Source organism: Synergistota bacterium, assembly GCA_025060595.1.
In the GTDB taxonomy this organism is placed as follows: domain Bacteria; phylum Synergistota; class GBS-1; order GBS-1; family GBS-1; genus 42-11.
Genome location: JANXBX010000005.1, coordinates 1 through 57,671 on the forward strand (window position 1 = coordinate 1; position 57,671 = coordinate 57,671).

Genomic DNA, 57,671 nt, shown 5'->3' on the forward strand with positions numbered 1-57,671 from the left:
TAAAAAGGGATTGCGACATTCACCCCCTCTATCATCATAAACTCCCCAGTTATGTCAGTATAAGTTGGAAAAAACCCTGAATAAAAAGGGATTGCGACGTTCAATGGGCCTGCCTTCCATCCAACACCGTATTCTTTTTAAAAGTTGGAAAAAACCCTGAATAAAAAGGGATTGCTAATATTATGGAATTTCTTGAGGGGTATTTTTTATTTCTTATGGGGGAAAGTTAAATTGAAAGGTTGGTTATTTGTAGAATTTAATTCTACATAATAGAAAGGCTCATTTAAGGTGTAGAGTACTTGAAAGATCATTAAGTAGGTGGTATTCTTTTTATAGAAATTATTTTCCTAATTTTTATGAAAGGAGGGTGATGTAAAAAGGAGGTTTGTAATCTATTTTTAGTTCCATTTTAATTTTCACAGAAGAGGAGGGGTTATGTATGAAAAGGCTTTTATGGTTTTTGGTTACAATGAGTATGGTTTTAGGAGTCTCTATGTCTGTGTGGGCGGCATATCCAGAAAAGCCAGTTACTGTAATTTGTCCATGGGGGGCTGGGGGAGGTACAGATAGACTTGCTCGTTTTTTAGCTGATGAACTCTCAAAGAAATTTGGGCAACCTTTTACAGTCGTTAATAAAACAGGTGGTGGTGGTGCGGTAGGCCATTCTGCTGGTGCCTATGCTCCACCAGATGGATATACTATAACTATAGTAACTTTAGAATTGGCTACGATGCATTGGATGGGGTTAACCGATCTCACTTATGAGGCCTTTGAATATGTTGCTCAAGTTAATGAGGATGCAGCGGGTGTAACTGTCAGAGCTGATGCTCCTTGGAAAACTTTAAAGGAGTTACTAGATGATATAAAGGCTAACCCTGGAAAGTATCTTTTCTCTGGTGTTGCAACGGGTGGAATTTGGGACTTGGCGAGGATTGGTATGCTTCATGCTGCAGGAATACCAGTTGATGCTGTAAAGTGGGTTCCTTCTACAACTGGTGCAGCTCAAGCTCTAACTGAGCTTTTAGGTGGACATATTCATGTAGTAACATGCTCTTTAGCTGAAGCTGCTTCTTACATAAGAAGTGGGCAGGCACGTGCCCTTGCTGTGATGGCTGATGAAAGGTTACCAGCTTTTCCTGATGTCCCAACCTTGAAAGAACAAGGAATTAACTGGAGTGCTGGAACTTGGAGAGGAGTGGGGGTTCCTAAAGGGACGCCTGAGGATATAAGGAAAAAGCTTGAGGATGCTATCATTGAAATAGCCAATTCTGAGGCTTTTAAGAAATTTATGGAAACTAATGGTTTTGGAATAAAGATAAGGAGAGGCGCAGAATTTAAAAAGTTTGTTGCAGAGCAAGATAAAGCCTGGAAGACAGTTCTTGAAATAGGTGGCTTACTTAAGAAGAAATAGATTAATAAGTTGATATATAGGGGTAGGTTCTGTATCAAGGACCTACCCCTATATTTTTAAAGAGAAGGGAGGTTTTTTTCATGGGGATAGGGGATTTGATTCTTGGGATTAGTTGTATAGCTTTATCGATTTTTGTCTTTTACTATTCGAGGTTTTTCCCTAAATATACTTCTGGAGCTCAAGAGCTTCCAGGGCCCAGCTTTTTTCCAAGACTCTTGGCTATTTTTATAATTGCATTTGGAATATACTTTGTAATATATGGCATATATAGAGTTTTGAAGAATAGGGACGAAAGAAGGTCTTTTAATAGCCTTGAATTTAAGGATTTGAGGAGTCTTTTAAGTTATGTGTTAGTTTTATCTACTGGCTTTATAGTTTATCCGGTTCTGAACTTTTTTGGAACCATTGTTGGTTTTACAGTTATTGGAATTTTTCTTATGCGGATATTTAAGGTTAAGTGGATTACGTCTATTATATACTCTTTCGCTATGGCTTTAATTATTAACTGGATATTTAAAGGAATATTTAAGCTTCCGTTACCTGATGATAAAATATTTCTTCTTTTAAGGGGGTAGATCCCTTATGTCTTATTTTTTAAGTATTCTTTCACTTGATGTAATTTTACCTCTTTTTCTTTCCATGGCTTTTGGAATTTTTGTTGGAGCAATGCCTGGTCTTACAGCAACTATGGCGGTAGCCTTAATAATTCCTTTAACTTATTATATGAAGCCTATAGCGGGTCTTAGTATGGTTATAGGGGTTTCATTTACGGCCATATTTGCAGGAGATATCCCGGCTACCTATTTGCGTATTCCTGGAACTCCTGCTTCCGGAGCTGCAACATTGGACGGCTTCGAAATGAACAAAAAAGGGAAAGGTCCATTAGCTTTAACTCTTGATTTATTTTGCTCTGCCTTGGGTGGTATGATAGGAGTATTAATACTTATACTAGTTGCACCGCCCTTAGCAAGAGCAGCTTTAAGTTTTACTCATTTTGAATATTTCTGGTTGGGTATTTTTGGCTTAAGTATGGCAGCTGTGTTAAGTAAGGGTAACACGATTAAAGGATTGTTATCAGCTCTTTTAGGACTTCTCGTGTCCACAATAGGTATAGATGTGACTACTGGTTACCCAAGGTTCACTTTTGGTGTCATAGACCTTATGGATGGGGTTAGTTTCATCCCGGCTATGATAGGTCTCTTTGGAATATCCGAAGTATTAAAAAAGCTTACATTGGATAAGGATCTAGAGCTAACGAGGGTGAAAACCGATACAAAGCTTCAAGTTATAGAAGCATTTAAGCTCATGTTGAAAAACAAGTTTACCATTGTTAGAAGTGCTCTTATTGGAACTTTTATAGGTGCGTTACCAGGTGCTGGTGCTGATATAGCTGCTTGGGTTTCATATGGAGTAGAGAAGAATCTAGCTCGTGATGAGGTTGGAACTGGAAGCCCCAGAGGTGTCATTGCTCCAACGAGTGCTAATAACGCTGCCATAGGTGGAGCTTGGATTCCTGCCTTATCTTTAGGGTTACCGGGAGATTCTATAACCGCTATAGTTCTTGGAGCCATGCTCATGTATGGTTTGAAGCCCGGTCCATTAATTTTTACTGAATCTAAAGAACTGGTTTATCAGCTTTTCGTTGTTGCTGTTTTAGTTCAAATACTGCTGATACCGGCTGGATGGATCGGAATAAAGACCTTCTCATATCTTGTTAATCTAAGAACTGGTGTGGTTATGACCGCAGTGGTTCTATTTTCTATCGTAGGTTCTTATGCTATTAGAAATAGCTTTTTTGATGTTGGAATTATGATGGTTTTCGGCTTGCTTGGTTATGTGATGGAAAGGATAAACATGCCTCTTGCTCCAATGGTTTTAGCGCTTATTTTGGGTAGAATGATAGAGGATAACCTTCGTGTCGGGCTCATAAAGACAAGTGGAAGTTACCTCCCCTTTATAAGTAGGCCTATATCTTTAACTTTAGTTATACTTATAGTGCTATCCTTTTTGGGGCCATATTTGTGGAAAGCTTTTAACTTTGTTAAAAGTTCTATGAGGAAGGAGTAAGTTTTTCTATTCTTACTTTTGTTTCAAAAAAGGCGGCTCCACGATTGTCTTCTGCTAAAATTTCGCCACATAGGTCATTTATTCCAGTATCGCCTTGATCTATTAATAAAGTGTCATGTCTAATTTTAGGGTTAAAATGAAGTTTAACCTTTAGCTTTCCATTGTGCGAGACTAAAAATGCTTCTTCAAAAGGATATTTTTCTTTCCATATCGGATTTATCAAGCAAATAATAGGTTTTGGTTCGCCTTCTATAGATCTTTGTGAGTTAGTTCTCGTTAGCGCTTTTGGAGTTATTAAGGTAAAAGGATACTCTTCCATAGATTTTAAGTCTGGTAGCTTTAGCTTTTCTGCAAAATGAAATTTCCTGTCCTCTGTCAGGAAGATCCCATCTTTAAATGGAATTTCAGGAAAGATCGGTGAAAATATCCAACCTTTCTCTTTTAATAAGGATGGGGTTATTCCAAAGGAGTAGAGCTTTGAAAAGGCTATTTCTATAGCTTTTTCTACTTCTCCGAATTCTTTCTCAAAACCAAGCCTTTTAGAAAGCTCCTTGTATATGGTCCACTCATCTAAAGCTTCACCTTTAGGTTCAAATATTTTTGGAAGATAGCCAATTATATGATTCCAGAAAGATCCCCTTATATCCTCTTTTTCTAGATACGTAGCGCAGGGAAGCACTATATCAGCTAATTGAGTGGTTTCATTCCATCTGAAGTCTATTACTACCTTTAGTGGAATTTTACTAGCCACTTCCTTAAGCTTTCCGGTATTTTGAGTTTGGTTGAATAGATTGAAGCTCTGAATCCACAAAACTTCAAAGGTTTCCTTTTCAAGCTCAGATGCTAATGATGCTTTGGGAACCTTCTTAAAATCTTTTATGGTGAAAGTTTCTTTATTTATAGGTTTTATCCATCTCATATCAAAAGATGTTAAACTGTAATGAGAGAAGGAGACTCCACCGCCTTTTACTCCAATATTTCCAGTTATGGCTGAAAGGGCATCTATAGCCCTGAATGTAGAGACACCATGACTGTAGTGTTGTACTCCCATTCCAAGCCATATGGAAGCCGGTTTTTCAAAGGATAACCTTTTCGCTATTTCACAGATATCTTCCAAATTGACATTGCACTTTTCTGATAACTCTATTAGTTTCCAATCGTTCAAGATATTTTTGTAAGCTTCAAAATTTACGGTTTTGTTCTCTATAAAATATTTGTTTTCCCAACCATTTTCAAGAATAACCTTAGCTATAGCTAGTGCCAGATATACGTCGCTTCCAGGTTTAACTGAAATATGTTTGTTAACAAAGTTTGCGGTTTCCGTTTTGATGGGGTCTATCAGGTAAATAAATGTCCCGTTTTTTCTTGCTTTCTCTATAAAAGGAACGAAGTGTATATTAGTTCTCGCAGGGTTTCTACCCCAAATTATCGCGGTTTTACTTTTTAATATATCTTCTGGAGGGTGGTTAAAGCAAGCTCCGAAGTCAAGCTCGTGAGCAAAGTTTCCAGCATCGTCACATAGATTTCCATCCATATAGGTTATGTTTCCGTATAGGTGGAAGAATCTAATAGAGCATAGTCTCATGAATATACCTGTATTACCAGTGTTTACTCCTAAAAGTACTGAGTTTTCTTTTCCTTTATCTTTAAGCTCTTGAAGTTTATCTGATATTACGTTCAAAGTTTCCTCCCAAGAGCTTTTTCTTAACTCGCCATTCTTTCTTATAAGTGGATGGGTTATCCTTTTTTTGCTTTCCCTGTCTTTAAGGAATTTATAAATTCTTTGACATAGGAAATTTTTCGTATAAGGATTTGATGTGTCTGGCTTTAGAATTAAATCGTTCTTGATTTCAAAATTAATAGCACATGCATCCCAACAGTCAGCATAGCAGACTCCTTTAAACTTCATTATTCAATTCCTCCTTTTAGTATTGACAAAATAATTTAGTTATGGTGACTAATATGTTAAGATATTTTCTTTATTGTAGCAAGTCTTTAAGGAGTTGATTTTTATGAATCTCGAAGTTTTTTATCTAGGGGCGCTCTTTCATGATGTAGGAAAGTTTATAGAAAGAACCAAAGCTTATAAGGAAATATCGAAGAAAGAAGAGTACAAGAGTCTTGATGTGGGACGGTGGGCGCATCCAAGGTATTCTCATTTTTGGCTTAAAGGTGTATGTGAGAGAATTCCTCTGCTTAAAGAGTTGAGTTCTTGTGATGTGGAAAAAATGCGTGATTTAGTTTTATGGCATCATAAACCTGGTGATCTTTTTTGGTGTGAAGTTCTTCAGACGGCGGATTATCTATCTGCTGCAGAGAGAGTGGAAGAGTCAGAAGAAGAGAAAGAGGAGTATAATAAGGAGCCTCTTTTAAGTATCTTTAGTGAGATCTTTGAGGATAAAACTTCGGATAAGCTGTTTTATCCTCTTAAAAAGCTTGATACGGATGATAACATAATTTTTCCTCAGAACAAGGAATATCTGATAGTTAATTATGACGAATTGGAAAAAGATTTTGAATCTGTTTTAAGTTTGGTAGACTCAGAAGAGGATCTTTTAACTCTCTTTGAAAGGTACTTTTGGTGTGTTCCTTCTCAGGTTGTAGGAGCTAGAGCGGATATATCTCTTTACGATCATTTGAGGACTACTGCTGCTATAGCAGTGGCTTACTGGCACGAGATAATTATAAGGGAAAAGGAAGGTATGGATTACTGGAGGGATCGCTTATCTAAGGTTAGAGATTTCTTAGGGAAAGGCAGTGGAAGTATAGGGGAAGAGGCTGACTTCCTTCTTATTGGCGGTGACCTTTCTGGTATTCAAAGCTTTATATTTGATATACCTTCTAAGGGAGCGGCGAAGAGCTTGAAAGGAAGATCATTATTTTTGTCTATTCTGATGGAGGTTATAGCAAGGTATATAGTTGATAGTCTTAATTTAAGGCTGGTTAATATTCTTTACATGGGTGGAGGGGCTTTTTGGATTTTGGCACCTCGTTCTGTGGAAAATAGACTTAAAGATATTAGAAAGAATATCTCAAAGCTGCTTCTGAGAGCTCTGAAGGGGAAAATATATGTAGCTTTAAGTTGGGTTCCTATTTATTACAAAAATTTTTATGTGAAATCTGAGGAAAATTTTGTTTCGGTGGTTGAACGTCTTCAGAGAGAGCTTTCTAGGGTTAAAATGGAAAGATTTAAAGAAGTTCTTGAGGATGAGAATGGTTATAAACTTCTTTTTGGTTCACCTGGGATTCTGTCTTCCTATGAGGAGCATTGTATTATATGTGGTGAGAGTGAAAAGCACCTTCTTCTAGCTTATGATGAGCCTGTAGGTACTCAAAGAATATGTAAAATGTGCGATTCTTTTAGGGAATTATCGAATAGATTTAGTGAAGAAGATCTTATAAGGTTTGAAAAAGTTGGACGTGACTCAGATGTTGAAATATCAGATTGCTTTTCTCTGTTTAAAGCGTTTGGTTTTTCTGTAAATCCCGTCAAGTTGAAAGAAAAGGAAAGGATTTATTTTAAAAATTCCTTACTGAAAAGACCCAAGAAAAATAATAAGGAACCTTCTGTTAAAACTCTTGAGGATTTAGCTGAGCAAAGTGAAGGAGATAAGCTTTTGGGTTATATTAAGCTTGATATAGATAGTTTGGGAAGGATTTTTAAGGAGGGTTTAGGTAAGGAATACTACTCGGTATCGAGAGTCGCTATGCTAAGTAGGATGCTCGCCTTTTTCTTCGAAAGATACATACCTATGAGGATAATTTCTAATGAAGATTATCTTGTTTTCGCTGGTGGTGATGATGCCTTTATAATCTCTTCTTGGAGTAGATCGCTTAGAATTGCTGAGGAGATAGAAATGTCATTTAGAAAATATGTGGCTGGAAATCGCAAGATAACTTTTTCTGTGGGTCTATTTCTAGCTAAGCCCAATTATCCTGTAAGTAGAGCTGCAATTTTGGTGGAGGAGGAACTGCATAGCGCTAAGAGTAAGTATAAGGAGAAAGATGCGGTTTGTATCTGGGGAGAGGTTTTTACAAAGTGCGAGTATAGGGAGCTTTTAAAGCTGTGGAACAGGCTTAAGGAGTTCTTCAGTAAAAAGGATGGTTTTGAAGCAAGGGGTACGCTTTTTAAAATTATAAGATTTTCAAAAGATCTTAGAAGCATGGATGAAGAGTTTAAACTTCCTAAACCTTGGCTCTTTGCTTATGCTTTAAGAAACGTTGAGGATAAGGAGTTCAAAGATTACATTGTTAATTTGTATGAAAGGCTTCCCTTTAAAGGTTTTTGTGGGGCAGATGAAAGCCCTATTGAGATTCGAAACCCAGCCATATTATATGTGGCTTCCTGTTTTGCTTATCTTTCAACAAAAGAGGAGGTGAGGTAAATGGTTAAAAACGAACAAGCGAGAGAAGGTCAAAATACCAAGTATGATAGTGCTTTCATAGAAAAGAATGCTATTAAAATTAATGAAATTAAAAATGTAGAGGAGCTCAACAGGCTTTGCGAAGAGATAGAAAAGTTAGCTAAAAGCGATAAAACTACATTTACTCAAATAAGGAATATCTATTCTAGGGTTAGGAAAGTGAAGGAATTAAAGGATTTGGTAGCTCTAAGACCTGTCTTGGCTTACGTTGGCGCAAGGAACAATATAAAAGATTTGACCGGGCTTTTAGACAGGATAATTAAAGCTGCTAATAAGAGTGAGCATTTAGATAGCTTTAAAAAGTTTATGGAAATGCTTGTTTGTTACAAGAGGGTTCACAAGGGTCAGGAGGCGAGTTAGATGGAAGTACCTAAGTTTATAGGTAGGGTTTTAATAGAGGGTAAAATAGAGGCCAAAACGGGTCTTCGTATAGGCGGTTCCAGGGAAGTGCTTGAAGTTGGTGGTCTAGATCTTCCCGTTATTAAGGATCCATTTGGGGTTCCTTATATACCTGGATCTTCTTTGAAGGGTAAGATGAGGGCTCTACTGGAACTTATGGAAGGTAAGGGAAGTTATGTTTTAAAAGGCGAGCAAGAAGATACTAATTTTCAAGATTTTTGGGCTAAGTATACTAAGTATATTAGGGAGTCTAGCAATGAGAAATCGATAAAGTTTGAAGGTAAACCTTGTTCTTGTGGCGAATGTAATATATGTAAGCTTTTTGGCATTCCTGCAAATGCCAATAAACGTCCTTTAAATCCTACGCGTTTGACAGTTCGTGATGCTTTTTTAGATAAAGATGATTTTGAGAATAAGTTTAAGGATGCTGAGCTTCTTGAGTTTGAATATACAGAAGTTAAATATGAAAACTCTATAGATAGGCTCACTTCAGCAGCCAATCCTCGTCAAGTAGAGAGGGTTCCAGCTGGTGCTCAGTTTAATTTTGCTATGATTGTTAAGCTTTTGGGTGAAGAGGAAGTGGATCTTTTAGGAACTCTTGCAACTGGTATGAAACTTCTCGAGGATGATTATCTTGGTGGTCATGGTTCAAGAGGTTATGGAGCTATAGAGTTTAGGAATCTTAAAATTAAGTTCAGGAGCCGTTCTTTTTACGAGGGAAGGGAAGGTGAAAAAGAAGTAGGAAGTTATAAGAGTGTTTCTGAAATTAAGCTTGAAGAGATTAAAAGCGCGCTGAAAAAGCTGATTAGAGGAGAAAGTGAGTCAAAATGATGATTTTTAAGCTTTTCCCTGGTGAAAGAGCTTTACTATCCTGGAAAGATTTAACCTTTAGTTCTTCCTCGCTTTTTGGCGGTTTATCTAACGCGATTGGAGAGCTTTATGGTGGAGGCGAACTGCGTAAGTTCATAGAGGCTTTTTCTAAGAATGAAATTAATATTTCTTCTGTTTTTCCTATGATAAGGGGGGAAACGCAGGATATTCTATTCTTGCCTCGTCCTATTCTTCCTCCGAAGTTAGAAGGAAAAGAGGGTGGATCATCTATTGAGAGCAAGAAAATCAAGAGGATAAAATGGTTATCCGTGAATACATTTTTCGAGCTCGGTAAAAGTATTGTGTACGATGATTCTGATAAAAGTTATAGATTTTATTACGTATTTTCGAACAGCAATATTTTTTGGAATGATCTTTTTTATGCTCAAGATGTTCCTGCTGAGTTTAAAAGAGAGATTCCTTTCAGGAAAGTTGAGGTTCCCCATGCTTCTATAGATAGGCTAGATTTTTCATCAAATCTTTTCTTTACTGAGGACATAATGGTTAAAAATCCCTTAGGTTTTTACTTTTTATGTGAAGCTTTAGATGTCTGGAGGGATAAGATAAAAAACGCTGTTAGTTTTCTTTTAGATGAAGGTTTAGGGGGTGAAAGAAGCAAGGGTAAGGGTATTTTTGAGGAGGTTAAGGTAGAAGAGGTTGACTTTTTGCCCAAAGTTAAAAAAGTCATAGGTTATATTGGACTTTCTCTAACTTATCCATCTGAAGAAGAAGTTAGCAAAATTTATTCTTTTTCCTTAGTTAAAGATGATGGTTTTGTATACATGGGAGGAGGTAGAAGCATTAAAAAGTCCAGAGTAATGATGCTTTCAGAAGGTTCATTCTATAAAGGTGAAGTAAAGGGGAAGCTTTTTGAGGAGAGATCGGGGAATATTGTGGTCTTTAGAAACGGAAAGGCTTTTACTGTTCCGGTAGGTGATTTAAGTTGAAAGTTAAGTTGAAAACCTTAACCCCAATATTTATAGGTGCTGGGAAAGAAAAAGTTCTCTCTCCAAGATTTGATTGGGTTATGGGTAAGGAAGGTGTATTATTAATAGATCAAAATCGTTTATTTGAAATTCTTACCCTTAATGAGCGTTTAGTAGATGATTATGTTAAGCATGTTAAAGAAGGAGGAAATATCAGAAATTTCATTGATAATCTTGATAAGGAAAGAGTAATTGGAAAAGAAGATGTAAAGAGTTTGATTAAAGGTAAGCTTCGTTTTAAAGTGGCATTAAAAGATAAAGAGAACATCGAAATCCAAAGGTTTATTTCTTCTCCCTTAGGTAACTACATACCTGGAAGTAGCATCAAGGGGGCTATAAGGACAGCATTGGGGTATTATTACTTTAACAAAAAGAAACAAAGGTCCAATACCTTAAATGTCTTAGATAAGATTAAAAATGTTAAGAATCCAAAGTTTGCCTATAGTGATGCGAATTTGCAGTTCGAAACCTTTTCCGCTAGATTTTCTTCTTATGGAAAATATGATGCTAAAGATGACTTTCTTAAGCTTTTAAGGGTGAGGGATAGTGCTTTCTTATCTCGAGATAATTTTGTGATATTTCAATGTTCTGTTTTCAACTTTAATAGTAATAAAGAGGGTGCACCTGTGTTTCTTGAGTGTTTGGATGAGGGAAAAGAGGTAGAAATTGAAATCAACTTTTTTAAGGGTAAGAGTCCTATTTATAACCTATGTTCTGGTTTTTGGAGTTTTCTTAAGGAGGGGGAAGAAAAGGCTATCTTAAAGATATTTGAGTTTTTAAACGGGTTTGCGTTGGACTTTATAAAACGTGAAAAGAACTTTTTTAAGAATAGACAAAAGGATTTGATAGATTTCTATAATAAAATAGAGAAAGAGGTTAGCGAAAAAACTGCTTTGCTTCTCTTAGGGAGGGGAACCACTTTCTTTGGAAAAACCATAGATATGGCTTTTACAGATGAAGAATTTGAAAGATTAAGAGATATTTTTCCTATTAGACAGATGGGGGTTGTGGGAGGGAAGAAATCAAAACCATTTCCTATAACCCGTCTTTTGTGTAAGGATGGTAGTGGTTATAAGCCTCTTGGATGGGCTTTGCTTACCATAAAATAAGATAAGCAGAAAAATCGTTCTTGACAATATGGTGATACTCGTTTAATATTTAAGTCTGTTTTGTGTGAGGTTCTAGTAACTCCTAAAGCGAAGATCGAGTAGCCATTGCAGGAGGGATGGTCTGTGGTTAAGTTTATAAGGATAGTTGGAGTGTTACTTTATTTAGTAATGATGATTTTAGGGATTTTTTATCCTTTAATAGGTGTAGTGGTACTGGGATATTTGGTAACGGTGGTTATACTTGGTAGGAGAAAAAAGTGGTGTTCGTTGAATTGTCCACGAGGTAGCTTTTATGATTTTATAATATCAAAGTTATCTCTTAAAAGGCCCTTGTCTAAGTTTTTGAGGAATAACTTTACATGGAAGCTTTTTTTAATTTTGTTAGTTTTACTTATGGTTGTGCAATTTTACATTGTGCGACCGTTTGACTATGATGGTGTTGAAATGTTTGAAAAGCTAGGTTTAATTTTTTACAGAGCTTGTTTTGTATCTAGCGCTATAGGTATACCTCTATCTATATATTACAATCATAGGGCATGGTGTGCTGTGTGTCCCGTAGGGAACTTGCTTAGGAAGTAAGGATATTCTTATTCTAAATAAATTTTTATTTTTTATTATATAGCAGGAACCAGGTAGATAAATGGTTCCTGCTATTTTTTTAATTTCATTTAGGTATCCTTTTACAATTAAGTCTATTCTTAGTAAAAGCTTGACTTGCTATTTTGCGTAGATGGTTTATAATTTAGTTGTAAACCATAGCTAAAATTAGGAGGTGTTGCTCTGATGAGTAATAATCAGTTAGCAGTGCCTCTTAAGTTAGGTAGGCGTCCTTTACTTATGCTTTTTGCGTTTTTCCTAGGAGCAATTATTGGATACCTAGCTGGACCTAAGGTTGTGGTAATTAAACCCTTAGGAGATATATTCATATATCTTTTAAAGTTTTTAATCGGTCCTCTCATTTTTGTTTCTATAACTTTAGCTATATCTTTTGTTGCCGATATGAGTAGGCTTGGTAGGGTTTTTGGTCGATTCTTAATTTACTGGCTTGTTATGGGGTTTATTTCAGCAGCTATAGGTTTTGTCATGGCTGGTGTTATTAAGCCTGGTGTGGGGGTCAAACTTGAGCCTCCTCCAGGGTGGACTCCACCTAAAATAGCTGGTATAGATGAAATCATAGCTACTGTTATACCAAATAACTTTATAGCACCTTTTCTTAATCTCCAAGGTATGCAAATCATAGTTGCTGCTATATTGTTTGGTATTGCTGCGGTACTTTTGGGAAGAGATATGCCTGATAAGAAGCAGCTTTTTGTTGATGTGCTCAACGCTATACTAGGGGTTATATACAAGTTTATAGATATTGTTCTTTGGTATGCTCCTATTGGAATCTTTGCTCTTGCTGCTAACTTGGTTGGGGTTGCTGGGGGAATGGTTTTAGGAGCGGTATTCAAGATGGTTTTAACTCAGTGGGTCGCTTATGCAATAATACTCTTTATAATCCATCCTATATTGCTTGTAGGGTATATAGGCGTTAATCCTTTCCAATATTGGAGAAAGATTTATCCAGCTATGATAACGGCCTTTTCAACTACATCAAGTAGCGCTACAATGCCTGTTACACTTGAAAGGACAAGCAAGCTCGGTGTACCTGTAGATATGGTTCAGCTCATTATTCCTATTGCTGCGACCATTAATATGCAAGCCGTTGCTGCTGAGATGCCTATATATGTCGCTTGGGCTAGCCAAATGTATGGTGTTTCTTTAACTGGTGGGCAAATAGCTATAGCGCTTTTCCTAGGAGTTATAGGTGCGGCAGCTTGTGCAGGAGTCCCTGGTGGTGGAATTATAGTTGCTGCTATGACTCTCTCTATAATGGGGCTTCCTCTAACTCCTGTTCCATGGATAGCAGGGATTTATACTCTTATAGATATGCCCAATACGATGCTTAATGTTACAGGGGATCCTCTTGGAGTTATGGTTGTTGCTAAAGGTTTAGGTGAATTTGATAAGAGCAGGTTTTATGCTTCTGACTAAAGGGTCACCGAGAATTTGTTTAGCTGGTCATATCGGTGTCGGTCACGTTTTTAGCCATTCTGGGTTTGTCCAAGATGATTCGCTTGGTTTTTTAACTGTTGTTAATTTTGTTAAAGAGCTTTTTGGTTTAGATATCAAGCTTGTAGGAACTAGCGTTGACGGAGATAGTATAAAGGTTTTTACATCTTACGGCGGGGTTGGTATAGGTAAGCCTAGAAGGGGGTTAACCCCTTTTGAAATTAGTGCCTTGAGGAAGGCGGGGGGTGACCCCCTTTTTGTTCAACGTTTAGCTCTTGAGATCTTTGGTAGGTTTTACGGTAACGGTATTAGTGAAAGCGCTGTTTCATTTATGTATGCTTTATCAGAGAGTATATTAGATTCTTTAAATAGGGCTATACCTGAGTCCAAGCTTTTGAAGTGTGAGGATGAAATAAGTTCGGATATAGTTTGGGGAGTTAATATCGATTTTTGGGGTGTACCCTTAGCCATTTTAGCCACTGTAAATGGTTCTAAAATCGGCTTGGGGCCTTGTGAAGATTTGGAAGGAAATGTTTATAAAGGGGTGAAATTTAGAGTTTTAAGGAGTTTAAGAGCATTAAAAATCCCCACAATAGTTGTAGAAAGCAAAGCCTTTAATCCGGCTCTTAGTGTTGATGTTCCAAGTTTTCTAGTTAGGTATAATGAGGAAGTGGATAATTCCGCTGTTGCTTTGAGTCTAGTCGATTCTCTTAAGGAGCTCGGATACCCTTTTCTATTCATAAGTAAAGCTTTTCCTCTTCTTTCGAAACCTGCCATAGAGGTTGAAAGCAAGAAGTTTGTTTCACGTTTACTTAGGCTTGTTAAGGCCTTTTCTAGGGTTAAGACCTCTAAGAGTAAGGTTTTGATTTTAGGAGAACTTGCTAAGCTTATCTCTGAGGATGCTGGTGGTGTTTCTTTTATGAGCTCTAGAGTCAATAAAGTGGCGAGAGCTGTTGGGTTAATGCCTGGTACTGGTGCTGTTATATCTATGTGTTTGCCGAAAGGATATATAAAGGAGCATAAAATTCCTTTCGTTACGGAGGATGATTTAGCCAAAATGACACAAGTTGTGAGAAAGGCAGTTATAAGGCTTTGGGATAGAATCGAAGATGCCCAAAGAGAACTTAATTTGAAATTCAAGGCCTTAGGGGGGTGAGTTTTTGGCTGATAAAATTTTATGGATAAGAACCGGCGGAACTATAGATATGATTTATGATAAGGAGAGCGCTTCTTATGTTCCTGCCTCTAAGGATTTGATCAATAAGGTTTTAGATAGAATATCTTTAAGCGATGTTTACTTGGATATAAGAAGCGATGTGGTTGATTTTATAGATAGCTCAGAGATGATACCCGATGTGTGGATTAGGCTTTCGGTTTTTATAGCTGATAACATAGAGAGATATGATGGAGTTTTAATAACTCATGGAACTGATACGATGCATTATACGGCTTCGGCCTTGAGTTTTATGCTTATGAATTTAGATAAACCTGTTGTTCTGACAGGGGCGATGATTCCTATACTTGAGGAGGGCTCTGATGGAGTGAAGAATTTCTTGGATTCTATAACCTTTTTGACCAGAGCTTCTATACCTGGTGTCTTTTTGGTATTTGATGGTAAAGTTATAAGAGGGGTAAGGGCAAGAAAAGTTAGCTCAGGTGATTTTGGGGCGTTTTATAGTATAAACTCAGAGTATGTTGGTTTTGTGGAGAATGGGGCTATTAGATTAAATTTAAAAGGTAAACCTTTTATAACGGGATCAGGACAATCTAGAGTTTATGCTGATACTAAGTTAAATAATAAAGCTGCTTTAGTTAAACTTTTTCCTGGATTTGATCCCAAGTTGCTAGAGAGTTTAGTTGTTTCAGGGGTTAAGGGAATTGTACTTGAGGCTTTTGGTTCCGGAGGGGCTAGGGTTACTGATCCACTTTCTATAGTTGAGTCTATAAGAAGACTTAAAGAGAAAGGTATTCCGGTTTTTATAACTTCTCAATGTTGTTTAAAAGGAATTGTTAGGTTCGGTCCTAAGCCTTACTATGTGGCTAAAAGGTTGATGGAAGCTGGTGCTATTTCGCTTCATGATATGCTTAGTGAGGTTGCTATTGTTAAACTTATGTGGGTGTTAGGTCATACTGAAAGTTACAATGAGATTGTAGAGCTTATGCTTAAAAATATGGTTGGTGAGATAGACACAGATAGTTAAAGATGATGTTATAATAAACGTAAAAAGATCCTTTAATAGGGGGGATAAAGGTGCATCAAAAAGAGTGGCTTGAAGTTAGAGTTGATGAGTTAAAGGATGTTGTAAAACGTATTTTTATGGCTCTTAATGTACCTGAAGAACATGCGGAGATTGCTGCTGATGTTTTAGTTGAGGCAGATAGAAGAGGTATAGGTTCTCATGGGGTTGGTCGCTTAAGGAGATATGTAGATGGTATAAAAACAGGGATGATGATACCTGGTGTTGAGGGTATCGTTGTTAAAGAAACTGAGAATACTTTGACTATTGATGGTCAGGGTGGTCTTGGTCAAGTGGTAGCTTATAAAGCTATGAAAAAGGTTATAGAGAAAGCGGAGAAGAAGAATATATGTTTTGCCGCTGTTAGAAACTCTAATCACTATGGAATAGCTGGATATTATGCAATGATGGCCTTAGAAAAGGGTTTAATAGGTATTTCTTTGACTAACTCTACTCCGTTAATGGTTCCTACATTTGGAAAAAATGTTTTCTTAGGAACTAATCCTATAGCTATAGCTTTTCCTGTTGAGAAAGGTTGGCCGGTGGTTCTCGATATGGCTACTTCTACGGTTCCGCAGGGGAAGTTAGAGGAGTATAGGAGAATGGGAAAGAAAATACCTCTGTGTTGGGCTACGGATGAGTTTGGTAATCCTTGTGATGATCCTGGAAGAGTTTTAGATAACATGGCTGCAAGACGTGGTGGAGGTCTTCTTCCATTAGGAGGAGCTGATGAGGAAACTGGAGGGCATAAGGGCTACGCTCTTTCTTTTGTGATAGATGTGCTTTGTGGGGTGCTTTCTGGAGGAATTTATGGAATACATCTTTACGAGGAAAAGGGGAAGCCGTCTGGGGTGGCGCACTTCTTGGGAGCTATGAGAATAGATGCTTTTATAGATCCTGATCTTTTTAAAAAGAACTTATCCAAATTTGTTGAAGAGATAAAGTCGGCAGAAAAAAGAGAGGGTTGTCCGAGAATATATGTTCCTGGGGAGAAAGAGTATGAAAATGCAGAGAGGCAGAAAGAGAAGGTTAAGCTTTATTATAAGGTTATTAATGAGATTAAGGCAGTTGCCTCAGAATTAGGTGTTAATATTAATTTAAATCCCCTGTGAGGAAGGGGGGGTAAGTTTGAAGAAATTTAGTTTGGTTAAGTGGTTTTTCGTTTTAAGCTTAACTTTTATCTTCTCCATTAATGTTTTTGCTGAGGTTAAAAATCCTGACACCATAATTGTAGCTACCATAGGAGATGTACATACTCTTGATCCTCACTTTGCTTATGATACTGCAAGCGGAGAAATCATATATAATGTTTATGAAAATCTTATAGCCTATAAGGGAGAGAGTGTTACAGAATTTATACCGCTTTTAGCTACGGAGGTTCCAACGGTGGAAAATGGTCTTATAAGGGACAATGGAAGGACCTATATATTCCCCATAAGGAAAGGGGTGAAGTTTCATAATGGTTATGAGCTTACTCCTGAGGATGTGGCTTACTCCTTTAAGCGCTGTATGATACTTGATAGGACCGGTGGACCTAGCTGGATGATATTGGATCCACTACTAGGTTATGAAAGTCTGGAGGACTTAGTTAGGGATAAGGCGAAGGTTTCAAGCTGGGGAGACCTTTTTACTGAGGATGGTAAGCTTAAGCCTGGATTTGAGAAAGTTATGAGAGAGATATACGATATGATAGATAAAGCTGTAGAGGTTCAAGGAGATAAAGTGGTCTTTCGTCTTGCTAAACCCTATCCTCCTTTCTTAAATATTCTTGCTCAAGGGGCAAGCTGGTCTGCTATTTTAAGTAAAAGGTGGTGCATTGAGCAAGGGGACTGGCCTGGTACTCCTGAGGAATGGTGGAAATATCGCGATCCTCAGAGAGAAAAGGATCCACTCTATGAGCGAATGAATGGAACTGGTCCATTTAAGCTTGTTGAATGGAAGAAGGGGGAATATGTTAAGCTTGAGAGAAATGAGAATTATTGGAGAGGTCCTGCAAAGGTAAAGTACGTTTTGATAAAGAAGGTTGATGAATGGGCTACAAGGAGGATGCTTCTTGAGAATGGAGATGCTGATGCAGTTTATGTACCAAGGCAGTATCTTCCTCAGATTGAAAAGATGAAGGGGATAAGGATAATTAGAGGGCTTCCAACTTTGGCTATACAGGCTGCATTATTTAACCTTAATATAAAAATTGAGGGAAATCCTTACGTAGGTAGTGGAAAGCTTGATGGCGAAGGGATACCATCAGACTTCTTTAATGATATTCACGTTAGAAGGGGATTTTGCTATTTATTCGATTGGGACACTTACATAAAAGAGGTTTGGAATGGAGAAGCGCTTCAACCTACTGGTATAGTTCCAAAGGGGCTTCTGGGATATAATCCTGATGGCCCAAAATATAGCTTTAATATGGAAAAGGCAAAAGAGGAGTTTATGAAGGCTTGGAATGGTGAGGTTTGGAAAAAGGGTTTTAAGTTTACGATACTTTATAATGCTGGAAATGAGGAGCGAAAAATAGCTGCCGAGATGCTTGCGAGAAACGCACGTAAACTTAATCCTAAGTTCAGGATAGAAGTTAGAGGAGTTCAGTGGTCAACCTATCTTTCTGATCTAACTAAGGGGAATCTGCCACTTTTTATAATGGGATGGCTTGCTGATTATCCTGATCCTCATAATTTTGTTCAACCCTTTTTAAGTAGTAGGGGGGCTTTTATGGCCTATCAGGGTAAAAATGCGATTGAACTTGCTAAGAGGGAGTTTGATCCCCTCATAGAGAAAGCTATGACTATCGGTGATTCGAAAGAGAGAGAGAAAATATACTTTGAGATTCAGAAGAAAGAGCATGAGTATGCTCCTCATATACTTCTTCATCAAGCCATGGGAGTTCATGTTTCAAGAACTTGGATAAAAGGATGGTATTATAATCCCATGAGGCCTGGTGGAGATTTCTATAGCCTTTATAAGTCCGAGGAATAAGTGAAATTATATGATAGCTTATATTTTAAGAAGGCTTTTAATCCTGCCTTTTATTTTGTTAGGGGTTACTTTTCTTGTTTTCTTCATGATGCAGTTTCTCGATCCTGTTCAAAGGCTTTCTGCTTACATAAAAAGTCCTGAGGAGTTAAAAAACCTTACTACTGAGGATCTAAATAGGTTAATAAAAAGGTATGGATTGGATAGACCTCTCGCCGTTCAGTATTTTGATTGGCTTAAGAAGGTCTTAAAGTTTGATCTGGGTTGGTCGGAAGTAGCCCATCAACCAGTTAAAGATGCCATACTAAACAGGTTTCCAGCAACGCTTGAGCTTGCGCTATTTGCTGTTTTCCCCGTGATATGGATTGGAATACAGCTTGGAGTAATTTCAGCAGTTCACCGAGATAGACTATTAGATCAAGCTATAAGAGTTTTTGCAGTTGTGGGATGGTCAATGCCATCTTTCGTTTTTGGAATACTTGTTCTTTTCCTCCTTTATGGTGTTTTAGGTTTATTTCCACCAGGAAGATTGTCCCTTTGGGCTCAGAATATTGTGAGTTCACCGGATTTTAAGGCATACACAGGGCTTTATGTGATTGATGGTCTTTTAAATGGTGAATTAAGTGTAGCTTTAGATGCTTTAAAGCACCTTGTAGGTCCTATTATAACCTTGTCTTATCTGTGGTGGGCTTTCATATTGAGGATTACTCGCTCAAGTATGCTTGAGGCTCTTCATAAGGAATATGTAGTTACTGCACGAGCTAAAGGGGTTCCTGAAAAGCTTGTAATTCATAGACATGCTAAAAGAAACGCTCTTATACCTGTAGTTACGGTTGCAGGAATGATGGTTTTGGGGCTTCTTGGTGGGGTTGTGATAACAGAAACTATTTTTGATTATCCAGGAATAGGTAGGCTTGCTGCTTCTGCGGCTCAACAGCTTGATTATCCTCTTATTCTTGGAATAACTCTATTTGATGCTTTGCTTCTAGTTTTAGGTAATCTTATAGTTGATATTCTTTATGCCATAGTGGATCCAAGGGTGAGGCTTGAATGATAGGTTTTTCTCAAGTTTTGTTGAAGCTCGTGAGGAATCCTACATCGCTTTTGGGGATCGTTTTGGTTTCATTTTTTGCTTTTATAGCCTTGTTTGCTCCTCTTATAGCTCCTCCTGAGTATCCTGATGAGCCCTATCTTCTTCCTAAGGCTGGATGGGCTATAGAGCCCTCTCCTCCTTCGGAAAAACATCCATTTGGTACAACAGAGGGACAATATGACATCTTTTATGGGATAGTCTGGGGGTCGAGGACGGCCTTTAAGGTTGGGTTTATAACAGTTGTTTTTTCGGCTTTGATTGGTGTTATCGTTGGTTCTATTTCTGGTTACTTTGGGGGTTGGATAGATGAACTTATAATGAGAATAACAGATATATTTATGGCATTTCCATTTTTGGTTGCTGCTATGGTGCTTACAACCATACTCGGGAAGGGACTGGACAAGGTTATGATAGCTCTTGTAGTTTTCGGTTGGATGGGGTATGCTCGATTGATTAGGGGGAGTTTTCTTTCTGCTAAAGAAGAGCTCTACGTTCTAGCAGCTAAGGCAATAGGAGTTAGCACCTTTAAGATAATATTTAAGCATATACTTCCTAACACAATATATCCAATAGTGATTCAGGCCTCTATGAATATGGGTTCTATGGTTGTTACAGCTTCAGCTTTAAGTTTCCTTGGGGTTGGAGCTCCTGATGGTTATGCTGATTGGGGACAGATGATCTCTTATGCAAGGAACTGGATAGTAGGAGCGCCTGGAGAAGCTCTTAAGTACTGGTATACTTTCCTTTATCCGGGAGGGGCGATAGCTCTTTTTGTTTTAGGTTGGAATCTTTTAGGTGATGCTATAAGGGATATTCTTGATCCTCGACTTAGGGGGCTTAAGGTTAGAGAATGAGAAAGCTTCTTGAGGTTTTGAATTTGAAGACATATTTTTTTATGGAAGAGGGGGTGGGTAAAGCTGTAGATGATGTTTCCTTTTTCGTAAATGAGAGAGAGGTTTTTGGTCTTGTTGGAGAATCAGGTTGTGGGAAAAGTATGACTGCTTTATCTATAATGAGGCTTGTTCCTTATCCAGGAAGGATAGTTGGAGGGGAAGTTATTCTTGAAGGAGAAGATCTCTTAAAGAAATCTCCCGAGGAAATGAGGAGCATAAGAGGCAGGAAGATTTCTATGATATTTCAGGAGCCAATGGTTGCTTTAAATCCCGTCTATACAATAGGTTTCCAGATAGCTGAAGCAGTGTTGGTTCATAATCCAGAGATAAGTTTGGAGGAGGCTTGGGAGAGGGCAATTGAGATGTTGAGTAAAGTTGGCATTTCGAATCCGAGGAGGAGAGCTGAAGAATATCCCTATCAGATGTCTGGAGGTATGAGACAAAGAGCAATGATAGCTATGGCTTTGATAAATAATCCTAGATTACTTATAGCTGATGAACCTACTACCGCCTTGGATGTTACGATACAAGCCCAAATACTTGAGCTTATGGAGGAATTAAGAAAAGAGTATAGGGCATCCATCTTGTTTATAACTCATGACCTTGGGGTTATAGCTGAGGTTTCTGACAGGGTTGGAGTAATGTATGGAGGTAAAATAATAGAGATAGGAGATGTATACTCTGTTTTTGATAAGCCTCTTCATCCCTATACGTTTGCGCTTTTAAAGTCTTTGCCTAGCCTGGATAAGGAAGAAAGGAGACTTTATTCTATACCTGGGTCTGTTCCGAATATCCTTAATTTCCCTAAAGGTTGCAGATTTAAAGATAGATGCAAGGAGTCTTTTTCTCTTTGTGAGGAAGAACCTCCAATGTTTGATGTGGAGGGGGGTCGTCTTGTCAGGTGCTGGAAGTTTTATGACGGTGTTTAAAAAGGGACTATTGTGTAGTATTCCAATAATGCTTGGATATATACCAGTGGCCGTAACGTTTGGGATTTCGGCAACTGCAGTTGGGCTTAATAAGTTAGAAGCTATTTTATCATCTTTGCTTATATTTGCGGGAGCTAGCCAGTTTGCAATGATATCTCTTATTAAGCACTCTTTTGAAAGTGCGATAATCATTCCCGTCTTACTAAATTTGAGGCATTTGATTTACGGTTGTATTATTTCTTATCGATATGATATAAAAATGCCATTTTTGACTGCATTTGGTTTAACTGATGAGGTTTTTGCTGTTTCGGCTAACATGTCAGAGAGTGAGGAATTTATTTGGGGTCTTGAGGTAGGGGCTTACGTTTCCTGGTTTTTAGGGACTCTGATAGGTGTTTTGGGAGGAGAGCTTTTATTAGTTAAAAAGGATTTGGCTAACTCGCTTATGTTTTCTCTTACAATATTATTCTTTATTCTTCTAATACCTGGTTTTAAGGATGAAAGGAAGCTTTCTACTCTAATTGGTGGAGTTATTGCTTTAGTTTTTCACTGTCTTGGATATACTCCCTTAGGGGTCATGTGTGCGGGGATTTTGACCCCCTTTTTGGTATCAAAAATTAAGGGATAGGTGAAGAGCTTGCTTGAGCATAATATTTTTGTTATTGCTATCATTGCTATTTTAACTTATTCAGCAAGGCTTCTTCCTTTATACTTTAAGGGTGTGTTAAATAAATTACCTCATCTTGAGGAGTTCTTAAGACATTCGTCGATGGCTTTAATGTCTGCTCTTTTCGTCACGTCGCTTGTAAGTTTTCCCGTAAATGTTAGGGAACTTGGCCTTAATATTTCTGCTTTGATCTTTGTTTTTATATCTTATAAGAAATGGAAAAGCTTAGGTTTATCTGTTCTATTTGGGATTGTTATTCACTGGTTGCTTTCTGTAGTGATATCAACATGAAGGTCTTAATTTTCGATGGTTATGTAGATGAACCAGCTTGCTTTGGTGTTTCTCCATATATATCTCCATATCCTAGGTATATAGCTGGGGTTTTACTTTCTCATGGAATAGAGTCTGATTATATAACGGTTGATTCTTGGAGAGTTAAGGAAAATAAGTTTAGCTTCTTGAATTCTTATGATCTGCTTATAGTTATATCAGGCCTCACAGTACCAGGTAGATATAGAGGAGGAACACCATTAACCTTAACTGAGTTGGAAAGTATAGCCTCTTCTGTTAAGCGCCCTTTTAAGATTTTGTGTGGACCTATCAAGCATGGTTATTCTCTTAAGGGTGGTAAGAAGGCAGTAGGAGTTAAAGGCCTTTCCTTTGATTTGTTAGCATTGGGAGATCCTTGCTCTGTTTTGGATTCTTATCTTAGAGGGAGGTTAGACCCCTTTGCAAGAAGAAGTTATAAGGATTTAAAGCGGTGGGCGTCGCTAGGAGCTTATATAATTAGGCTTCATGATAGGTTCCCAAAGATAATATGTGAAATTGAAACTGGTAGAGGTTGTGAGAGAGCTTTGCACTGTTCCTTTTGCACAGAAGGATTGCTTGGTTTTGTTGAGTATAGGCCTCCTGAAGATGTGATAGAAGAGGTTTCTTCTCTTTATGAGGTTGGTTGTAGAGCTTTCAGGCTTGGTAGACAACCTAACCTTTTTGCATATATGGGCGGAGAGAGACCAAATGTTAAGGCTGTTGAATATCTTTATAAGGGTATAAGGGAGGTAGCTCCTGAAATTAAAGTATTACATATGGATAATGCTAATCCCTGGTATATAGCAAACTTTCCTGAGGAGTCTTTTGAGATAGCTAAGGTGATATCCATTTACAATACAGCTGGTGATACTGCTCCTCTCGGGGTTGAAAGTGTTGATCCTGAGGTTATAAAGAAAAATAACTTAAAAGCAACCAGGGATGAAGCATTGAAAGCTATAGAGATCATTAATAAAGCAGGGGGATGGAGGGAGGGAAAGGAGCTTCCTAAGCTTCTCCCAGGAGTTAACCTTCTTTATGGGTTACCTGGTGAAAGCTATAAAACTTATGAATTAAACTTTAGTTTTTTAAAAGAGGTTTTAGATAAGGGTTTCCTTTTGAGGAGGATAAACATAAGGCAGGTTGTAGCTTTTGAAGATACTCCTCTTTATGAGATGTTAGGAGGTAAGCCTCCTAAGATTAATAAAAGGCTTTTTGATATATGGAAACAAAGGGTCAGAGAAGAGATAGATTTTGCTATGCTTAAGAAGGTTGCGCCGCCAGGATCAATTATAAAAGGAGTAATAGTTGAAGAGGTTCGAGGGAATTTAAGTTTTGGGAGAGCCTTGGGCAGCTATCCCTTACTTGTTGGGATTCCTATGCCCCTAAAAATTGGAGAGGAATTAGACGTTTTCGTTATAGATTATGGATATAGATCTCTAACGGCACTTCCTATTCCTTTTAAGATTAATGAAGCGCCTTTTAGTGCCATTGAGGCTATACCTGGTATAGGAAAAGGAAGGGCTAAGCGGATAATTCAAGCTCGACCCTTTAATAGCAAGAGAGAATTAATAAATTCTCTTGATGATCCTAAGATATTGGAGTTTTTTCTTGAGTTTTTAGAGTTACCAAACGAAGGGAATTAGTCTCCATGTTCTTTTCCTGTAATCCTTGAACTCAGGTAGTTCTTCTAGGACCTTTTCCTCTTTAATTATCTTTCTTATAAGAATAAAGAGGTTGAGAGAGAAGGGTAAAATAAGAAGCCTCGATTCAGAGGCGGTAACTCCACCTAAACATAGAAGGGCAAGTCCCAAATAAAGGGGATGTCTTATTAAAGCGTAAGGGCCATTTTTAATAAGCTTTTCTGGTTTTTTCAACCTCACTGAAAAGCTTTCCTTTAAAACAGCTCTTCCCCATATCCTTAAAGTTACACCTAAAAAAGCTATTAGGCTTCCCCAGAGATTTTCACTTTCAAAGAAAGTTATGTAACCTCCGTAAATTAGTATAAGGGCGGTGAAAGAAACCATAAGGAGATATTCTAGATTTCTTTCACCGCTTATGAAGAAGTTCCAGCCTCTTTCAAGTAGAAACCAAATTGAAGCTATTGCTGGGAAAACCATTTAGGCTCTATTTATGCTTTTCGTAGCTATAACGTTAGCTTCTGTTCCTGCAACATTCTTTATTATTATATCCCCAGCTTTTATTGGTGCTTTAACTTTTGTATTTTTTATTTCTTTCATTACATCGAATATTTTGTATTTTGGTATAGCTTTATCTATCTTAACACTTACCAAAGGTAGGTCTCCATCTTCGACCAGAACGCTTGAGGCTATTGTTCTCTTAGGGTTAAAGATTTCATTATAAGCGTAATCTTTACCCTTGGAGCACAGAGCATTATCGATTTTTAGCCCGTTGGGGTTTTTATCATCACGAGCAACTATAAGATTGCAGCTATTTGGACACAATATACAAACCATTTCTCTTATCATTCTATCATCACCTCTAACTTTTCCGCACTTTTCAGTTCTTCTGCTTTAACTTCGATATTTTCCATCACAGCAGGATGAAGGTTTATTATTCTCTTTCTCTTTATTACTCTGTTATTACCGTCTCTTATAACTATATATCTATTTCTTGATGGATAGCTTACTCTAAATAAGAAGTTTACGTCTAATTTTCCAGAAATCTTGTGTGGTAGCACATATCTTATTCCTTCACCTGCTTTTACGTCTATCCAATTTTTGGATCTTGGTAAACTTCCTTCAAGGTAACGTTTTGCAAATTCCGCTACAAGCTCTCCTTCCATTGATGCCCAGTCGGCTAAATCATGCACGTGAAGAACATTTCCAGCTGCAAATACGCCCTCTATGTTAGTTTGATAGGTGTCATCTACTATAGGACCACCAGTTACTGGGTGAATTGGGATACCAGCTTCTCTTGATAGCTCATTTTCTGGTATGAGTCCGACAGAGAGTAGAAGTGTATCGCATTTTACAAACTTTTCACTGTTAGGGATTATCTTTCCCTCATCATCCAATTTTACATAGGTTACTCCCTCAACTCTTGCTTTTCCGTGAACCTTAGTTACTGTGGTTTTAAGATATAAAGGAATGTTATAGTCTTCAAGACATTGCACAATATTTCTCGGTAGACCGCTTGAGTAAGGTAATTTCTCTAGCACCATAAGGACTCGAGCTCCTTCTAGCGTTAATCTTCTTGCCATTATAAGGCCTACATCTCCAGAGCCAAGAATGACCACTTCGTTTCCAATCATGTAATTGTCTATGTTCATCAGCCTTTGAGCCACTCCAGCTGTGTATATTCCTGCGGGTCTGGTTCCTGCAAGCCATATTGCTCCAGCAGTTCTCTCTCTGCAACCCATCGCCAGAACGATTACTTTTGCTTTTATTTTTTCTCTTCCCCATGGGCCGCTGAGTATCATGCTTTTATCTGGGAAAAGATTAACTACCATAGTATCAGAGAGAATATCCACTTTATAGTTAATGAGCTTTTCTAAATATTTATCTATATACTCTGGACCTGTTAAACTTTCTTTAAATTTATGTAATCCAAAGCCATCATGAATGCATTGGTTTAATATGCCTCCCAGTTTTTTTTCTCTTTCTACCAAAAGTACGTCGTTAACTCCTATTTCCTTTAGTCTGGTTGCGCAAGCTAAACCAGCTGGTCCCGCACCTATTATTACTACGTCTCTTTCAATCATATTTTCTCATCCTCCCTGAGAATAGCCAAGATCCCTCTTTGTGAAGCTGAAAATCTTCTGGTTTGTATCCAAACTCTCTCTCAAGGATTTCTATTATCTTAGGCATGCAGTAGCCCCCTTGACATCTTCCCATCATAGATCTTGCTCTATATTTTATGCTTGCTAATGTTTTAGCTCCCAGAGGGTTTTCTATGGCTTCTATTATCTCTCTTTTGGTTATCTTCTCGCATCTACAGATTATTTCTCCGTAAGCCGGGTCTTCCTTCACTTTTCTTTGTTTTTCTTCTTCCCGAAGCTCTTCAAATTTTTCGAGGCGAGGTGCTGAAGGTATGAATTTTTCTTTAGGCAGTAAAGTTTCCTTCTTCTCTATCATCTCCTTTACCACTCTTGCTATAGCAGGAGCGCTTGTTAATCCTGGCGACTCTATACCAATTAAGTTTATGAAGTTTGGAATACTTTCCTCTTCTTTTATCACAAAGTCATGGAAAGTTTTATCTCCGGGTGGAACTGGTTTAGCTCTTATACCTGAGAAAGTCCTTATTACATCGCTTCTTTTAAAGTAGGGCCAGAGCTTGTGGCCTCCTTCAAATAGCTTTTCCATTACTTCAGGGGTACTTTCATAGTCTTCTGGATCCTCTATGTACTCTGCTGAAGGGCCTACCGTTATAGGGCCCTCTACAGTAGGTGTTATATGAACTCCTAGGTGCCCTCCAACCTCTTTACTTGGGACAGGATATATAGGCATTTTAAGGAGAGGACCTAATGTTTTATCAAGGAGTAAGTATTCTCCTCTGCAGGGGTAAATTCTATAACTATCAATACCTACTAACTTTGAGAACTCCGCCGAAAACACGCCAGTGGCGTTTATAAGCCATCTACACTCATATTTGTCTCCCTTTTGGCTTTTGAGTTTAAATACTCCGTTTTCTTTTCTTACTTCTACTATCTTACAGTTTAAGAAGTATTTTACTCCATTTAAAAGGGCAGTTTCAGCAAGAGCTATAGTTAAAAGATAAGGTGAAAAAATAGCAGTTGCAGGAGAATACATACATGCTATTGCTCCACCTACACCTGGGCATATTTTTTCCACATTATCGCTTCCTCTAATTATTTCCAATCCTTCGACTCCATTAGTGTCTCCTGTTTCTTTAAGTTTATAAAGCTCTTTTACTTCATCTTCCTCGAAAGCAACGAGGACTTTTCCTGTGGGTTTAAAGGGGACCTTAAGGATCTTTATCCACTCTTTTATTTTTTTGTTTCCTTCAACACAAAGTTTCGCTTTAAGCGATCCAGGACGGTAGTAAAACCCTGCATGAACGACACCGCTATTTCTACCACTCGCTCCAAAACATACATCTGGCTCCTTTTCGAAAACTGCTATTTTGAGATCAAATCTTGATAATTCATAAGCTATTGATGATCCAACAGCTCCTCCACCAACTATTCCTACATCAAACACTTTTTCACCTCCCACCTTAAATGAGTGTATTTAAATGTAAGTATACTGAGTGTATTAAGTTTGTCAAGAGGTAAACGGAATTAAATTTTCATCATGTTGACTTAAGGGTGACAACTTGATATACTTAAAGTGATTGATTTTAAAAGATTTGCTGTCAATGCAAGGAAGAGTATTCTTTTGTTTAATGGTGTCGTAAATTGCGCATGCTTATGTTTAAAAGTGATTTGTTTTTGATCTAAAGGAGTTGTTAGGTTGATGCCTATTTTTAAACCTAAGAGAATTTATGAAGAGGTTGCGGAGGAAATTAGAGATTGGATATTGACAGGTAAAATTAAACCTGGCGAAAGACTTCCGTCAGAGGAGGAGCTCTTGCATATTTTTGGCATAAGTAGAGCATCTTTAAGAGAAGCTTTTAGGCTTCTTGAGTCTATGGGACTTGTGGAAACGGTTTTGGGGAGGGGAAGGTTTGCTCGGCCCATTCCTGAGGTAGATAGGGATAGCCCTAAGGTTTTCTATGAGGCGCTTATGGCTAGAGAGCTTCTTGAACCGACCATAACGAAGTATGCTGCTAGATGTGCTGAACCTGAGGATGTGGATAGGATTGGTAAAATCGTAGAGGCTATGGAAAAAAGAAAGGAGCTTTCCGTTGAGGAAATGGTTAGGTATGATCAGGATTTTCATCTTGAGGTTGCTAAAGCGACTCATAATTTTCTGCTTGTAAACATTACTATGGATTATCTTAACATCATTAAGAGCCTTGGGGAAAACACTTTGAAGGTTCCAGGAAGGAAAGAGAGATCTTTTAGGGAGCATAAGAAAATCTTCGAAGCTATAGCCTCAAAGGACGAGGAAGGGGCTTTTCAGGCAGATTTAGAGCATGTAAGGAATGTAAGGGAGATGATAGATAAGCTTTATGGGAGGAGAGAAAGTAGTCAATAATTTGACATTATCGGAAAGCTTTGGTTGTGAGCTTGAGATTGGTTTTTTGAAATTAAGGGAGGATGGTTTGGTTATTTACCTAGACGAGGCAGCTTCTAAGCTCTTAGGTGTTACTGCGGAAGAAGTGAAAGGAAAAGTTTTTTTATGGGAGTTTTGTCACGGCCCTAAGGGTGTAATTGGAGGGAAAGAGGCATTTACTAAATTTTTGGAACGCTTGAAGAAAGGAGAAGAGATCGCTTCTTACAATTTTTGTCTCTTTTCAAAGCAGGGTTCGTCCTTTTATGCTGTTATGAAAGGTAAATTGGTATACGAGGAAAAGGAACCTATTATCTTTGCAGCAATTGTTAAGTTGCCTCTTGATAGAGAGATATATTTTAATCTCCTTAGAGATATTCCTTCTGCGTTATTTAGGATAAGTATGGATAATAGATTTGAATTTATCGATGATGAAGGTGCAAAAGAAATTCTTGGTTATTCTGCTAAAGATTTAATAGGTAAGGAAGTTTACGAAATTCATTTTGATAGAGTTGCGGCTGATAACCTTTTTAGGGAGATAAATAGGGTTCTTCTAGAGAAGGATAGTGTTAGAGTGCGGCAGGTTCTATTGAAAAGAGCAGATGGTACTCCGGTTTGGGTGACTTCCATAATTAGAGGGATTTATGATAAAGATGGTAGCCTAAAAGGAAGAGAAGGTATAATGATAAGATCAAGCTTTCTAAACTCAGTTGGCGGTGAATTAGAAGATAAAGATGCGTCATTAAGTATGCTTGGGCATGATATTAGAGCTCTTGTAGGAAGCGCTATATCCTTTCTTGAGCTTTTATCTGAAAGTGGCTTGAACGAGTTTCAAACTAATCTCCTTAAGAAAGCTTGCGTAAGTGTTCATGGAGTTAGAAGGCTTTTTGAAAATTTTATCTACTCTTATAGAATTAGGTCAGGTAGGCTTGAGGTTTTAGAAGAACCCTTCGATCTTAATGAGGTGATTGATAATATTTATGTAGTTATATCTCCCTATCTTAAAGAGGGAGTGGAATTTAAGTTAGATATTCCTGAGTTTCCCTATATGCTTTTAGGGGACTCTCCTAAGCTTGAGCAGATTTTGCTTAATCTTCTTGTTAATGCCGCTAAGGTCACTACTGAAGGTTTTGTGGAGCTTTCCGTTAAGAAGATAAGAGAGGACGAGGTGGTGGAGATTCTTTTTTTAGTTAGAGATAGCGGGCCTGGAATTCCTGAAGAAATCAAGGATAGAGTATTTTCGCCTTTTAAGCGATTTTCTACCTCTTATAAAGGGTTAGGTTTGGGTCTTTATATATCAAAGACCTTAGCTAAACTTATGAAAGGCGATCTCTGGTTAGGAGAAAGCGAGAAAGGAAGCCTTTTCTGTCTTAAGCTTCCCTTTAAAAGGGGAGAAATGAAAAAAGAAAGCTCTTCTTAGGTGAGCATGTTTAGGTTTAAACTTTTTCTAGTCTTTTTAATCCCCATTTTTGCTCTTTTATTTATCCCCTTTGGGATGGTAAATGCCTCTTTAAATGCAAAGTACATCTTCTTATTTATAGGAGATGGAATGGGTTTCCCTCAGGTTAAGTTGGCTGAAGCGTTTTACGGAAGTTTAACAATGTGTAATCTTAAAGTAAAAGGGGAAGTGGCCACTTACGCAGCCAATAAAGAGGTTCCTGATTCTGCTGCTTCCGCTACTGCATTAGCCACTGGTTATAAGACATTGAACGGAATATTAGGTATGGATCCCTTGAAGACTGAAAAACTTAAGACCATTGCTTATATGGCAAAAGAAAGAGGCATGAAGGTAGGGATAATAACCAATACTCCATTAGATGATGCTACTCCTGCAGCCTTTTATTCTAATCAACCAAGCAGGTTGAATTATTACGAGATTTCTCTAGATTTAATAAGTAGCGGTTTTGACTATTTCGTTGGTGGCAGACCCTTGGGGAATTCCGATAGATATAGAAAAGGAAAACCTGATATATTGAAACTTGCTGAGAAGAAGGGATATTCGATCATAAAGGGGGAGAGAGAGCTCAAGTCGTTAAAATCTAATAAAAATAAGGTAATAGTTTTAGATCAAGCTCCGACGCTATACTATGAGATAGATCGTCCGCTCGGCTCTTTATCCTTAGCAGACTTGTTAAGGATAGGAATTGAATGCCTTTACGGTTCCTCTGGTTTCCTTATGATAGTTGAGGGAGGGAAGATTGATTGGGCCTGTCATGCTAATGATGCAATGACAGCCATTGCTGAGGTTAAGTCTTTTGACGAAGCTATCAAAGTAGCTTTGGATTTCTATAATAAGCATCCAAGAGAAACTCTAATTGTAGTTACAGCAGATCATGAAACTGGCGGTATGGAATTGGATCTTTCTGAGAAAAAATATAAATACCTTGCTTTTCAAAAGGTTTCTTATGCTAAGTTCAATATGGAGCTTTTTAGACTAAAGTCTAAACCTTATGATAAAAGAAGACTCTATTCATTAATAGAAAACTGCTTTGGTTTTACCATAAGCGAGAGAGAAGCAAATTTACTTGAAGAAGATGAAAGGAAGTTAACCTTTAAGCTGATACGGATTTTAAATGAAAAAGCAGGGATCAAATGGAAAACGGCAGGACATACTGCTACCAGCGTTCCTATTTTTGCTCATGGAGTAGGAGCTGAACTTTTTGAAGGCTTTATAGATAATACTGATGTAGCCAAAAATATTATGAGAATTGCTGGATTAGTTTTTTGATTCCTTCTCTAATTTTGAGTTCATCTTCTTCTTTGGTTTTCCCGTTGATTTCTATAATGTCTACGAGTTTTAAATCGGAATCTTTAAGAAGCTTTTGAAGCTCTCTTTTTAAAGCTCCTGCCCATCCAAAGTTACCTAATGCTAAGACTGGTTTTTCATAGTTAGCCTTATCTAATATTTCATAAATTAGATATTTAGCTATGGGATGTAAACTTGCTTCGTAAGTTGAAAAACCAAAGATTATGAATTTGCTATCTGGTATTTCTTTTAATATTTCGCTAAGGGCTGGGGAATTGGTATCAGTGAAACCGTAAACTAGGGGTTTAGTTCCGCTTTTCTTTAATTCATCTATTGCTATTGTTATTCCCTTTTCAACGAAACCATACATGGAGTCGTATATCACCAGAGCCTTTTCTTTTTGAGGGTCGCCTTTTGCTACTTTTGCATAGTGTTCGAGTAGTTTCATGGGTTCCTTCATCCATATTAGTCCATGTCCTGGGAGAATAGCTTTGAGGTTGTTTAATACTCCCATGCCCTCGAGTTTTTCGAAATTCTCAGGAATGTATTTCTTGTAATGTCCTATAACCGTTACTATGTATTTAGTGACATGCTTAAGATATTTTTCTATGTTAGCTTCATTCGCGTCGTCTATATTGTCTGGAATGGAATAGCCTCCTCCTACATCACATCCAAAGATGATTCCTTTGTCTGGAAGATAAGTAATAATTGTGTCTGGCCAATGGAGCCATGGAACATAAATGAATTTGAGCCTATTATTTCCTAACTCAATTTCTTCTCCATCCTCTACAGTTTTTATATTTTCCCTTATGCCATAAAAGGCATCTAAAAGCTTTTTGGCAAGGGAGGAACAGATGATTTGTGCCTTTTTCTTGTTAGCTTCCAACAATACTGGTAAAGCTCCGCTATGGTCTGGTTCTGTGTGGTGAACAACTATATGGGTTATATCCTCTGGATTAACTATGCTTTTGATGGCGTCGAGAAACTCACGGGAATAGGTATCCTTCCATGTGTCAAACAAGACAATATTATCCTTTATTTTCATTATATATGCATTATAGGTTATTCCCTCTGGTATGTCCCATATAGCTTCGAAGAACTTTATTTTGTCATCATCGATTCTAAGTAAGTGTATCTCCGGTTCTTCAAAAAGCTTTTTAATCCACACCTTAGGCATATTTATCCCCCCTTTTGAAGTTTGTTTACTTTTAGAATTGTATCAGAAGAGTATCTAAGTAACAACTCCTTTTTTCTTTTTGTGGTATAATGTATAAGAAATAGACCTTCATCTAAGCTCACCGTTGTCCCCAGCGATGGGCTTGGTTGGAGGATAAAAAATGATAAAGGGGGGAACTTTGAATGTCCTTAACTAAGGAGGAAAAGGAAAGTATAATAAGAGAGTTTAGACTCCACGAGTCTGATACGGGATCTCCAGAAGTGCAGATTGCTGTTCTTACAGAGAGAATTAATAGGTTAACAGAACATCTAAAGCAACATCCAAAGGATTTCCATTCAAGAAGAGGTTTGTTTAAAATGGTTGGTAAAAGGCGCAGGTTGCTTAATTATCTTAGAGAAAAGGATGCACGTAGGTATTTTGAGCTTATAAAGCGCCTTGGCCTCAGGAGGTAGTTCTAAAATGATAGAGGTTGTGGGAGGAGAGGTAGGAGGACGTGAACTCTCCTTCGAAATTGGTAGAGTTGCTTGGCAGGCTAATGGTGCTACGCTTGTCAGGTATGGCGGAACAGTTGTGTTAGTTACTGCTGTTATGTCTGATGAAGTTAAAGAGGGAGTTGATTTTTTACCGCTCCTTGTGGATTACGAGGAGCGGTTTTATGCTGCTGGTAAGATCCCGGGTGGTTTCTTTAAGCGAGAGGGAAAGCCAAGCGAAAAGGCTATACTAAGTGCAAGGCTTGTTGATCGTTCCATAAGACCACTCTTCCCGAAGGGGTTTAGAAATGATGTTCATGTGGTGGTAACTGTTCTTTCCTATGACCAATTAAATCAGCCAGAGCTTCTTGCGATAAATGGTGCATCTCTTGCGCTTGGTATATCGGAAATACCCTTTGAGGGACCTATTGCAGCTGTCAGAGTAGGATATATTGATGGTGAATTTGTGGTTAATCCTACTGAGCCTGAACTTGAAACGAGCGATCTTGATCTCGTTATTGCTGGAACCAAAGATGCCATAGTTATGGTAGAGTCTGGTTCGCAGGAGCTTCCAGAGAAGGTTATAATAAACGCGATGGAATTTGGTCATGAGCACATTAAGAAAATCATAGAGATTCAAGAGAGGTTAATAGAAAAGTGTGGTAAGGAAAAAGTAAAGGTTGAACTACCCCCTAGGAACGAGGAGCTAGCACGGAGAATAAGGGAAAGATGGGCGCATCCTATAAGGGAAGCGTTGAATGTAATGGCTAAAGCGGAGAGAAATGCTGCTATAGCTAAGATACAGCAAGAGGCTTTTAAAGAGCTTGGTGAGGAGTTTTTAGGTTATGAGCTTCAAATTAAGGAGGAGCTTGACGCTCTTCTTCATGAAACCGTAAGAAAGATGATAGTTGAGGAGGGAATAAGAGCTGACGGTAGAGGTTGGAAAGATATCAGGCCAATAACTTGTGAGGTTGGCTTGTTACCAAGAACACACGGTTCTGCTTTATTTACACGTGGTGAAACGCAAGCTCTTGTTATAACTACAATAGGAGTAGTAGGTGATGAGCAGATAGTAGATGGTCTTGGTGAGGAAGAGGCAAAGAGATTTATGCTACACTATAACTTCCCACCTTATAGTGTTGGTGAAGTTAGACCTCTACGAGGACCTGGCAGAAGGGAGATCGGTCACGGAGCGCTAGCTGAGAGGGCTTTAAAGGCAGTGATACCTTCGGAGGATGAATTTCCTTATATAATTAGAGTTGTCTCAGAGGTGCTCTCTTCAAACGGATCTACTTCTATGGCTACTGTGTGTGGCGGAACTTTATCCCTGATGGATGCAGGAGTTCCAATTAAATCTCCTGTTGCAGGTATAGCTATGGGGCTAGTAAAGGAAAATGATAAGGTAGTAGTGTTAAGCGACATTCTTGGGCTTGAGGATCATCACGGGGATATGGACTTTAAGGTGGCTGGAACAGAAAGAGGTATAACTGCACTTCAAATGGATTTAAAGATAAAGGGGATAACATTTGGCACTTTGGAACAAGCTTTAGAGCAGGCGAAAGAAGGAAGGCTTTATATTCTTGAAAAGATGAGAGAAGTTATAGCTGAGCCTAGGCCGACCCTTTCTCCCTACGCTCCAAGGATAATGGTTGCTGAGATTGATCCCGACAGGATTCACGAGGTTATAGGCCCTGGGGGGAAGATAATAAGAGATATCATAAGGAAAACTGGAGCCAAAATAGACATAGAAGAAGATGGGAAAGTTTATATATCTTCACCTACAGAGGAAAGCGGAATAAAGGCCTTAGAGATGATAAAAGATATAGCAAGAGAAGTTAAGGAAGGGGATGTTTTTAAAGGTAAGGTGACTAGAATTACTAAGTTTGGCGCATTTGTTGAGATATGGCCTGGTAAAATGGGTCTTGTTCACATATCTGAGCTTTCCGATAAGAAGGTAAAAAGCGTTGAGGAAGTGGTTAAGGTGGGAGATGAGATAGAGGTTATGGTTATAGGTATAGATAGTCTTGGTCGCATAGCTTTAAGTAGGAGGAAGGTTCTTGAAGCGACAGAGGGAACAAGTCAATCTTCAGTAGAACCTAAGTTTCCAAAAGCTAATATAAGAAAACCACAGGAATTTAGGAGGAAGTAATTTTTGACTGATAAAAAGATCGTTTTAAGGATTAAAAGGGAGAGGGACGATATCCCTCTCCCTTCTTATGCTACATTAGGTTCTTCTGGTCTAGATCTGAGGGCTTCTGAGGATGTTTTGATCCCTCCCGGTGCTTGGAAAGCGGTTTCTACGGGTATAAGGATTTCTTTGCCTTTAGGATATGAAGCTCAGATCAGGCCTAGAAGTGGTCTCGCTCTTAAAAATGGGGTTACAGTTCTTAATTCTCCCGGAACTATAGACTCGGATTACAGGGGAGAAATAAAGGTTATACTCATAAATCATGGTAAGGAACCTTTTTTCGTTAAGAAGGGAGATAGAATTGCTCAGATGGTTATATCCAAGGTAGAGCAGGTTGAAGTAGTTGAAGTGGAGGTTCTTGATGAAACGGATCGTGGAGAAGGGGGTTTTGGACATACTGGTTTGAAATGAGTGGAAAATTGTTACTTGTACCTTTAGGCGGTCTTGGAGAGATAGGCAAGAACATGATGCTTCTTCAGTATGAGAATAGCATAATTGTAATAGATGCTGGTCTGGCTTTTCCTGATGAGAATATGCCTGGGATTGATCTTGTTATACCGGATATAAGTTATCTTATTGAGAATAAAGATAAGGTCTTAGGAATAATACTTACCCATGGTCATGAAGATCATGTAGGTGCTATTCCTTATATCCTTAAGGAATTAGATGTTACGGTTTTTGGAACCCCTTTGACCTTGGCTGTCCTTGAAAGTAAGTTCAGTGATGGTATAGAGTTTAAAAAGAGAGTTGTGAGGGAGAAAGAGGTTATAAATTTAGGTCCGTTCACTGTGGAGTTTCTTAGGGTTTGTCACAGTATAGCTGATGGGGTTGGGTTGGCTATAAGGACTCCTTTAGGTCTTGTGGTTCATACGGGAGATTTTAAGTTTGATCAAACTCCTGTTGATGGTAAGGTTACAGATTACAGAAGATTTGCTGAGCTTGGAGATGAGGGGGTCCTCTTACTTTTATCAGATAGTACTAATGCTGAGCATGAAGGTTATACTCCTTCAGAAAGGGAAGTAGGACTTGCTTTAAATGAGCTTTTTATGAGGGAAAGGGGTAAAAGAATAATAGTTGCTACTTTTTCTTCCAATATTCACAGGATTCAACAGGTTATGGATGCAGCGCTAAAATATGGTAGAAAGGTATCTATAATAGGTAAAAGCATGCTTAAGCTTGTGGAACTTGCCAAGAGCTTAGGTTATATTAATTTTCCTGAAGAAGCCTTGATTTCTCCTGAGGAAGTGGAAATGTGTTTCCCTCATGAAGTTGTAATCATAACTACTGGAAGTCAAGGAGAACCCCTTTCAGGGTTAAGCTTGATGGCCTCTGGTGAGCATAAGTATGTAAGGGTTACTTCTGATGATGTAGTGGTTATATCCGCTATGCCTATACCAGGTAACGAGAGGCTTGTAGCTAAGGTTGTTAACCTTCTATTCCAAAGGGGTGCGGAAGTTCTGTACGAACCCTATAGGCAAGTTCATGTTTCTGGTCATGCAAGTAGGGAAGAGCTTAAACTTATGCTTAATTTTACTCGCCCTAAGTATTTTATTCCAATTCACGGAGAATATAGGCATTTGGTCAGGCATGCAAAAATAGCTGAAGAGATGGGATTGCCTAAGGAGAATATATTTATTTTAAATAATGGGGATATACTTGAGCTTTCTGAGAGTGGCGCCAAAGTTAAGGGTAAAATCCAAACAGGAGCTATACTGATCGATGGTTTAGGAATAGGAGATGTGGGTAACGAGGTTTTAAGGGAGAGAAAGAGGCTCTCTCGAGATGGGATAGTTGTTGTTTCTGTGGCCTTAAATGGTAAGAGAATCCTTTGTGAACCTAAAATAGAATCTCAAGGATTTATATACGAAAGAGAGTGGAATGGGCTTATGGAAGAAGCTAAAAATAGAGTAACTAAAATTCTCAAAGAATTTTGTGGCTTGAACGATAGTGTACTTGAGGCTAAAATTGTTGAGTGCTTAAGAAAACTCTTTTTGGAAAGCACTGGAAGATTTCCAGTTATAATCCCAATAATAATGAGGGCTGAGGATGAAAATATTTGATGCTTTTGTTTTAGGAGCAATTCAAGGACTAACAGAATTTTTACCTATAAGCAGTTCTGGTCACCTTCTTATAGTAGAAAAGCTTTTAAATGTGGAAGGAGATCTTCTTTTTTTGAATGTTCTCTTTCATGCTGGAAGTCTTGTCGCTCTTCTTATTCTTTTCAAAAGGATGGTTTTTTCTATTATCAAGGGGTTTTTCCTTAAAGATGAATATTTCAGGAGACTCGGGTGGAGTATAATAGGTGCTTTGATTCCAACAGGGATCATAGGGGTTTTGCTCGAAAAGAAGGTTGAAAGCATATCTTTAAAGGGAGTTGCTCTTTTTTATTTTATTACTGCTATATTCCTTTTTTCTTTGAAGTATCTAGGAGGAATAAGAGACTTAAAAGGATTTAGTTTTAAGGATGGTTTCTTTGTTGGAATAGCTCAAGGTATGGGGGTTTTCCCGGGGCTTTCTCGCTCTGGAGTAACCATATTTAGTGGTTCTTTTCTTGGACTCGATATGGATAGTGCGATTAGGTTTTCTTTTCTACTTGCCATTCCTACTATTGGAGGAGCCTTTTTATTTGAGCTTAAGGATATAATTTCTTTAAATCAAAGAGTAGATTGGTTGGTTTTACTTGTGGGTTTTGTCTCTTCTTTTTTCTTCAGCTTTCTTGCTATTAAATTACTTATGAGAAGTTTTATTCAAAAGAACCTTCATTGGTTTTCTTTATACTGTTTGGTTTTGGGATTAGTGTTACTCTTGATGCCATGAAGATAGTACTTGCTTCTTCATCGCCTCGGAGGCAAGAGTTGCTTAAAATGATAGGACTTGACTTCGAAGTTATATCTCCCATCGATGTTGATGAGTCCCAATATGATTCTGTTGATCCAAAAGATATTGTTGTTGAGCTTGCTTTTAAGAAAGCTAAAAGCGTTTCTGAGAAACTGTTAAAAGAGGGAGAAAATGCTTTAGTAATAGGAGTGGATACCTTAGTTGAAATCAAAGGGCTTCTCTTAGGGAAACCATCTTCGAAAGAAGAAGCTTTTAATATGATGCAGCTTCTTCAAGGTAACACTCATAGGGTTTTTTCCGGTGTAGGATTGATCGAGGTTCCAACATTGAGATCAGAGGCAGGGTTTGAAGTTACTAAGGTTAGCTTTTATCCGCTTACTATTAGTGAAATAAATGCATATATAGATTCAGGGGAATGGGTTGATAAAGCTGGTGCCTATGCTATACAGGGTAAAGCTTCGCTTTTTGTTAAGAAGATAGAAGGGTGTTACTTTAACGTTGTTGGGTTGCCTTTAGCCTTGTTGAGGAGACTTTTGATCAAGTTTGGCTTAGATCCGCTTTTTATGGAGGTGTGATTCTTTATGTTTCGTAAGTTTCTGTTTTTTATTTTTTTCTTGGGTTTAGCGTTTAGCTTTTATTTTCTCTACCATAGAGTGAGTGTAGAATTGCAAAATAGGGTTTTCTCTGTATCTTTAGATATGGAGGAGATTAAGCTTCTTTCCTCTATTGAAGGTGTTCCACTTGAAACAGTCTTAAGAAAGCTCAAAGAAAGTGGAGCGAATGTGGTTTCCGTACATGCTCTTACTTTGGATAACCTTTATAAAGAGGGGAAGGTTTTATTTTTTCAAGGTTATGAGGCTGATAGATATCAATGGCTTAAGGGGGATTTTAAACCCTATTTTACTTATGTTCTAGTAAAAGATGAAAACTTATTAAGGAGTATCTTCCTATCCTTGGGTTTCGCTATAGGTATGGATAAAGTTGAAATTAAAGATGTTGAAGGAGGGCTTATTATAGAGGTTAAGAAGAGCTTGGAAAGTACGATTGCTATTCCTATATGCTTTTCGAAAGATGAGGTTGACCTTCTCAAGAGGGAAGGTTTTAAGGTTTACTTGAGGATAAGGAACTTCAGAGAGAATAATCCAGATTATATAAAACATATATTTGATGAGATGGATTTGCTGGATACAGAAAAGGTGCTGGTCTTTGATGGTGAAGAGGCTTTCGGTTATCCTAACCTGTTAAAAGAGGTTTCTTCTGAGATAAAAAAGAGGAATTATAAGGTTGGTTTGATTGAATTTGCTAAGCAGATAGGAAAGGAGGAAATCGCTCTTTATAGCTTTCCAAACGTTTTGCTCGTTCATAGCATAGATGCGAAAGAAATCCTCATTTATGATAAAGAGAGGGCTCTCTTGAGGTATTTGAGAGCGGTCAAAGAAAGAAATATGAGAGTTTTATATGTTAGATTTTTCTTTAATCTCCGGGGAGACCTAGTAGCGGAAAACGCGAAGTACATATCAAACCTGATAAGCTCCATAAAAGAGGCTGGTTTTGTCTTAGGTAGTCCAAATCCTTTGCCCAATTTCAGTAAAAGCTCTTTCATAGCCTTTGTGATATCTTTTGGAGCGCTTGCTGGAGTTACACTATTTCTAAAATATCTTAGTATTTTCAGGGAAAAGTATATACTTCTTTTTCTACCTCTAGCTATCCTTTCTTACGTGTTCCTCTATTTCTTTAAAGGATCTTATTTTAGCTTTACTCTTTTAGCTCTTTTAGTTTCTATTATTTTCCCAGTTTGGGGTATGCTTGTTCTTATTGATAAAAAGGAGACCATAAGTTTGATGCACAATAGCTATAGTGCCTATTTAAGGAGCTTCTTATTTTTAAGCCTTTATCCTATCTTAATTTCTCTTTCCGCTGGAGTATATATATCTTCTATACTGGGTGAGCCGCTTTTTATGTCTAAGCTTTTCCAATTTAAGGGAGTCAAGATAGCATATCTCTTCCCCCTTGTAAGTGCGGGATTAATAGCTCTTCATAAAGAAGGCAGAAATTTAAGGAGCTTGATTAAGGAACCATTTATGAAGGAAGAGTTTTTGGTTTTTCTGGCATTGTCTGGAATTGTTGGGATTTATCTTATTAGAAGTGGTAATATTCCTGTGGTAAAGCCAATTTCTATTGAAAGGGAGGCAAGGGATGTTCTTGATATATTGCTTTATGCTCGTCCCCGTTTTAAAGAGTTCTTAATAGGATATCCTTCGATAGCTCTCTTTCTATACCTTAGTTCTAAAAAGCTTCTCTCTAACTATAGGCCTTTGGTTATAATGGTGGGGACAATAGCCCCCGTTTCAGTTATTAATAGCTTTTGTCATATACATACTCCATTTTTGCTTTCGCTCTTAAGAACGATAAATGGGGTGATCTTCGGTTGGGTAATGGGTGCCCTTTTGCTTTTAGTTCTTCATCTTTTTTATAAAAAATGAAGGTATTTATATCCGGTTATTATGGTTTTGGAAATTTAGGTGATGAAATGTTACTTGATGCCTTGAAGAATCTACTTTTAGAAACGGGCTTTAGGAGGGATGATATCGTAGTCCTTTCAGCTTCTCCTGAAAATACATTGAGAGAACATATGCTGCCGGCAATTAAAAGAGGAAATTTTATAAGCCTCCTTTTAAATATAAAGAAAGGTGATATTCTTATAAGCGGTCCTGGAGGATTGTTTCAGGATGTTACAGGACCCTGGAGTCCGCTTTTTTATGCTTCACATATCTTTTTAGCTCTTATTAAGGGAGCAAAAATTTTCTTATACGGACAAAGCTTTGGGCCTATAAAAAGGAAGTTTAATTTGAAGTTGCTTAAGTTTCTTTCTTCTATGGCATCTCTTGTGGTTTTAAGAGACAAAAGCATGAGTGATATAGTACCTGAAGGCAAGCTTTTCTTTACCCCAGATCCTGCTTTTGCTCTTTGTTATGATCAAGAGAGAGGTAAGGAAAGGAATGGAATATGTCTTGTTTTTAGGAGATGGAGTTGGGACTTAGATGCTCTTGTTTCTTCTCTTATTAAAACTGGTTTACCTTTGACGCTTGTCTCTTTTCAACCCTCTTTAGAGCGGGAGGAGGGATTAGATCTTTCTAGAAAATATGAATTGCCCTTTTATGGATTTGAAGATTGGAAGGAGGCTTTAAATTTTTTCTCTCAGTTTAAGATTTTAGTTGGGATGAGATTGCACTCTCTTATAATTTCCGCTATGGCTTTTACTCCTTTTATTGGGATTTCTTATGATCCGAAAATTAAAAATCTATGTGATCTTTTAGAAATGCCGTATATAGAAGATGAGAAGGGTTTCTCCCTCTTAGATAGATATGTGGATGCTCTCATGGTAAAATGGGATAGGGAAAAAGAAAAATTAAAAAAGAAGGTAGAGCTTTTAAGAAGCGAGGTAAAAGCTATTTTCGTAGAGAGTATGGATATCTTGATGGGGAGGGAAAGATGCTAAGATGATGGGAATTTCAAAGGAGTTAATCAAGAACCTTGAAAACATAGCAAATCAAGTTAGGCGGGATATAATAAAGATGACCGGATTTGCTGGTTCTGGACATCCTGGAGGATCACTATCTGTAGTTGAAGTACTCGTTTCTCTGTATTTTGCAAGAATGAGACACAATCCGAGCGATCCTTATTGGCCCGAAAGAGATAGGTTTGTTTTATCTAAGGGGCATGCTGCTCCAGCGTTATATTCAGTTTTGTCGCTGTGCGGTTATTTTCCGAGGGAAGAGCTGTGGAGGTTAAGAAAGTTGGGCTCCATCCTTCAGGGACATCCTTCGAGACTTGATACTCCTGGGGTTGAGGCTTCTACTGGCTCTTTAGGTATAGGTTTTGCTATAGCTCAAGGGATGGCTCTTGCAGGAAAGCTAGATAAAAAGGATTATAGAGTTTTTGTTCTTTTAGGTGATGGGGAAATTCAAGAGGGAATTGTTTGGGAGGTTGCTATGTCTGCTAGCTTCCATCACCTTGATAATCTTACTGCTATCCTTGATTATAATGGTATGCAGCTTGATGGTTCTATTCATGATATAGTTTCTCCTTATCCTATAGCCTCTAAATGGAGAGCTTTCGGTTGGGAGGTTTTTGAGATAGATGGACATGACTTTTATCAAATTCTTGAGGTGCTTAGTAAGGTTGAGAGAGTTAGGGAATTTCCAACTATAATAATAGCACACACTGTTAAAGGTAAGGGTGTTTCCTTTATGGAAAATAATAATGAATTTCATGGAAAAGCTCCCACACCTGAGCAAGTTAAAATGGCGCTTGAGGAACTTGGGGAGGTTGCATAGGAATGGTGACAAAGAGATCTCCGAGAGAAGCATATGCTAAAGCTCTAATAAAACTTGGGGAGGAAAGAGATGATATAGTTGTTTTTGATGCAGATCTTTCTACATCTACACAAACGGCTAAGTTCGGTGCTCGTTTTCCCAGGAGATTTTTTAATATGGGAGTAGCCGAAGCTAATATGATGGCTACTGCTGCTGGTATGGCTATTTCTGGTAAAACCGTTTTTGCAAGTACTTTTGCTGTTTTTGCCACTTCGAGAGCTTATGATCAGGTTAGAGTTGCGATAGCTTACTCTTCGGCTAATGTTAAAATAGTTGCTACGCACGGGGGTATTACTGTTGGAGAGGATGGAGCAAGTCATCATGCTATTGAGGATCTTGCTTTAATGCGAGTGATGCCTAACATGAGAGTTTTAGCTCCCTCTGATTATCAATCTACATATTCTCTGATCTTAAAAGTTGCTGAGGAGAAGGGGCCTTTTTATGTTCGTTTAACTAGGGTGTCTCTTCCGGATATATACTCGGAAGGAGAAGTCTTCAATTTAGGAGGAGGAAAGCTTTTGAGGGAAGGTAGAGATGTAACGATAGTTGCTGAGGGTCCTGTAGTCTTTGAGGCTCTTTCTGCAGCTGAAATGCTCGCTAGTGAGGGCATTTCTGCTGAGGTCATAGATTCCTATTCCATAAAGCCTTTGCCTGAGGAGCTGATTCTCGATAGCTTATCTAAGACGAAGAGGGTTGTAACTGTTGAGGATCATAGTATAATAGGTGGTCTTGGAGGGGCTATTGCGGAGTTGATATCGGAAAAACTTCCCTGCCCTTTGAAAAGATTAGGTGTAAGAGACACTTTCTGTTGTTCAGGGTCTGCTGCTGAGCTTTTAAAGCATGTGGGGCTTGATGCTGAAGGAATAACAAGAGAGGTGAAAAAATTCCTTGATAAGTTTTAGTATGGTTACAAAAGTTTACCCTCACAATATAGTGGCTTTAAAGGATGTCACGGTTAACATTGAAAAAGGGGAATTTGTTTTTCTTATAGGTCCTACTGGTTCTGGTAAGACAACTTTCCTTAGGCTGATATATAGGGAAATTAAACCAACCCGTGGCAGCGTTTATGTGATGGGCGAGAACCTTCTTAAGATGAAGGAAAAGGAGATTCCCTATTTAAGAAGGCAGATAGGGTTTGTATTTCAAGATTTTAAGCTTCTTCCTTATAAGACTGTTTATGAAAATATAGCTTTCGCTTTGGAAGTTATCGGTTGTAATCGTGATGAAGCTGAAGCAAGGGTTGAAGAGATTCTTGAAAGAGTCGGTTTGTCGCACAGGAAAAATCTTCTACCCTATCAGCTTTCTGGAGGGGAACGCCAACGTGTAGCTATAGCAAGGGCTCTTGTTAATAATCCTCCTATACTTTTAGCTGATGAACCTACAGGAAACCTTGATTTTGAGGCTGCAAGGAGCATAATGGACTTGTTAGTAGAAGCGAACCTACATGGGACTACAGTTGTAGTAGCTACTCATAATAGGGATATAGTTAACTCTTTGAGGAAAAGAGTAATAGCCTTGAAAGACGGAACTCTTGTAAGGGACGATAAGGAAGGGGTTTACAATGTATAAGCTTAAATATTTTCTTAGAGAAGCTTTGAAAGGATTGTGGCGTCATGGTTTTATGAGTTTGCTTACTGTTACAACAATATTTATAGTTCTCTTTATTGTAGGTTTATTTCTACTTGTGGGGATTAATATTCGTTTTGCTGTAGAGAGTCTATCTCAAAGTCTTGAAATAAGGCTTGTGTTGAAAGGTAACCCCACTCCTCAGGATGTTCAAAGACTTTATAGCAGTATCCTTTCTATTGAAGGCGTTAAGGAAGCGAAATTTGTCTCTCGTGGAGAGGGTTTAAGAAATCTTGCAAAGGAGCTTGGAAGAGAGGATCTTTTGAGCTTGCTTAAGACCAATCCTTTGCCCGATGTCTTTGAAATAAGGGTTAAAAAGGCGTCTGATATAGATAGTGTAGTAGGTATTATAAAGAACTGGAGAGAGACACAAGAGATAATTTATGGTAAGGAGGCTGCTCAGAAGCTTTTGGCTCTGCAAAGGCTTTTAGTTTATAGTGGAAGTGTTCTAGCTCTAATACTCTTAGTTTCTGCTTTGCTTGTTATATTCAATACCATTCGGCTTGTGGTTTATGCAAGAAGAGAGGAAATAGAGATAATGAAGCTTGTTGGTGCAACTCATTGGTTTATAAGGTTACCCTTCTTGTTTGAAGGTGTTATCCTTGGAGGTATAGGAGGAATTGTTGCATCAATAGGTCTCTTTTTCGTATACAGAGAGGCTTTAGATCTTGTTGCTCTTAATTTTCCTTTTATTCCTTTAATTAACGATATGACGCTTATTTACAAACTTTGTGGTTTTATTTCCTTGGGCGGGCTTCTGATAGGTTTGGGAGGTGGGCTTTTTGCTGTTCAGAGGCTTTTGGGGAAGGTTGCTGTTGAATAGGAGTCTCTTCTTATATATATTTTTTTCCCTATTTTTATTTTCCTCAATAGTCTCAGCCTTAGATTATGATAGAGAGATAGCTGAAAAGCAAAAGCTTTTAGATAGGATTAAAAAACAGCTCGAGGAGCAAGAGAGGCTAATTAAGACGAGGGCTCAGAGAGAGGAAAGTCTTCTTGAAGAGATAGGTAAGCTTGATAAAGAGATAGAGAAGCTAACCCTTGAAACTAAAATAACGAGCTTAAAGATTGACAAGCTTAATGCTGAGATAAACGAGAAAAAGAAGCTCATAGAGAAACTTCTTGCTGAGCTTGAATCTAAAAGGGAACTTCTTGCAAGTAGAGTTCAAGCTATGTATAGGTATGGAAGAGCAGGTTACCTTGAAGCTTTATTGAGAGCTTCAAGTTGGGAAAGTCTTGCTCTAAATAGTCTTTATTTAAGGAGAATAGCTTCTTATGAAGCCTCATTAATAGAGGAAATAGAACGTAGAGAAAGGGAAGTTTCAAGAGAAAAACTAGAGCTTGAGAAAAAATTAAGAGAATTAGTAGCTTTAAGGGAGAAGCTTAAGGGAGAAATCGCTTCCTTAAATCGAAAGAAGTCAGAAAGAGAAGCCTTGCTAAATAAGGTTCGTCAGGAAAAGGCCTTTTACCAGAAAGCTTACGCAGAGTTTGAGGAGCTTTCAAGACAGTTAGAGGTGACGATAAGGAAACTTATAGCCGACAGGGAAGCCGCAAGTTTGAGAAGAAGCGGTGAAATCAGCGGTTTTAGGTTAGGTCAGAGAAGAATTCGTATGATTTGGCCGGTGAGCGGTAAAATTGTTTCAAGTTATGGATATAGAGTTCATCCTCAGTTTGGTACACGGGATTTTCATGCAGGTATAGACATAGAGGCTCCTTTAGGAACGGCAGTTAAAGCTGCTGCGGGAGGAGAGGTTATTTTTGCTGGATGGCTTAAGGGTTATGGAAGGGTTGTAATAATCCTTCACGAGGGTGGGGTTGCTTCTGTTTATGCCCATCTTAATGACATAGTAGTTAACGAGAGGGATAGAGTTTCTCAAGGTCAGGTTATAGGAAGTGTTGGAAATACGGGTCTGACTACTGGAGCTCATCTTCATTTTGAAGTTAGAGTGGATGGAAGGACAGTAGATCCTTTGGCCTATTTACCACGATGAAGGTTGATAGGATAGTTAAGCTTAAAAAGCCGCATCCTTGTGGGAGTAAAGAGTGGATGGTTTTAAGAGAAGGTCTAGATTTTAGGTTAAGATGTCTTGGGTGTGGAAGGGAGATATGGATATCAAGGGAGAGATTGCGGAGGATTGCTCTTAAAAATGGCTTACAGGGTGAGGATAGTGGCGGTAGGGAAAATAAGACAGAAGTTTTATAAGGAGGCTATAAGTGAGTATATTAAAAGGCTTTCTCCATTTTGTAGAATACTGATTGATGAAGTTGAAGAGGTAGGAGATCCTTTAAAAGAAGGGGATAATATTTTAAGGATAGTTAAAGATAATAATTGCTTTATAGCTTTAGATGAAAGGGGCGAGCTTTTAACCTCGTTAGATTTTTCTAAGAGATTAGAGAAGTTTTTTTTGAAAGGAGAAGAACCTGTCTTTGCTTTAGGCGGAGTCAGAGGTTTTTCTGAGCAGATTAGAAAATCGGCTTTAGAAGTTTGGGCTCTTTCAAAGCTGACCTTTACTCACGAGCTTGCAAGGCTTATTCTTATTGAGCAAATATATAGGGCTTTTAAGATTATGAGAGGAGAGCCCTATCATTATTAAGGGGGTGTTTACGTTTGGAAGGAAGGTTGTTAAAGCAGTTCCAGGAAAAGATCCTTAAAATACAAGAAGAGCTAGCTTCCCAAAAGGTTGAAGGGTCAGCAGGAGGAGGTATGGTTAGGGTTATAGCTAATGGTCAACAAGAGATACTTGAAGTTCATATAGAGTCCGAGTTATTAAATTCTGAAGATATAGATATGCTCTCAGATTTAATTGTGGCAGCTACTAATGATGCCTTAAGAAAAGCAAGAGAGCTTGCTATGAGCAGAATGGGAAGCCTTTTAGGGGGGATGAAACTTCCTTGGTTCTAGCTAAGTCTTTGAGGGAGCTTGTGGTGCTTTTGAGTGAGCTCCCTGGTTTAGGAGAAAAAAGCTCTCAAAGAATAGTTTTTCATCTTCTTAAGGAAAAACCTGAAAAGATTCGAAGAATAGCAGAGTTATTGATTGATGTGAGGGAAAGGCTTAAACCTTGTTCCATTTGTGGGGCTTTAAGCGACACAGATCCTTGCGGTATATGTTTAGATAAGGGGAGGGATAAATCTACAATATGTGTAGTTGAAGATACGCTTGATCTCTTAAGCATAGAAAGGGCTTCCTTTTACAAGGGGGTTTATCATGTTTTAGGTGGATTAATATCCTTTGCTGATGGAATAGGACCAGAGGACTTGAATTTTCAGGGTCTTATAAGAAGATTGGAAAATGCTAATGTAAAGGAGATTATCTTAGCGTTGGATCCGAGTGTAGAAGGGGATACTACAATGTTTTACATAGTTGATCTTCTTAAACCCTTTAAGATTAGAATAACACGCTTGGCTTTTGGAATTCCTATAGGTGGTAATGTAGATATGGCTGATAGTCTTACATTAACGAAGGCTTTTGAGGGAAGGAGAGAAATCGAGGGGGTGTAAGGCTTTGGCAGGAAAACAGATTTATTTTGTGGAGAGGATCCTTCAGTTTGTTTTTGTTTTTTTGGGTTTAGGAATAGGTTATCAAGTTAGCCCCTACGTTTTAAGATATATAGATTATTCTCTAACGGCTGTAGAAAAAATGAGCCTTGTAGGGGCTGTTACAGTTATTGGTGGCTTTATAATGTACATATTATCACCAAGCATAATAAGGGTTATTCTTAAGGTTGTGAGCAGAGTAGAAAGTGACCTTCAAAAGCTACCTGCTATAGATATAGCTATAGGTTTACTTGGCTTGATATTAGGTCTTATAGTTGCCAATCTTTTAGCCGTTTCATTAACTCCTATACCTATTATTGGAGAGTATTTTCCCCTGATACTTAATATAATTTTTGGTTATCTCGGTGTTGGGCTTGCCTTAAGAAAAAAAGAGGAGATAATGACTATATTAGGTTTAATACCGCGCTTGAAGGATAAGTTGTCTCTGAGACCATCTAAGAAGGAAGCATATGTTACTGAGCTCCCCTGTCCTAAGATCTTGGATACAAGTGTTATAATAGATGGCAGGATTCTTGATATATATAAAACTGGATTTCTTGAAGGAAGTATTCTCATACCGAGATTTGTTTTAAATGAACTTCAGTATGTTGCTGATTCAACGGATCCGATGAAAAGGAGTAGAGGAAGAAGAGGGCTTGATATTTTGACTAAGATTCAGAAGGAAGGTAAAGATAGGGTTAGAATATATGAGGATGAAGTCGATGGTAAGAGTGTAGATGAAAAGCTTATTACACTTGCGAAGAAGCTTAACGCTGAAATTATTACTACGGATTATAATCTTAACAAAGTGGCTAATATTGAAGGGGTAAGGGTGCTTAATATAAATGAGCTTGCAAATGCTCTTAAGCCTTTAGTTTTACCTGGAGAGGAGTTAGAGGTTCAAATTATAAGAGAGGGTAAAGAATCTGGACAAGGTGTAGGTTACTTGGATGATGGGACCATGGTTGTAGTTGAGGAAGGTAGGTCTTACATAGGCAAAGTTGTTGAACTTCAGGTTACAAGTGTTCTTCAAACAGCTGCTGGAAGAATGATATTTGGGAAAATAAAGAGAATAACTAAGTGATATGGATAGGATCGGGCTTGGATATGATATTCATCCTCTTGTTCAAGGAAGAAGATTGTTTCTTGGTGGCATTGAGATAGACTATTCTATGGGTTTACTGGGGCACTCTGATGCCGATGTAGTTATCCATTCTCTTTGCGATGCTCTTCTCGGAGCTTTAGCTTTAGGAGATTTGGGGGATTATTTCCCTTCAGGGGATCCAACTTACAAGGATATAAGAAGCGAAATACTTCTTAAAGAAGTTCTGAAAATAGTTGCAGAAAAGGGATACGTTCCTTATCAAGTGGATGTTACTATAGTTGCTGAAGCCCCTAGGCTTAAGAGTTATATTCCCTTGATGAGGGAGAAACTTTCTAGGCTTCTTGATCTTGATTTAGATAATGTAAGTATAAAGGCTGTTAGCCCAGAGGGGCTTGGAGCATTGGGGAGAAAAGAGGGTATTGCTGCTATAACTCTCGTAAAGGTGGTGGGGAAAAAGTGAATAAGAAGGTGTTGATTGCACTTTTACTTTTATACCAGTTTTTAGTTGCGGGAATGGTTTATGGTTCTTCTACTTTTCCATGTTGGTATGAGGTAAAAGATAAGAACAAAGTGGAAGTTAGATTTGCTGGGCAATATGTGATGAGGTTGAGAAGAGGTAATCCCGAGAGGAGAGCGAGTGAGTTTGTTAATAAAATTAATAGTCTCTGGGAAAGGGGGCTTCTGTTTAGGGACTTCGAGATAGTGAAAGGTAAGGACGGATATCTAATCAAGTACAATAATGAGGAAATTTTTAAAGTTACTGAGGAAGACGCGAGAGATAATGGGACTACCCCCTTTCATCTTGCTGCTATTTGGTTGAATAACCTTTGTTATGGGATGGCATCCCTTCAGTCTTACAGGCTTTGGTCCCGCAGTATATCTCATCCCAGGATTATTGAAGGTATAGCATCTTGGTACGGAAGCGAATGGAATAATAGGGAGACCGCAAGCGGTGAGATATACTGGGACAAAAAACTTATTGCAGCATCTAGAACCCTTCCCTTTAATTCGCTTGTGAAGGTTACCGATCTTAAGACTGGGCGTTGGGTTGTAGTCAGGATAGTTGATAGGGGACCATATGTTCGTGGCAGGATAATAGACCTATCCACGGCTGCAGCTGAGGTGTTGGAGATGAAAGGGAGAGGAATTGCTCAAGTTAGAGTAGAAGTTATTCAATGGGATGATCGTTTTGGAGGAAAGAGGTGAAATTATTGAACGTTAGAGTAAGATTTGCTCCCAGTCCTACAGGCTTTCTCCACGTTGGGGGTGCAAGGACTGCTCTTTATAATTATCTTTTTGCTAAAAGGATGGGAGGCTCTTTTATATTAAGAATTGAGGATACTGATAGAGAACGTTCTACTATAGAGGCTGAAAAATCCATAATGGAGGATCTTAAATGGTTAGGGCTTTTCTGGGATGAGGGTCCTTATCGTCAGACGGAGAGACTCTCCTTATATAAGGAGCATGCGCTTGAGCTTTTGGAAAAAGGCTTTGCTTATAAATGTTATTGTACCGAATCCGAGATTGAAGAAATGAGAGATGAGATGCTTTTAAGAAGGATTGCCCCAAAGTATAATGGAAGGTGTAAAAAGCTTTCTGAGGATGAAAAAAGGAGACTTGAGAACGAAGGTAGAGTTCCAGCTATAAGGTTTAAAGTTCCTGAAAGCGGTGAGTTAATTTTTAAAGATATTGTTAGAGGAGAACTTAGATTTAGTCTTTCAGATGTTGGAGATTTTGTTATAATGAGATCTGATGGTATACCAACTTACAACTTTGCTGTTGTAGTAGATGACCACTATATGAGTATAACTCATGTTATAAGAGCTGATGAGCATATAGCAAATACACCAAAACAGCTTCTTATTTATCAAGCTTTTGGGTGGGAACCACCTCAGTTTGCTCACGTTTCTATGATTCTGGGACCGGACAGAAGTAAGCTAAGCAAAAGGCATGGTGCCGTTTCGATATCTCAATATAGAAAAGAAGGTTATCTTCCTGAAGCAATGAATAATTATCTTCTTTTGCTTGGATGGTCTCCTCCTGATGAGAGGGAGATATTTTCTATGGATGAAATGGTGAAGGCCTTTTCGTTAGATAGACTTTCTAAGAGCCCAGCCATATTTGACATAGGTAAGCTTCGCTGGATGAATGGGCACTATATGAGAAACTTACCCCTTGATAAGGTTTATGAATATTCCCTTCCGTTCTTCCTGGAAAAAGGTTTTCCTATGGATGAGGGATGGCTTAAGAGAGTGGTTTTCGTCTATAGGGAGCATACTTCTACTCTTCAAGAGATGGTTGATGAAGCGCTACCTTTGATAAATTTTTCCTTACCTCTCCCTTTGGAAATGGAGGAAACTCTTCGCGATGAAAATGTTCCTAAGGTTTTGAAGACTTTCATAGAAGTGTTTTCTCCTTTTAAATATAAAAATGTATCTTTCTCAGAAGCGTGGGAGCTTTTAAAAGAGGTGGTTAACAGGGTTGGGCTTAAGAGAGGAAAAGTTTTGTTTCCCTTAAGAGTTGCTGTAACTGGTAGAAAATCGGGCCCTGAACTTTATTATATTATAGAGCTTCTCGGAGTGAGGAAAGCCCTTCTCAGGGTAGAAGAAGTCTTATCTTACGTTGGAGGAAAGTGATGGAAGAAACTCTTTATAATTACATATTGTTTTTTTTACAAACTTTTACTGCCTTAGTAGGCGGATATTATGTGGTTATTTATACCTTGAGTTTCTTGCCATGGAAAGAGAAAAAGAGTCATGCTGTTGATGAATATTTAAGGTTCGTTATTCTTATTCCAGCTCATAATGAGGAGAAGGTTGTTGGAAAATTGATTTCCAATTTAAGGGAGCTTGATTATCCTAAGGAGCTTTACAAGATTGTGGTCATAGCAGATAACTGTACTGATAACACAGCTAAAGTCGCGAGGGAAGCTGGTGCTATGGTATGGGAAAGGACCGATTCTAAAAGAAGGGGAAAACAATATGCTCTTGATTGGGCCTTTAGAAAGCTTTTAAAACGTAAAGAGTTTGATGCTGTTTGTGTTTTTGATGCGGATAACTTGGTTTCTCTCAATTTTCTTAAAAAGGTTAATGAGAGAATGCTTTCTGGTGAAAAGGTTCTTCAGTGTTACCTAGATACGAAAAACCCTTTCGATAGTTGGATTACCAAAGCTTATGCTTTGGGGTATTGGATATCTAACCGAGTTTTTCAGTTTGCGAGATGGAGAACAGGTTTATCAGCGGTTCTGGGGGGAACTGGTTTTGCTATTTCGATGGATTTGATAAAAAAATATGCTCTAGGTTTATCCTCTTTGACAGAGGATCTTGAACTTACGATGAGGCTTAATCTAGCTGGTATAAAAGTTGGATGGATACACGATGCCAAAGTTTATGATGAAAAACCACTTACTTTTAAGGAGTCGTGGAATCAAAGGCTAAGATGGATGAGGGGGCACTGGGATGTAGCTGTGAGATATGGTCTTCTTCTTTTTAAGAAGGCCATTTTTGAGGGGAAGTTTTATATGCTTGATATGTTCTTTTATGCTATATCTCCGTTAAGGATACTTTTAGGAGGGGTTATTCTTTTCTTTCTCTTCTTTTCTCATGTGGCTGAAGTTGATATTGAGAGATTTTCTTATGTTTGGGTTTTTCCTTTCTGGTTTTGGTTTTTGATGTCTTTATGGATATGGCTTTATCCTTTTGTAGCTATGGTTCAGGAGAAGGTTCCCATAAGGGCTTTTCCTTACTTTATTTACTTATTTTTATGGAGCCTGACTTGGATACCCTTGGTGGCTCATGCTCTTTTAACATTTAGGGTTAAACAATGGTCTCATACGAGACATACGAGGGCTTTAACGTTAGAGGAGGTAAGCCAAGCTTAAGCTTTAAAGGGGATGGTGAGCATGTTACATATAAGAGTTAATGGTAAGTTGTTAGAAGTTCAAGAGGGAGTTAAGCTTATTGATATATTAAAAAACTTGGGATTAAAAGGTATTTTTATGGCAGAGGTGGATGGAGAAATAGTAGAATTAAGCTTTTCTGTTACGAAAGATTGTGAAGTAAGGTTTCTTGATTTTTCTCATCCTGCTTCTCAAAAGGCTTTTTGGCACACTGCTTCTCACATAATGGCACAAGCAGTTAAGAGGATTTTCCCTGGGGTTAAGCTAGGAATTGGGCCTGCTATAGAAAGTGGCTTTTACTATGACTTTGATCATTCCGAGGGCTTTTCTCCTGAAGATTTAGAAAAGATAGAAAAGGAAATGGAAAGGATAGTGGAGTTGGATTATCCTGTAATTAAAGAGGTAAAAACTAAGGATGAAGCTAAAGAGCTTCTTAAGGATGAACCTTACAAGCTTGAGCTTCTTGAAGATATCCCTAACGAAAAGGTTAGCTTTTATAGGCAAGGTGAATTTGTAGATCTTTGTGCTGGTCCTCATCTTCCCTCAACTGGATATGTTAAGCACTTTAAGCTTTTAAGTGTAGCTGGGGCATATTGGAAGGGAAATGAGAAAAATCCGATGCTTCAAAGAATTTATGGTACTGCTTTTCCAGAGAAAGAAATGCTTGAGGATTATCTGAATAGAATTGAGGAAGCTAAAAGAAGAGATCACAGGAGGCTTGGTAGAGAGTTAGAGCTTTTCAGTCTTCATGAGGAAGGCCCTGGGTTTCCGTTTTTCCATCCTAAGGGTATGATCATATTGAATGAGCTTATAGACTTTTGGCGAAAGGAGCATAGAAGGGCTGGTTATAGGGAGATTAGAACGCCTATTATTCTTTCAAGGGAGCTTTGGGAGAGATCCGGACACTGGGATCATTATAAAGAAAACATGTATTTTACTAAGATAGACGAAGCGGACTACGCTATAAAGCCTATGAATTGTCCTGGTGCTATTCTAGTTTTTAAGGAGGGTATGAGAAGCTACAGAGATCTTCCTCTTAGGTTAGCGGAACTAGGTGTGGTTCATAGGCATGAAAGATCAGGTGTTCTTCATGGTCTGATGAGAGTTAGAGCCTTTACTCAAGATGATGCCCATATATTCTGTACTCCTGATCAGATAAAAGGAGAGATAGAGGGGATCATTAAGCTTGCTGATCGCTTTTATAGGGACATCTTTGGTTTTGAGTACTCGGTAGTTTTAAGCACTAAGCCTGAAAAAGCTATGGGACCCGATGAGATATGGGAAAAGGCGACCAACGCTCTTAAAGCTACCTTGGAAGAGCTTTCTATCCCTTATGATATAAGGGAAGGGGAAGGTGCTTTTTATGGTCCAAAGATAGATTTTTTGCTTAAGGATTGCATAGGTAGGACATGGCAGTGTGGTACGATTCAGCTTGATTTTCTTATTCCAGAAAAGTTTGATGTAACCTATGTAGGTCCTGATGGTGGAAGATATAGGCCAGTTATGCTTCATAGGGTAATATATGGTAGTCTTGAGAGGTTTTTTGGAATTCTTATTGAGCATTATGCTGGTGCGTTTCCTTTATGGCTTGCTCCTGTTCAGGTTAGGGTGTTAACAGTAGGGGAAGCACACATACCTTTTGCCAAAGCGGTTTACGATGTTCTCTATCAGAGGGATTATAGGGTTGAGCTTGACGATAGAAATGAAAAGCTAGGTTATAAGATAAGAAGTGCCCAGCTTGAGAAGATTCCTTATATGCTTATAATAGGAGATAAAGAGGTAAGTGAGAGAAAAGTGTCTGTAAGAGAGAGAAAGGAAGGGGATATAGGTAGCTATACTCTAGAAGAATTCTTGGTTATGCTTGAAGAAAGGAAGAAAAGCTTTAAATAAAATTGAAGTTTTTAAGATTTTTTGTTGAGAAACCCTCGTCTTTAAGAGATTTTTTAAAAGAGAAGCTTGAATTTTCAGGAAGAGTAATAAAAAAAATTGTAGATAGGGGTTGGGTTTTCGTCAACGAGGAGAGAATACTTAAGGCGAATTTTCAGCTTCGTATTGGTGATAAGATTGAGGTTATTTTTCTTGAGTTAGATTCTAGCTATAAGGTCCTTTACGAAGATGATTATATTTTGGCCGTGGATAAGCCGCCGTTCGTTTTAACTAATGAATCACCTTGGAGCCTTGAAGCCATATTAAATAGAAATGGTAAAAGGGTTAGAGCTATACATAGATTAGATTTAGAGACAACTGGTGTCTTACTTTTCGCTAAAGATGATAATATCTTTGGAGTTTTTAAAGAGCTATTTAGAAAGAGGCTTCTTAACAAGGTTTACAAGGTTATAGCTGAGGGCAGTATAAGGGAAAGTTCTTTTAAGGTTAGCTTGCCTGTCGATGGAAAGGAGGCAATATCGCTTTTTAGGGTTATAGAAAGAAGTAAAATAGCTACATTTCTTGAAGTAAGGATACTGACTGGAAGAAAGCATCAGATAAGGATTCATCTTTCAAAGATTGGACACCCAGTCGTAGGTGAAAAGCTTTATAAGAGGGGTATAATCAGGGAAGAGGTTTTAAGAAAGATCCCGAGGATTATGATTCACTGTGAGGAAATATCGTTTGAGCACCCATTTTTAGGGAAATTTGTTAGTATTTTTTCTTCTCTTCCTGGTGATTTTAAAGAGGCCTTAAAAGCCCTGTTTTGACTTTACTTATCAAAGATTTCATGATATACTTCGATTGAAATTTCGAAGAAGGGGCATCTATCTGCCTCTCACCCTGTGGCTGAAGGCTAGCTTACAGGGTAGAATAAAGGGGATAACTTTAAGAGGGCAGATAGGTGTATTCTATCTGCCCTCTTAAAATTTTATGGAGGTGATGGATATTAAGGAATATCGTATTAATGAAGAAATTAGGGCAAAAAGAGTCCGACTTATTGATGAAGATGGAAGACAGATTGGTATCATGGATATCAGTGAAGCTTTGAAGATAGCAAATGATAAACAACTGGATCTTGTAGAGGTGGCTGCAGAGGCTGATCCCCCAGTTTGTAAGCTAATGGATTATGGCAAGTATCGTTACGAGCTTAAGAAAAAGATGAAGCAGTCTAAGAATAAGCCTAGGGGGGCAGTTGTTAAAGAGGTAAGAATGCGACCTAAGATAGAGGAGCATGACTATAGGTTTAAGCTTAAGAACATAAGAGAGTTTCTTCAGGAGGGGTGTAAGGTAAAAGTTTCCATGCTTTTTAAGGGTAGAGAGATGAGTTATGCCGAAGATGGTAAGGATATCTTGATGAAGGTAATAGAGGAAACAAAGGACCTTAGCAGGCTTGAATGGGGTCCGAGAGCTGAAGGATGGTCTATAAGCGTTATGCTTGCTCCAAAATAGAGGAGGGATGTTCTGATGATGAAAACTCGTAAAAGCATAGCACGCAGGTTTAAGTTAACTGCTACTGGGAAAGTTAAATATATGAAGACAGGGCGGAGCCATCTTTTAAGAAGAAAGAGCTCCAAGAGGAAAAGACAGTTGAGGAAAGCTGCTTATTTAAGCGGTAGAGATGCTATTAATGTTAAAAAGATGTTACCTTACGCCTAAAGCGGATTTTCGAAAAGGGGTGAGAGTATATGAGGGTTAAGAATGCAAGCTCTGGAAAAGGGAGAAGAAAGAAGCTTTTTAAGCTTACAAAAGGTTATTATGGTCAGAAGAAAAATGTTTTTAAAAGAGCTCATGAGGCAATGTTGAAAGCTCTTAGCTATTCTTATAGAGATAGAAGAGCTAAGAAGGGGGATTTCAGAAAGCTATGGATAGCGAGGATAAATGCGGCAGCCCGTGAGGAAGGTCTTACTTACAATCGTTTTATCAATGGGCTTAAGAAAGCTGGAGTGGCTATAAATAGAAAGGTTTTAGCTGAGCTTGCCATTCACGATAGGGAATCTTTCTCTGAGCTTGTAAGAATTGCCAAGGAAAACCTTGGGGTTGCTTAGAGAGGGATCGATTATGAACCTTGAGAATATAAGAATAGAATTTCTCAAAGATATCGGGGAGGCTAAAAGCCTCCCCATTCTGTATGAGATTAAAGCTAAATATATAGGGAGAAAGGGGATAGTAACTGCGCTTTTCAAGAACTTTAAGGATCTTTCCCCTGAGGAGAGAAAAGAAAAGGGCAAAGTTTTAAATGAACTGAAAGAATGGATAGAAGAAGAGATTAATAAAAGAGAAGAGGAAATCCTTAAAGCAGAGGCTCTTAAAAGAGAAATTGAGGGTAAAGTGGATTTTACTTTACCTGGAAGGCGCATCAAGAGAGGTAATCTTCATCCTTTAAGTAGAGTTTTAAGAGAAATAATAGAGATTTTTTCCTCTATGGGGTTTTCTCTTGAAGAGGGTCCTGAGATTGAGCTTGACTATTATAATTTTGAAGCTTTAAACATTCCAAGGGATCATCCCGCAAGGGATATGCATGATACGTTCTATATAACTGATAATGCTTTGTTAAGGACTCATACCTCTCCTGTTCAAATAAGAGCTATGAAAAAGAGGAAGCCTCCATTAAGAGTTATATCGGCTGGAAAGGTCTACAGAAGGGATTCTGATCCTACGCATTCACCAATGTTTCATCAGGTTGAAGGACTTTTAGTCGATGAGGATGTTAAGCTTGCGGATCTTAAGGGGGTTCTATCTGAGTTTGCTAATAGAATATTCGGTGGGAAGAGGAAGATAAGATTTAGGCCTAGCTATTTCCCCTTTACCGAACCAAGCGTTGAGGTTGATGTGGAATGCGTTAGATGTGGTGGAAGAGAGGAAAGTTGTGTGGTTTGTAAAGGCACTGGGTGGCTTGAAATATTGGGTGCAGGGATGGTTCATCCTGAGGTGTTTAAAGCTGTGGGTTATGATAGTGGTAAATATGTAGGATTTGCTTTTGGACTTGGTGTTGAAAGAATAGCTATGCTTAAGTATGGTATAGATGATATAAGGCTTTTCTTTGAGAATGATCTTCGTTTCTTGCGTCAGTTTTAAGGAGGGGTGACTAATGAAAGTTTCTTTTAAATGGTTAAAGGAATTTATAGAAATAAACTTTTCACCAGAGGCTTTGGCTGAACGTTTACTTATGGTTGGACTTGAAGTTGAGGATATAGTCTATCTTAACCCTGGGTTGGATGGTGTAATTTGTGC

At 38.2% G+C, this 57,671-nt stretch carries 58 protein-coding genes (1 of these 58 running past the window's edge); 52 read left to right on the forward strand and 6 right to left on the reverse strand.

Translation table 11 applies throughout. The features are described from left to right. Positions 1 to 439 precede the first annotated feature (439 nt). From NZ900_04570 to NZ900_04580, 3 genes are all read left to right on the forward strand, one after another. Positions 440 to 1,411: a tripartite tricarboxylate transporter substrate binding protein gene (locus NZ900_04570; GenBank protein ID MCS7233356.1), complete on the forward strand. Its 972-nt coding sequence runs from the start codon at positions 440 to 442 to the stop codon at positions 1,409 to 1,411. A gap of 80 nt (positions 1,412 to 1,491) precedes the next feature. Further along, the gene (locus NZ900_04575; GenBank protein ID MCS7233357.1) at positions 1,492 to 1,986 is read left to right on the forward strand and encodes a tripartite tricarboxylate transporter TctB family protein; all 495 of its coding nucleotides are present in this window, start codon (positions 1,492 to 1,494) and stop codon (positions 1,984 to 1,986) included. Positions 1,987 to 1,993: 7 nt separating this feature from the next. Further along, complete coding sequence (locus NZ900_04580) at positions 1,994 to 3,478, forward strand: tripartite tricarboxylate transporter permease (protein ID MCS7233358.1); 1,485 nt, start codon at positions 1,994 to 1,996, stop codon at positions 3,476 to 3,478. On the opposite strand, the gene NZ900_04585 is transcribed toward NZ900_04580, so the two are convergent. Continuing rightward, a complete protein-coding gene (locus NZ900_04585; protein MCS7233359.1) occupies positions 3,462 to 5,387 on the reverse strand; it encodes a molybdopterin-dependent oxidoreductase in 1,926 nt (641 codons plus the stop codon). The genes NZ900_04580 and NZ900_04585 overlap by 17 nt on opposite strands. 103 nt (positions 5,388 to 5,490) lie before the next feature. Between NZ900_04585 and cas10 the strand changes: the two genes are divergently transcribed. From cas10 to NZ900_04670, 17 genes are all read left to right on the forward strand, one after another. After that, positions 5,491 to 7,863, forward strand: a complete 2,373-nt coding sequence (gene cas10, locus NZ900_04590) for a type III-A CRISPR-associated protein Cas10/Csm1 (GenBank protein MCS7233360.1) — start codon at positions 5,491 to 5,493, stop codon at positions 7,861 to 7,863. Further along, entirely contained in the window at positions 7,864 to 8,262 is a 399-nt protein-coding gene (gene csm2 / locus NZ900_04595) for a type III-A CRISPR-associated protein Csm2 (protein ID MCS7233361.1), read from the forward strand. Then, positions 8,263 to 9,132 carry a type III-A CRISPR-associated RAMP protein Csm3 gene (gene csm3, locus NZ900_04600; protein MCS7233362.1) on the forward strand — a complete coding sequence of 290 codons (870 nt, stop codon included), beginning with the start codon at positions 8,263 to 8,265 and terminating at the stop codon, positions 9,130 to 9,132. After that, positions 9,129 to 10,118: a type III-A CRISPR-associated RAMP protein Csm4 gene (gene csm4 / locus NZ900_04605; protein MCS7233363.1), complete on the forward strand. Its 990-nt coding sequence runs from the start codon at positions 9,129 to 9,131 to the stop codon at positions 10,116 to 10,118. The genes csm3 and csm4 overlap by 4 nt, the downstream gene beginning before the upstream one ends. Further along, positions 10,115 to 11,266, forward strand: coding sequence for a type III-A CRISPR-associated RAMP protein Csm5 (gene csm5 / locus NZ900_04610; protein ID MCS7233364.1), 1,152 nt, complete (start codon positions 10,115 to 10,117; stop codon positions 11,264 to 11,266). The genes csm4 and csm5 overlap by 4 nt, the downstream gene beginning before the upstream one ends. 123 nt (positions 11,267 to 11,389) lie before the next feature. Further along, positions 11,390 to 11,845 (forward strand): FeS-binding protein, encoded by a 456-nt coding sequence (locus tag NZ900_04615; GenBank protein ID MCS7233365.1) that lies wholly within the window; start codon positions 11,390 to 11,392, stop codon positions 11,843 to 11,845. A gap of 204 nt (positions 11,846 to 12,049) precedes the next feature. Beyond that, complete coding sequence (locus NZ900_04620; protein MCS7233366.1) at positions 12,050 to 13,300, forward strand: dicarboxylate/amino acid:cation symporter; 1,251 nt, start codon at positions 12,050 to 12,052, stop codon at positions 13,298 to 13,300. Then, positions 13,263 to 14,474: a hypothetical protein gene (locus tag NZ900_04625; GenBank protein ID MCS7233367.1), complete on the forward strand. Its 1,212-nt coding sequence runs from the start codon at positions 13,263 to 13,265 to the stop codon at positions 14,472 to 14,474. The genes NZ900_04620 and NZ900_04625 overlap by 38 nt, the downstream gene beginning before the upstream one ends. A gap of 4 nt (positions 14,475 to 14,478) precedes the next feature. After that, positions 14,479 to 15,519: an asparaginase gene (locus NZ900_04630; GenBank protein MCS7233368.1), complete on the forward strand. Its 1,041-nt coding sequence runs from the start codon at positions 14,479 to 14,481 to the stop codon at positions 15,517 to 15,519. Between the two features lie 50 nt (positions 15,520 to 15,569). Beyond that, positions 15,570 to 16,667: an Ldh family oxidoreductase gene (locus NZ900_04635; protein MCS7233369.1), complete on the forward strand. Its 1,098-nt coding sequence runs from the start codon at positions 15,570 to 15,572 to the stop codon at positions 16,665 to 16,667. Positions 16,668 to 16,683: 16 nt separating this feature from the next. After that, entirely contained in the window at positions 16,684 to 18,531 is a 1,848-nt protein-coding gene (locus NZ900_04640; protein ID MCS7233370.1) for an ABC transporter substrate-binding protein, read from the forward strand. Positions 18,532 to 18,541: 10 nt separating this feature from the next. After that, positions 18,542 to 19,582, forward strand: coding sequence for an ABC transporter permease (locus tag NZ900_04645; GenBank protein MCS7233371.1), 1,041 nt, complete (start codon positions 18,542 to 18,544; stop codon positions 19,580 to 19,582). Beyond that, positions 19,579 to 20,475 carry an ABC transporter permease gene (locus tag NZ900_04650; GenBank protein MCS7233372.1) on the forward strand — a complete coding sequence of 299 codons (897 nt, stop codon included), beginning with the start codon at positions 19,579 to 19,581 and terminating at the stop codon, positions 20,473 to 20,475. Before NZ900_04645 ends, NZ900_04650 begins: the two co-directional genes overlap by 4 nt. Continuing rightward, a complete protein-coding gene (locus NZ900_04655; protein ID MCS7233373.1) occupies positions 20,472 to 21,443 on the forward strand; it encodes an ABC transporter ATP-binding protein in 972 nt (323 codons plus the stop codon). Before NZ900_04650 ends, NZ900_04655 begins: the two co-directional genes overlap by 4 nt. Continuing rightward, positions 21,409 to 22,071: an AzlC family ABC transporter permease gene (locus NZ900_04660; GenBank protein ID MCS7233374.1), complete on the forward strand. Its 663-nt coding sequence runs from the start codon at positions 21,409 to 21,411 to the stop codon at positions 22,069 to 22,071. Before NZ900_04655 ends, NZ900_04660 begins: the two co-directional genes overlap by 35 nt. Next, on the forward strand, positions 22,072 to 22,401 hold the full coding sequence (locus tag NZ900_04665) for an AzlD domain-containing protein (GenBank protein MCS7233375.1): 330 nt from the start codon (positions 22,072 to 22,074) through the stop codon (positions 22,399 to 22,401). Then, positions 22,398 to 24,062 carry a radical SAM protein gene (locus NZ900_04670; GenBank protein ID MCS7233376.1) on the forward strand — a complete coding sequence of 555 codons (1,665 nt, stop codon included), beginning with the start codon at positions 22,398 to 22,400 and terminating at the stop codon, positions 24,060 to 24,062. Before NZ900_04665 ends, NZ900_04670 begins: the two co-directional genes overlap by 4 nt. Here the strand turns inward: NZ900_04670 and NZ900_04675 are convergent. The 4 genes from NZ900_04675 to NZ900_04690 are packed head-to-tail and all read right to left on the reverse strand — an operon-like array spanning position 24,042 to position 27,599. Next, positions 24,042 to 24,536, reverse strand: coding sequence for a hypothetical protein (locus NZ900_04675; GenBank protein ID MCS7233377.1), 495 nt, complete (start codon positions 24,534 to 24,536; stop codon positions 24,042 to 24,044). The genes NZ900_04670 and NZ900_04675 overlap by 21 nt on opposite strands. Next, positions 24,537 to 24,905, reverse strand: a complete 369-nt coding sequence (locus tag NZ900_04680) for a DUF1667 domain-containing protein (protein ID MCS7233378.1) — start codon at positions 24,903 to 24,905, stop codon at positions 24,537 to 24,539. After that, positions 24,902 to 26,140, reverse strand: a complete 1,239-nt coding sequence (locus NZ900_04685) for an NAD(P)/FAD-dependent oxidoreductase (GenBank protein ID MCS7233379.1) — start codon at positions 26,138 to 26,140, stop codon at positions 24,902 to 24,904. Before NZ900_04685 ends, NZ900_04680 begins: the two co-directional genes overlap by 4 nt. After that, the gene (locus NZ900_04690; GenBank protein MCS7233380.1) at positions 26,133 to 27,599 is read right to left on the reverse strand and encodes an NAD(P)/FAD-dependent oxidoreductase; all 1,467 of its coding nucleotides are present in this window, start codon (positions 27,597 to 27,599) and stop codon (positions 26,133 to 26,135) included. The genes NZ900_04685 and NZ900_04690 overlap by 8 nt, the downstream gene beginning before the upstream one ends. Before the next feature lie 255 nt (positions 27,600 to 27,854). On the opposite strand from NZ900_04690, the gene NZ900_04695 reads away from it, so the two are divergent. From NZ900_04695 to NZ900_04705, 3 genes are read left to right on the forward strand one after another with little or no spacing between them, the layout of a single operon-like run. Then, positions 27,855 to 28,538 (forward strand): FadR family transcriptional regulator, encoded by a 684-nt coding sequence (locus NZ900_04695; GenBank protein ID MCS7233381.1) that lies wholly within the window; start codon positions 27,855 to 27,857, stop codon positions 28,536 to 28,538. Beyond that, entirely contained in the window at positions 28,513 to 29,973 is a 1,461-nt protein-coding gene (locus NZ900_04700; GenBank protein MCS7233382.1) for a PAS domain-containing sensor histidine kinase, read from the forward strand. Before NZ900_04695 ends, NZ900_04700 begins: the two co-directional genes overlap by 26 nt. A 6-nt stretch (positions 29,974 to 29,979) precedes the next feature. Beyond that, complete coding sequence (locus NZ900_04705; GenBank protein MCS7233383.1) at positions 29,980 to 31,281, forward strand: alkaline phosphatase; 1,302 nt, start codon at positions 29,980 to 29,982, stop codon at positions 31,279 to 31,281. Here the strand turns inward: NZ900_04705 and NZ900_04710 are convergent. Then, entirely contained in the window at positions 31,253 to 32,476 is a 1,224-nt protein-coding gene (locus NZ900_04710) for an FprA family A-type flavoprotein (protein ID MCS7233384.1), read from the reverse strand. The genes NZ900_04705 and NZ900_04710 overlap by 29 nt on opposite strands. 182 nt (positions 32,477 to 32,658) lie before the next feature. Here NZ900_04710 and rpsO point away from each other — a divergent pair, with 182 nt between their 5' ends. The 29 genes from rpsO to pheT form a co-directional block, all read left to right on the forward strand. After that, positions 32,659 to 32,928, forward strand: a complete 270-nt coding sequence (gene rpsO, locus NZ900_04715) for a 30S ribosomal protein S15 (GenBank protein ID MCS7233385.1) — start codon at positions 32,659 to 32,661, stop codon at positions 32,926 to 32,928. A gap of 7 nt (positions 32,929 to 32,935) precedes the next feature. Further along, a complete protein-coding gene (locus NZ900_04720; GenBank protein MCS7233386.1) occupies positions 32,936 to 35,095 on the forward strand; it encodes a polyribonucleotide nucleotidyltransferase in 2,160 nt (719 codons plus the stop codon). A gap of 3 nt (positions 35,096 to 35,098) precedes the next feature. After that, positions 35,099 to 35,545: a dUTP diphosphatase gene (gene dut / locus NZ900_04725; protein ID MCS7233387.1), complete on the forward strand. Its 447-nt coding sequence runs from the start codon at positions 35,099 to 35,101 to the stop codon at positions 35,543 to 35,545. Then, on the forward strand, positions 35,542 to 37,194 hold the full coding sequence (locus tag NZ900_04730; GenBank protein MCS7233388.1) for a ribonuclease J: 1,653 nt from the start codon (positions 35,542 to 35,544) through the stop codon (positions 37,192 to 37,194). The genes dut and NZ900_04730 overlap by 4 nt, the downstream gene beginning before the upstream one ends. Continuing rightward, positions 37,181 to 37,951, forward strand: coding sequence for an undecaprenyl-diphosphate phosphatase (locus NZ900_04735; protein MCS7233389.1), 771 nt, complete (start codon positions 37,181 to 37,183; stop codon positions 37,949 to 37,951). Before NZ900_04730 ends, NZ900_04735 begins: the two co-directional genes overlap by 14 nt. Continuing rightward, positions 37,948 to 38,547: a Maf family protein gene (locus NZ900_04740; GenBank protein ID MCS7233390.1), complete on the forward strand. Its 600-nt coding sequence runs from the start codon at positions 37,948 to 37,950 to the stop codon at positions 38,545 to 38,547. The genes NZ900_04735 and NZ900_04740 overlap by 4 nt, the downstream gene beginning before the upstream one ends. Positions 38,548 to 38,553: 6 nt before the next feature. Beyond that, entirely contained in the window at positions 38,554 to 40,455 is a 1,902-nt protein-coding gene (locus NZ900_04745) for a DUF5693 family protein (protein MCS7233391.1), read from the forward strand. Next, positions 40,452 to 41,471, forward strand: coding sequence for a polysaccharide pyruvyl transferase family protein (locus NZ900_04750; GenBank protein ID MCS7233392.1), 1,020 nt, complete (start codon positions 40,452 to 40,454; stop codon positions 41,469 to 41,471). Before NZ900_04745 ends, NZ900_04750 begins: the two co-directional genes overlap by 4 nt. A gap of 4 nt (positions 41,472 to 41,475) precedes the next feature. Next, positions 41,476 to 42,309: a transketolase gene (locus NZ900_04755; GenBank protein MCS7233393.1), complete on the forward strand. Its 834-nt coding sequence runs from the start codon at positions 41,476 to 41,478 to the stop codon at positions 42,307 to 42,309. Between the two features lie 2 nt (positions 42,310 to 42,311). Then, positions 42,312 to 43,250: a transketolase family protein gene (locus tag NZ900_04760; GenBank protein ID MCS7233394.1), complete on the forward strand. Its 939-nt coding sequence runs from the start codon at positions 42,312 to 42,314 to the stop codon at positions 43,248 to 43,250. Further along, on the forward strand, positions 43,237 to 43,917 hold the full coding sequence (gene ftsE / locus NZ900_04765) for a cell division ATP-binding protein FtsE (GenBank protein MCS7233395.1): 681 nt from the start codon (positions 43,237 to 43,239) through the stop codon (positions 43,915 to 43,917). The genes NZ900_04760 and ftsE overlap by 14 nt, the downstream gene beginning before the upstream one ends. After that, complete coding sequence (gene ftsX, locus NZ900_04770) at positions 43,910 to 44,797, forward strand: permease-like cell division protein FtsX (protein MCS7233396.1); 888 nt, start codon at positions 43,910 to 43,912, stop codon at positions 44,795 to 44,797. The genes ftsE and ftsX overlap by 8 nt, the downstream gene beginning before the upstream one ends. Next, entirely contained in the window at positions 44,757 to 45,965 is a 1,209-nt protein-coding gene (locus NZ900_04775; GenBank protein ID MCS7233397.1) for a peptidoglycan DD-metalloendopeptidase family protein, read from the forward strand. The genes ftsX and NZ900_04775 overlap by 41 nt, the downstream gene beginning before the upstream one ends. Then, positions 45,962 to 46,177, forward strand: a complete 216-nt coding sequence (locus NZ900_04780) for a DUF951 domain-containing protein (GenBank protein ID MCS7233398.1) — start codon at positions 45,962 to 45,964, stop codon at positions 46,175 to 46,177. The genes NZ900_04775 and NZ900_04780 overlap by 4 nt, the downstream gene beginning before the upstream one ends. Next, complete coding sequence (locus NZ900_04785) at positions 46,122 to 46,568, forward strand: 23S rRNA (pseudouridine(1915)-N(3))-methyltransferase RlmH (GenBank protein ID MCS7233399.1); 447 nt, start codon at positions 46,122 to 46,124, stop codon at positions 46,566 to 46,568. The genes NZ900_04780 and NZ900_04785 overlap by 56 nt, the downstream gene beginning before the upstream one ends. Before the next feature lie 14 nt (positions 46,569 to 46,582). After that, on the forward strand, positions 46,583 to 46,876 hold the full coding sequence (locus tag NZ900_04790; GenBank protein ID MCS7233400.1) for a YbaB/EbfC family nucleoid-associated protein: 294 nt from the start codon (positions 46,583 to 46,585) through the stop codon (positions 46,874 to 46,876). Continuing rightward, entirely contained in the window at positions 46,867 to 47,472 is a 606-nt protein-coding gene (gene recR, locus NZ900_04795; GenBank protein ID MCS7233401.1) for a recombination mediator RecR, read from the forward strand. Before NZ900_04790 ends, recR begins: the two co-directional genes overlap by 10 nt. 4 nt (positions 47,473 to 47,476) lie before the next feature. Further along, on the forward strand, positions 47,477 to 48,592 hold the full coding sequence (locus tag NZ900_04800) for a TRAM domain-containing protein (GenBank protein ID MCS7233402.1): 1,116 nt from the start codon (positions 47,477 to 47,479) through the stop codon (positions 48,590 to 48,592). Position 48,593: 1 nt separating this feature from the next. After that, positions 48,594 to 49,073 carry a 2-C-methyl-D-erythritol 2,4-cyclodiphosphate synthase gene (gene ispF, locus NZ900_04805; protein ID MCS7233403.1) on the forward strand — a complete coding sequence of 160 codons (480 nt, stop codon included), beginning with the start codon at positions 48,594 to 48,596 and terminating at the stop codon, positions 49,071 to 49,073. Next, entirely contained in the window at positions 49,070 to 49,819 is a 750-nt protein-coding gene (locus tag NZ900_04810) for a septal ring lytic transglycosylase RlpA family protein (protein ID MCS7233404.1), read from the forward strand. Before ispF ends, NZ900_04810 begins: the two co-directional genes overlap by 4 nt. A 5-nt stretch (positions 49,820 to 49,824) precedes the next feature. Then, a complete protein-coding gene (gltX, locus tag NZ900_04815; protein MCS7233405.1) occupies positions 49,825 to 51,249 on the forward strand; it encodes a glutamate--tRNA ligase in 1,425 nt (474 codons plus the stop codon). Then, positions 51,249 to 52,493 carry a glycosyltransferase family 2 protein gene (locus tag NZ900_04820; GenBank protein MCS7233406.1) on the forward strand — a complete coding sequence of 415 codons (1,245 nt, stop codon included), beginning with the start codon at positions 51,249 to 51,251 and terminating at the stop codon, positions 52,491 to 52,493. Before gltX ends, NZ900_04820 begins: the two co-directional genes overlap by 1 nt. Before the next feature lie 21 nt (positions 52,494 to 52,514). Then, on the forward strand, positions 52,515 to 54,401 hold the full coding sequence (thrS, locus tag NZ900_04825; GenBank protein ID MCS7233407.1) for a threonine--tRNA ligase: 1,887 nt from the start codon (positions 52,515 to 52,517) through the stop codon (positions 54,399 to 54,401). Between the two features lie 2 nt (positions 54,402 to 54,403). Further along, a complete protein-coding gene (locus NZ900_04830; GenBank protein ID MCS7233408.1) occupies positions 54,404 to 55,207 on the forward strand; it encodes an RluA family pseudouridine synthase in 804 nt (267 codons plus the stop codon). A 172-nt stretch (positions 55,208 to 55,379) separates the two neighbouring features. Next, positions 55,380 to 55,889, forward strand: a complete 510-nt coding sequence (gene infC, locus NZ900_04835; GenBank protein ID MCS7233409.1) for a translation initiation factor IF-3 — start codon at positions 55,380 to 55,382, stop codon at positions 55,887 to 55,889. A 15-nt stretch (positions 55,890 to 55,904) separates the two neighbouring features. After that, complete coding sequence (gene rpmI / locus NZ900_04840; protein MCS7233410.1) at positions 55,905 to 56,096, forward strand: 50S ribosomal protein L35; 192 nt, start codon at positions 55,905 to 55,907, stop codon at positions 56,094 to 56,096. 29 nt (positions 56,097 to 56,125) lie between these two features. Beyond that, positions 56,126 to 56,485 carry a 50S ribosomal protein L20 gene (gene rplT, locus NZ900_04845; protein MCS7233411.1) on the forward strand — a complete coding sequence of 120 codons (360 nt, stop codon included), beginning with the start codon at positions 56,126 to 56,128 and terminating at the stop codon, positions 56,483 to 56,485. Positions 56,486 to 56,498: 13 nt separating this feature from the next. Further along, on the forward strand, positions 56,499 to 57,515 hold the full coding sequence (gene pheS, locus NZ900_04850) for a phenylalanine--tRNA ligase subunit alpha (GenBank protein MCS7233412.1): 1,017 nt from the start codon (positions 56,499 to 56,501) through the stop codon (positions 57,513 to 57,515). Between the two features lie 13 nt (positions 57,516 to 57,528). Further along, positions 57,529 to 57,671, forward strand: the 5' end (the start) of a protein-coding gene (gene pheT, locus NZ900_04855; protein MCS7233413.1) for a phenylalanine--tRNA ligase subunit beta. Its footprint extends 2,254 nt past the window's final position; only the first 143 of its 2,397 coding nucleotides appear in the window; its start codon is at positions 57,529 to 57,531; the stop codon falls past the right edge of the window.

Excerpts from the sequence above, each read along its gene's own strand:
- NZ900_04710 (MCS7233384.1), bottom strand. The coding sequence starts at position 32,476 with ATGCCTAAGGTGTGGATTAAAAAGCTTTTTGAAGAACCGGAGATACAC.
- csm2 (MCS7233361.1), top strand. The coding sequence starts at position 7,864 with ATGGTTAAAAACGAACAAGCGAGAGAAGGTCAAAATACCAAGTATGAT.
- NZ900_04755 (MCS7233393.1), top strand. The coding sequence starts at position 41,476 with ATGGGAATTTCAAAGGAGTTAATCAAGAACCTTGAAAACATAGCAAAT.
- NZ900_04750 (MCS7233392.1), top strand. The coding sequence starts at position 40,452 with ATGAAGGTATTTATATCCGGTTATTATGGTTTTGGAAATTTAGGTGAT.
- csm4 (MCS7233363.1), top strand. The coding sequence starts at position 9,129 with ATGATGATTTTTAAGCTTTTCCCTGGTGAAAGAGCTTTACTATCCTGG.
- NZ900_04685 (MCS7233379.1), bottom strand. The coding sequence starts at position 26,140 with ATGATTGAAAGAGACGTAGTAATAATAGGTGCGGGACCAGCTGGTTTA.
- NZ900_04785 (MCS7233399.1), top strand. The coding sequence starts at position 46,122 with ATGGCTTACAGGGTGAGGATAGTGGCGGTAGGGAAAATAAGACAGAAG.
- NZ900_04695 (MCS7233381.1), top strand. The coding sequence starts at position 27,855 with ATGCCTATTTTTAAACCTAAGAGAATTTATGAAGAGGTTGCGGAGGAA.
- NZ900_04675 (MCS7233377.1), bottom strand. The coding sequence starts at position 24,536 with ATGGTTTTCCCAGCAATAGCTTCAATTTGGTTTCTACTTGAAAGAGGC.
- NZ900_04705 (MCS7233383.1), top strand. The coding sequence starts at position 29,980 with ATGTTTAGGTTTAAACTTTTTCTAGTCTTTTTAATCCCCATTTTTGCT.
- NZ900_04585 (MCS7233359.1), bottom strand. The coding sequence starts at position 5,387 with ATGAAGTTTAAAGGAGTCTGCTATGCTGACTGTTGGGATGCATGTGCT.
- NZ900_04760 (MCS7233394.1), top strand. The coding sequence starts at position 42,312 with ATGGTGACAAAGAGATCTCCGAGAGAAGCATATGCTAAAGCTCTAATA.
- rpsO (MCS7233385.1), top strand. The coding sequence starts at position 32,659 with ATGTCCTTAACTAAGGAGGAAAAGGAAAGTATAATAAGAGAGTTTAGA.
- thrS (MCS7233407.1), top strand. The coding sequence starts at position 52,515 with ATGTTACATATAAGAGTTAATGGTAAGTTGTTAGAAGTTCAAGAGGGA.
- rpmI (MCS7233410.1), top strand. The coding sequence starts at position 55,905 with ATGATGAAAACTCGTAAAAGCATAGCACGCAGGTTTAAGTTAACTGCT.
- csm3 (MCS7233362.1), top strand. The coding sequence starts at position 8,263 with ATGGAAGTACCTAAGTTTATAGGTAGGGTTTTAATAGAGGGTAAAATA.
- NZ900_04740 (MCS7233390.1), top strand. The coding sequence starts at position 37,948 with ATGAAGATAGTACTTGCTTCTTCATCGCCTCGGAGGCAAGAGTTGCTT.
- NZ900_04700 (MCS7233382.1), top strand. The coding sequence starts at position 28,513 with ATGGGAGGAGAGAAAGTAGTCAATAATTTGACATTATCGGAAAGCTTT.
- rplT (MCS7233411.1), top strand. The coding sequence starts at position 56,126 with ATGAGGGTTAAGAATGCAAGCTCTGGAAAAGGGAGAAGAAAGAAGCTT.
- NZ900_04745 (MCS7233391.1), top strand. The coding sequence starts at position 38,554 with ATGTTTCGTAAGTTTCTGTTTTTTATTTTTTTCTTGGGTTTAGCGTTT.
- NZ900_04730 (MCS7233388.1), top strand. The coding sequence starts at position 35,542 with ATGAGTGGAAAATTGTTACTTGTACCTTTAGGCGGTCTTGGAGAGATA.
- ispF (MCS7233403.1), top strand. The coding sequence starts at position 48,594 with ATGGATAGGATCGGGCTTGGATATGATATTCATCCTCTTGTTCAAGGA.
- NZ900_04645 (MCS7233371.1), top strand. The coding sequence starts at position 18,542 with ATGATAGCTTATATTTTAAGAAGGCTTTTAATCCTGCCTTTTATTTTG.
- NZ900_04650 (MCS7233372.1), top strand. The coding sequence starts at position 19,579 with ATGATAGGTTTTTCTCAAGTTTTGTTGAAGCTCGTGAGGAATCCTACA.
- NZ900_04655 (MCS7233373.1), top strand. The coding sequence starts at position 20,472 with ATGAGAAAGCTTCTTGAGGTTTTGAATTTGAAGACATATTTTTTTATG.
- ftsX (MCS7233396.1), top strand. The coding sequence starts at position 43,910 with ATGTATAAGCTTAAATATTTTCTTAGAGAAGCTTTGAAAGGATTGTGG.
- NZ900_04670 (MCS7233376.1), top strand. The coding sequence starts at position 22,398 with ATGAAGGTCTTAATTTTCGATGGTTATGTAGATGAACCAGCTTGCTTT.
- NZ900_04580 (MCS7233358.1), top strand. The coding sequence starts at position 1,994 with ATGTCTTATTTTTTAAGTATTCTTTCACTTGATGTAATTTTACCTCTT.
- NZ900_04735 (MCS7233389.1), top strand. The coding sequence starts at position 37,181 with ATGAAAATATTTGATGCTTTTGTTTTAGGAGCAATTCAAGGACTAACA.
- NZ900_04680 (MCS7233378.1), bottom strand. The coding sequence starts at position 24,905 with ATGATAAGAGAAATGGTTTGTATATTGTGTCCAAATAGCTGCAATCTT.
- cas10 (MCS7233360.1), top strand. The coding sequence starts at position 5,491 with ATGAATCTCGAAGTTTTTTATCTAGGGGCGCTCTTTCATGATGTAGGA.
- NZ900_04570 (MCS7233356.1), top strand. The coding sequence starts at position 440 with ATGAAAAGGCTTTTATGGTTTTTGGTTACAATGAGTATGGTTTTAGGA.
- NZ900_04620 (MCS7233366.1), top strand. The coding sequence starts at position 12,050 with ATGAGTAATAATCAGTTAGCAGTGCCTCTTAAGTTAGGTAGGCGTCCT.
- infC (MCS7233409.1), top strand. The coding sequence starts at position 55,380 with ATGGATATTAAGGAATATCGTATTAATGAAGAAATTAGGGCAAAAAGA.
- pheS (MCS7233412.1), top strand. The coding sequence starts at position 56,499 with ATGAACCTTGAGAATATAAGAATAGAATTTCTCAAAGATATCGGGGAG.
- NZ900_04720 (MCS7233386.1), top strand. The coding sequence starts at position 32,936 with ATGATAGAGGTTGTGGGAGGAGAGGTAGGAGGACGTGAACTCTCCTTC.
- NZ900_04780 (MCS7233398.1), top strand. The coding sequence starts at position 45,962 with ATGAAGGTTGATAGGATAGTTAAGCTTAAAAAGCCGCATCCTTGTGGG.
- NZ900_04575 (MCS7233357.1), top strand. The coding sequence starts at position 1,492 with ATGGGGATAGGGGATTTGATTCTTGGGATTAGTTGTATAGCTTTATCG.
- NZ900_04820 (MCS7233406.1), top strand. The coding sequence starts at position 51,249 with ATGGAAGAAACTCTTTATAATTACATATTGTTTTTTTTACAAACTTTT.